We start from the raw sequence: 57671 nt of genomic DNA, 5'->3' as shown, positions 1-57671 counted from the left end.
GTTCTTTATCGTACTGGTCTCGCTGTTGCTGCAAGGCACCAGCCTGCCGTGGGTGGCCAAACTGTTGAAAGTGACGGTTCCGCCTGACCCTGCGCCTATTTCCCGGGCCGCGCTGGAGGTGCACGTCACCAGTGAATGGGAGCTGTTCGTCTACCGTCTGGGCGCTGAAAAGTGGTGCATCGGTGCGGCGCTGCGTGAGCTGAAAATGCCTGAAGGCACGCGTATTGCCGCACTGTTCCGGGGCCAGCAGTTGCTCCACCCGTCCGGCAGTACGACGCTGGAAGTGGGCGACCTGCTCTGTGTGATCGGTCACGAACATGATCTTCCGGCACTGGGCAAACTGTTCAGCCAGGCACCGCAACGTGGCCTGGATCTGCGCTTCTTCGGCGACTTCGTTCTTGAAGGCGATGCACGGCTGGGTGAAGTCGCGGCCCTGTATGGCCTGAAACTCGATGGCATTGACCCCGGAATGCCACTCAGCCAGTTCATCGTGCAGAAGAACCGCGGCGAGCCAGTGGTGGGCGACCAGATTGAATGGAATGGAACTATTTGGACAGTTGCCGTCATGGACGGGAACAAGATCCAGAAAGTGGGCGTCAAATTCCCCGAAGGAACCCGCCCGGGCCCCGGACTGTTCCTTTAAACTGCCAATCCACACGTATCATCATGCGACCGGTGTCTATGTTTTCCCTGCGTTCCATTTGTGCTGCCGCACTGTTTGCGCTTTGCCTGTCCACCTTCCCGGCGCTCGCCGCCGACCCGCCCAGCAGCGATGCCGTGCAGCAAAGCCTCGACAAGATTGCTGATCGCAAGCTGCCTGATGCCGAGCAGAAAGCGCTGCAACAAGTACTCGAGCAAACGTTGGCTTTTCTCGCCAGCAAGAAGGACAGCGAGCAGAAACTCGAAGCGCTCAAGCAACAACTGGCCCAGGCGCCAAAACAGACCTCGGAAAACCAGCGCGAGCTGGCCCGCCTGAAAGAAAGCAAAGTGGTACCCGTCGCCCAGCGCTACGGCGGCCTTGATGTGCCACAACTGGAGCAGCTTCTCAGCCAGCGCAGTACCCAGCAAAGCGACCTGCAAAGTGAACTCAACGACGCCAACAGCCTGGCCATCACCGCGCAGACCCGGCCTGAGCGGGCGCAGACTGAAATCAGCGCCAATCAGACGCGTATCCAGCAGATCAACGCCATCCTCAAGAGCGGCAAGGACAACGGCAAGACCCTGAGCGCCGACCAGCGCAATCTGCTCAATGCAGAACTGGCCTCGATCAACGCCCTCAACCTGCTGCGCCGTCAGGAACTGGCCGGTAACAGCCAGTTGCAGGACCTGGGCAATAGCCAGCATGACTTGCTGACCGAAAAGGTCGCGCGCCAGGAACAGGAAATTCAGGACCTGCAGACCCTGATCAACGACAAGCGTCGCGCCCAATCGCAGAAAACGGTCGCCGACCTGTCCCTGGAAGCGCAAAAGTCCGGTGGCAGCAGCCTGCTGGCGACCGAAAGCGCCGCCAACCTCAAGCTTTCCGACTACCTGCTGCGCGGCACCGACCGCCTCAACGAGCTGACCCAGCAGAACCTCAAGACCAAGCAGCAACTGGACAACCTGACCCAGACCGATCAAGCCCTCAGCGAGCAGATCAACGTGCTGAGCGGTAGCCTGCTGCTGTCCAAGATTCTCTACAAGCAGAAGCAGGCGTTGCCGCACCTGGAGCTGGACAAGGGCCTGGCCGACGAAATCGCCAACATCCGCCTGTATCAGTTCGACATCAACCAGCAACGCGAGCAGATGAGCACGCCGACCGCCTATGTCGAAAAGCTGCTCGCCACTCAACCGCCTGAAAACATTACCCCGCAACTGCGCCGTACGCTGCTGGACCTGGCAATCACTCGCAGCGACTTGCTGGAGCGTCTCAATCGCGAGCTGAGCGCGTTGCTCAACGAGTCCATCACGCTGCAACTGAACCAGAAGCAGCTGACCAGCACCGCTCAGGGACTGCGCGCCACACTCGACGAGCAGATGTTCTGGATCCCCAGCAACAAGCCGCTGGACCTGGAATGGTTTCAGAATATCTGGCCGCGCCTGCAAAAGCAGATCGCCACCCTGCCCTGGACATCCAGCCTGAGCGAGCTGTCAGACGGCCTGACTCAGCGACCGCTGCTGTTCCTGCCCCTGCTGCTGTTGATCGGCGTACTGACCTGGCGGCGCAAGGCGCTGTATCAGAAGCTGAATCGCCTGCATGCCGACATCGGCCACTTCAAACGTGACAGCCAATGGAAAACGCCACTGGCGCTGCTGATCAACGTGCTGCTGGCAATGCCTGTGGCGCTGGGCCTGGCGCTGTGCGGCTATGCCCTGCAAATCGATGCACGCGGGCAAAACGCCAACCTGGGCGAGGCCTTGTTGCAGATCGCCCTCGCCTGGCTGGTGTTCTACACCGCCTACCGCGTACTCGCCCCATCTGGCGTTGCCCAACTGCATTTCCGCTGGGAAACGGCGCAGGTCGAGTTCCTGCGTGGCTGGGTGCGTCGCCTCGGGCTGGTCGTTCTGGCCCTGGTGGCCGTGGTGGCCGTCGCCGAGCACCAACCTGCCGCACTGGCCGACGATGTACTGGGGATCGGCGTGGTCCTGACCTGCTACGCGCTGATGACCTGGCTGCTCGCTCGCCTGCTGATCTCGAGCCCCACGCATCACAATGCCTCACTGTTCCGCAAGACTGTCGGTGTGGTGTTCACAGCATTGCCCGTCGCACTCTTTCTGGCCGTGTGCTTTGGCTACTACTACACGGCGCTCAAGCTCAGCGACCGCCTGATCGACACCCTGTACCTGATGATGATCTGGCTGATGGTCGAGGCGACCTTCGTTCGCGGCCTGAGCGTCGCCGCCCGCCGCCTGGCCTACCAGCGTGCACTGGCCAAGCGTCAGGCAGCCCGGGAAAACGGCGACAGCGAAATTCCGGTCGAAGAGCCGAAACTGGACATCGAACAGGTCAACCAGCAGTCGCTGCGCCTGATTCGTCTGGCCCTGCTGGCCGGTTTCGTCGGTGCGCTGTACCTGGTCTGGGCCGAGCTGATCACCGTGTTCGCATATCTCGACAACATCATTCTCTACGAATACACCAGCGGCACCGGTGCCAACATGAGCATGGTGCCGATCAGCCTGAGCGACTTCCTCGGTGCAGGGGTGATCATCGTCATCACCTTCGTGCTCGCCGGCAACCTGCCCGGCCTGCTGGAAGTGCTGGTGCTGTCACGCATGAACCTCGCGCAAGGCAGTGCCTACGCGACGACCACGCTGCTGTCGTACACCATCGCCGGTGTCGGCTTCGTGACCACGCTGTCAACGCTGGGCGTGAGCTGGGACAAATTGCAGTGGCTGGTCGCAGCGCTGTCGGTAGGGCTCGGGTTCGGCATGCAGGAGATCTTCGCCAACTTCATCTCCGGCATCATGATCCTCTTCGAACGTCCGGTGCGGATCGGTGACACCATCACCATCGGCGCACTCTCGGGAACGGTCAGCAAGATCCGCATCCGCGCCACGACCATCACCGACTTCGATCGCAAGGACATCATCGTCCCGAACAAGACCTTCATCACCGGCCAGCTCATCAACTGGTCGCTGACCGACACCGTCACCCGCGTAACGCTCAAGCTGGGCGTCGATTACGGCTCGGACCTGGACCTGGTGCGCTCCCTGCTGCTGCAAGCCGCCCGGGAAAACCCTCGGGTGCTCAAGGAACCAGAGCCGATCGTCTACTTCCTGAACTTCGGCGAAAGCACCCTCGACCACGAACTGCGCATGCACGTCCGCGACCTGGGCGACCGCAACCCGGTGCTGGACGAGATCAACCGCTTCATCAATCGCGAGTTCAAGAAGCAGCACATCAACATCTCGTTCCGCCAGATGGAGATTTACCTCAAGAACACCCAGGGCCTGGAATACAAGCTGGTGCCCGCCGAGCCGAGCGAAAAATCCGGCGCACCCACCGGACAGACGACGTTGCAGCCCGTGAACACTCAAGTCACCCCGGCGACCAAAGACGCGCCAGAGCCGCCGGAGTTGAGGCTGGACTGAGGTTGGGTGTGGAATGACCGGCAGGGCGGCTGTCGGTTGTTCACGGTCTGCAAGCTGGAAGCTATAGCGCTTTGAAGGCCTGTTCAGCTTCAACTTATTGATCCACCCCATCCTATAACAACATTATTTCTGACAATGCATAAGCTGAATCATCAAAAGTGCATCGACGCACTCATCAAGCTTATAAGTTCACCTTGACACACTATACGTTCCTAGCAAAGTCGATGCTTTTTTGACAAGAAGATTTATTTCTTTATTTTTTCATTTCAAAGAACGTAAGCTCATGACTTCTATACCTTTAGTTGCCCACGGCTTGACAAAAACTATCTGTTCCGCGCCCCCACATAGAAACCACTCTGGGAGCCAATTTCATCTATGTATACCTCAGTCCCCGCTGGAATTTTTATATTAAAAACGACGGTTGCAGGAACCGAGTACAACACGGTCATTGAATTGAAGTGGGAGCCTCATGATACATGCCCATCACCTCTGTAATGACTTCAATCGGGCATTTAAACTCTAAGCGCTTACGAGGCCGAATGTTCATCTGATAACAAATAGCGTCCAATTCTTCCTGCTGTGCTTCGACAAGTCCGTGCCCTTGGGCAAGTATTGGCGAATCAAGCCGTTGATGTTCTCGTTACTGCCGCGCTGCCACGGACTCTGCGGATCGCAAAAGTAAATCGCCACACCCGTCTTCTGGGTCAATTCGACGTGTTTGGCCATCTCACGCCCTTGGTCATACGTCATGCTTTTACTCAAGTCCAACGGCATGCTGTTCAGCGCCGCACTAAAACCTTAGACCGCCGAGGTCGCGGTGGCGTCGCGCATTTTGACCAGAATCAGATAACCACTGGTGCGCCCAACAAGCGTGCCCACCGCCGAGGCATTGTCCTTGCCTTTAATCAGATCGCCTTCCCAGTGGCCGGGCATTTGCCAGTCGTCAATCTCGGGCGGACGCACGTGAATACTCACCATGTCAGTAATCTGGCCGCGTCGATCAACACCGCCACTGCGCGGCCTGCGGGTACTTTTGCCTTGCCGCAGACACATTTACGCAACTCGCCGGCGGGCAAGGCGTATATGGCGTTGTAGATCGTTTCTCGGCAAACGTAGGCTTCTGCGAAATTCATTTTCATAACGCGCAGCTTGCCCGCGATTTGCTCGGGAGAAAAGCACTCTCGAAGCAAGTGGGTAATCAGCTCGAACAGTTCATTGCCCGGCACCAGTTTTCTGGCGGGGCAACAGACTTTTCGACGCTCGCGAGTAAGGGCTTGTGCTTCGCACGCCGCATAGCCTCCAGTGGGAAGGGGATTTCTTCGCAGACTGATCGTGGGAGGACTACGCCCCAGCAGACGAGCAATCTCTCGCAGACTGAGATCTCGGTATTGTCCGATTTGAATGGTGATGCGTTCTTCCATGCAGAGTTCGGTATAAGATATCGCAGCACCTTACCTGAGGTAGGGGTGTTGCACTCAGTTTTCGCGGCCGCCCTAACTCAAATTCCTCCTTGCATTAAGCATCTTGAGGATCGGAGGTTCCCCGCCTGTAATTTCAATTGAAAACACAGCATAAGCATGCTCTAAATCACTATATCTTTGAAGCCCTTTCTCAGTAAATCGATAGCGCCCCGGAACCTCTCCCACCTCCAAAGGGGATAATATATTTCTCGACTTTGCCAATTCCAACAAGGGCCTTAAATCATCATAAAGTCGCGCAACCTGAACGTCTCTATCCACGTACTCCTTTAGTTTATCCTCCAAATTTTTTGCTGAAATTTCAATTTTATCCACATTCATCTTTAGTTACCTATAGTGCCAATCTTAACAGCCGAATCCCAATCCCCACGGTTAGGAACTAGATATTGTAATGCTTCAGAAGATCGCTCAACTAGACCTCCTAATTCACTTGTCGGGGCTATTTCGCTTACATAAACTTTAGTGGAGCTCAGAGGTTTTATCTCGTATATGCCATACGTTAAACCTTCACTTTCCAAAGGCAGCCCAAAAAAATCAGCGAGAGTCTTATCGGACTCTGAGGCCTTCATTAATTCCTTGCGCGTTGTAAAATAAGGTGAGTACTCGGGATAATCTCCCCCTTCAACAACTATTTTCACCAAAGGTTCATCTACAATCTTTGCGGTCGGAAGCGTCTTGCCAGAGGCAAGTTGCCCTAATGCTCGGTTATAAAGAGTCTCATTGGAAGCATTGGGCGAAGACCTTGCGAGAGCATCATAATAAGACTGCCCTTCTGGTGTAGCAAGGTAAGCATCTATCTCCGCCTTTTTAACCCCCATTGTTTTGAATGTACTAAATTCTTTAATCTGCTGTTCTACCGACACAAACTCTGGATCTTGCTTAGCGTAATACTCACGCATGGTCTCGGATTCAGCCTTAACCAACGGAGCAGGCTCATTAACCCGCAACGCAGGCTCAGCCAATAGCCTCCGCTCATTACGCGCCAACCAGTTCGCAAACTGCTTGTTCGAAATCTCTGCCTGAAGCTTGGCACTGCGCACTGCGATGCTATCCATGCTCCCTATGATGCCTGCCTTGACCTGCCCACGTGTCATGTAAGTCACGATGGCAGTAAAGAGCAGCAGCACCAGTTGCTCCTGGCCCTTTGCAATTTGGCGGGCAGCACGATCAATCCGCTCCTGGATTTCGTATGCCGAACCACCAGTGGGGTCGAGGCCCTCGGGTTTCAGCCCTTCGTCAGCGTGCCAGGCAGTGGCGAAGCCTTCCTGCAAGGTAGAGAGGCAAGCAGGCAGACCTTTATAGAAATACTCAGCTATAGATGAGAGACCCAGCGCCATCAGGATCAGGTTGCCAACCTGTAAACCGATACCCGCTCCAGCTGCCGCTACCGGCACAGCGCCGACACCAAAGAAAAACGCTCCAGCAACGCCGCCAGCGACCGTACCGACCGCAACGCTGCCGCCGAGAATCATCGCCACTTCTTTAACCAGCTGCAGCAGCACCGGGAGGATCTGTTCGATCTCGATGGATGCCCACTTGCGCTTGAGGTTTGACTCGATGATGGGATAGGAAAGCCTCATCGCCGCTTTCACATAGTCAATGCGGTTGCCGCCCATGTATCCGTAGGCTTGAGTCGCGGTGGTATTGACGCGTCGCGTGAAGCCATTCCAGCTGTCATAGGTGCTCTGCTGCCCATCGCTGTAGGCTTGATTCAGCGTGTTGAACTTATCATCGAGGTTCCGCTCGATGTCATCCCAGCTAGGAATGTTGGCTAATAGGTCCATTTACACATCACTGTCCCTGGGTTGAAGGAGGCTCGCGTGACGGGCCCAAAATTGACGCAGCCTGCCCCATGTGCACGTAGCTTGATCGAACCTGAGTTCTTGAGTCAGATCTCAAGACAGACTCATTTTTCTCATCTACGAAACAGACCGCAATAGAGACAATAGGCCATCACCATAACGAGTTCACGCTTAACGTGACATAACGTCTGGAAATTTACTATAACTGAGGGCTCCTGTAGTCACTCTATCTAAAACGCTTAGACTCCATCGTATCCGCCCAAAAATGCGGGGCTATCTCTGTGGTTGACACGACGCAACGACCTGGCGGGCCTCCTTTTCCGCCTCAAGTAGCTGTAACGGCTTTGACAGATGCACTGACTGTTTTCATTGGGCCGGAGGCGTATTTTTTCTTAGCGGATCCAGCAACTGCAAGATGTCGAATGCGTCTGTAGCTCAACTCCTACGGGATTTTCAGAATTTTACGGTTGGTGGTTGTCAGTTCCATATGTCACAAACACACTGATAGTCTCAAGGCTCTACGCACCAGAATCACACCACGACTTGTCAGTTCTCGCCAATGCTGAGAGGCTGGTCCCTCTGCTTCTAAGGAGGCACAAATATCGATGGATCTCTCCCGCGGCGCATTTGCTGCAAAACAGCCGCTTTTTCAAGCTCAAGAACCTCGCCAACCCCGAGCAGGAATTGCTGCCGGAATCGTTCAGGAAACTCATACTGAAGCCCGAGCACCTTGCACATGACTTCACACGAGAATACTGCCCACCCGATTAAGAAGCTCAAATGAAAAAAGAACACGAACCCTCATCATAAAACTCCTGACTGAAATCCAAAGCTCGCCCAAAGGTGAATTAGAACGTCCTCTACGAACGCGTCTATGGGCGATGATCACTGAAAACAAAAATACCAACGAACAAAAACAGATACTGACAAAGCTGAATATCGTCTGCGTGCAACACGGCATTGGATTCTGGACAAAGAAGTTTGGTAATGATCGACGCATTGAACCTGTTCTGACTGTTGCGCTTCAGGCTGCCAGTGGCGCTTTTAATGAGGCCGACGCGATGGCCGTACGAGATGGTTTTTATGTATCTTTGGTCGAGAATGAATGCTATGAACCCGATGAGTGGCCTGCGATGTTCGTCGCGCACGCGGCTGCAAATTCAATCGTAACGGCGGTTTCCGATGTTCAGTTTGGCGCCGACCAACGCGATCAAGACCTGGATCCTGAAGCATTTGAGCCTGATTATTTAGTCGCATCCGCGTTTGCAGGTGGGTTGTCAGATGATGGCAACCCGGAATTGCGGCGTGCTTTTTGGAGGTGGTATCTGTCTGTTGCCGTGCCGCAGGTGATCTCTGACTTACCTTGAAAAACACGCATCAACCGAGCGGCAACACCCGGTTGTGCGGAGCACCTAACAACCCGATCAGTCGGCAGCCTCAACCCGCCCAATCACCACCTTCGCCTCCAGATACCCGCCAGGCTCCTTGCTGATCTGCACGGTTCCGGCACACGGCGCCAGTATCGATGTTTCCATCTTCATCGCCTCCATGATGGCGATCACCTGTCCCTTCTCTACCGTCGCACCGTCTTCAACCGCCCAGGCATGCAGGTTGCCCGCGACCGGCGTCAGTACTGCGTGCGGGTCAGGGGCGTCGGCAGCTGGCTGGCTGGCGTCAGCCGGTGCAGCCGAATTCAGGCTCATGCCACGCAGCAGCGCAGCGGGCAGGCCCAGTTCGTGGCGTTTTCCGTCGATTTCGACGAAGGTGCGCAGCACACCTGCATCAACTGGCGCAGCGCTGCGCGGTGCGAGGGTGACGTGTTCGGCGAAGTCGGTTTCGATCCAGCGGGTGTGGACGGCAAAGGTATTGGACGCCGTGAAGTCATCATGGTCCATGACCGCCCGATGGAACGGCAGCACGGTGGCCACGCCTTCCACCTTGAACTCGGCCAACGCACGGCGGGCGCGGCTGATGGCCTGTTCGCGGGTTGCGCCGGTGACGATCAGTTTGGCGATCATCGAATCGAAGTTCGCTGACACTCGCGAGCCTTCTGTCACGCCGGTGTCCAGCCGCACGCCCGGTCCGGACGGTGGCTGAAACACGTCGATGGTGCCCGGGGTCGGCAGGAAGCCGTTGCCTGCATCTTCGGCGTTGATGCGGAATTCGAAGCTATGGCCGCGCGGTACCGGCGTACCGTCGAACGACAGCGGCAGGCCGTCGGCCACGCGCAGTTGTTCGATGACCAGATCCACACCGCTGGTTTCTTCAGTCACCGGGTGTTCCACCTGCAAGCGCGTATTGACCTCCAGGAATGACAGGGTGCCGTCGCCACTGAGCAGGAATTCCACCGTACCGGCACCGACATAGCCTGCCTCGGCACAAACCGCACGGGCCGACTCGTGAATGCGCTGGCGCAGCTCGTCGGTCAGGTAAGGGGCCGGGGCTTCCTCGATCAGCTTCTGGTTGCGACGCTGCAACGAGCAATCCCGGGTGCCGACCACAACTACCCGGCCATGCCGGTCGGCGATGATCTGCGCTTCAATGTGCCGTGGGCGATCCAGAAAGCGTTCGACGAAGCACTCGCCACGACCGAACGCGGTCACCGCTTCACGCACCGCAGACTCGTACAGCTCGCTGACTTCATCGAGCTTCCAGGCGACTTTCAGGCCGCGACCACCGCCGCCAAATGCCGCCTTGATGGCAATCGGCAGGCCGTACTGCTCGGCGAACGCAAGCACTTCAGAAGCATCTTTCACCGGGCTTTCAGTGCCAGCTACCAGCGGCGCACCGACTTTCAAAGCGATGCGCCGGGCTTGCACCTTGTCGCCCAGCGCGTCGATGGTTGCAGGGTCCGGGCCGATCCAGGTCAGGCCGGCGTCGATTACGGCGCGGGCAAAGTCGGCGCGTTCCGAGAGGAAGCCATAACCTGGGTGAACCGCGTCGGCACCGGCACGAGCAGCGACTGCCAGCAGCTTTTCGATGTTCAGATAGGTGTCGGTCGGGCGCTCACCTTGCAGCCCGTAGGCTTCATCGGCCTGACACACATGCAGCGCGTCGATATCGGCATCGGCATACACGGCCACCGAGGCAACCCCATAGTCACGGCAGGCGCGGGCAATACGCACGGCAATTTCGCCACGGTTGGCAATCAGAACCTTTTTCATCTGTTATTGGTCTCGTCTGAAGTGGCGGAGCGCACTGGCTCGAAGGCGCTCAGCGGGTTGAAACGAATGCGGGCATTGACCGGAATCTGCCCGGCCTTGTCCAGGTGATAGGTAGCGACTGCGCCGATGACCGGGTAACCGCCCGTCAACGGGTGGTCCGCCAGAAACAGTACCGGCTGGCCACTGGGCGGCACCTGAATGGCACCGACCGTGGTGCCCTCGCTGGGCAGTTCGCCACTGACGGCGCGCGCAAGCGACTGCTCGCCCGCCAGGCGGATACCGATCCGGTTGGATTGCGGTGTGACCAGCCAGGTCTGCTGCGTAAGCAACGCCTGCGCCTCGGCGGTGAACCAGTCGCTGCGCGGCCCCATGACCACATCCAGCGTAATGACCTGATCATTACGCGGCATATCGAAGGCCGGTTGTTCGCCAGTCGACACCGCAGCACCACCGGTTCTGCGCCTGAAGCCCAGCCGGTCACCCGCCGCCAGCGCTGCGGGCCCCACCTGGGCCAGCGTGTCGGTGGACAGACTACCCAGCACCGGCTCGTGGACAAAACCGCCGCGCACGGCCAGATAACTGCGCAAGCCTGCGGTGGGCGAACCGATGCTCACCTGATCGCCGCTCTGCAACGAAAACGGCGCGTAAAGCGGCGGCTGCATGCGTTGGCCATCAGCCGTCAGCACCTCGACAGGCGCCTGAGCACCGGTAACCGCTACCACGGCCTGGCCCTGACAGGTAAACGTCAGGCCACCCATGAGAATTTCCAGACAAGCAGTGCCCGGCTCGTTGCCTACTGCGCGATTGGCCGCACGCAATGCGCCGCGATCCAGTGCACCCGATGCGGAAACACCCTGCCCTGCCCGACCAGGACGACCCAGGTCCTGAAACAGGGTCTGCAAACCCGGCATAACGACTTGCAGATAGTCTTCGGTGATTGTCGACGCCTGCTGACGAACGGGCGCAGCAACCGAAACGCTGGTCACGGGCAGCGGACCGGCGTCTTGAAAGCGCACGCGATAGCCAGGCTGAAGCAAGGCTGGCTCGTCGCGGCCCAGATCCCACATTTTTGAGTGGGTCACGCCGATGATCTGCCAGCCACCGGGGCTGGCCTGTGGATAAATGCCGCTGAAACCACCGGCCAACGCCACTGCACCAGCCGGAATGCGCGTGCGCGGTGTGCTGCGCCGCGGCACGACAAAGCCGGCACCGCCACTGAGGTAGGCAAAACCGGGCGCAAAGCCGCAGAAGGCAACGTTGTAGTCGCTACCGGTGTGGCGCTTGATCACTTCGTCAACGCTGATGTCCAGCTCGCGTGCCACATCAGCCAGGTCTTCACCGTTGTAATGCACGGGTATTTCAATCAGCTTGCCGGGCTCGCGAGCGCTGCCGCGAATGTCACGCGAGGCAATCTGCGCCGCCAGCGCCTCGAAACCGATGGCGGACGGGCGAAAATGCACCAGCAGCGTCCGGGCCGCCGGAACGATTTCCTCCACGCCGAAAATGGGCATCTGCTGTAACGATTCGAACAGGGCCAGAGTCTCGTCCAGGTTCGACAGTTCAACCAGGAGCGCGTCCAGGTTGGCCGGGTAGAAACGCATGAGCCTCTCCTATACGTGGTAGTAGCTGTCCGGAATATCGGTAATGAACATGTGCCCCGGCGCATGGGAAATCGCGAACGGCACACGAGACGCCATCACAACCGCCTGCGGGGTCACGCCGCAGGCCCAGAACACAGGAATCTCGCCGGGCTTGATGCTCACTGCATCGCCGAAGTCCGGATGCGCCAAGTCCTTGATGCCAAGCAGCTCAGGTTCGCCGACATGCACCGGGGCGCCGTGCACGCCGGGGTAGCGCCCGGTGATCCTTGCTGCCTCGGCAACCCGGTCCGCAGCGATGGGCCGCATAGAAACCACCATGTTTCCCTGCAAGCGCCCGGCAGGTCGACAGACACGATTGCTGCGGTACATCGGTACGTTGCAGCCTTCGCTGATATGGCGCACGTCGATCCCGGCGTTCATCAGGTCGGTTTCGAAGGTGAAGCTGCAGCCGATCAGAAAACTGACCAGATCGCCGTGCTGCGCCCAGATTTCGCTGGCGTCGCTGACTTCTTCAGCCAGTTGCCCATCACGCCAGACCCGATACAACGGCAGGTCGGTGCGCAGGTCGGCCTGCTCGGCCAGCAACGTGGTGTAACTGCCGGGCTCGGTCACATCCAGCACCGGGCAGGCTTGCGGGTTGCGCTGGGCGAACAGCAGAAAGTCATAGGCCCAGTCGCGCGGCAGCGTGATCATGTTGCACTGGGTCAGACCGGGAGCCTGACCTGCGGTTGGCGAAACAAACCCTTGTCGATAGCGGGCACGTGCGTCGATAGCCGCCTGACGGGCGTGTTGCAAGGTGTTGTTCATGATCAGCCCCTATTGAATGCGCGGACGGTAACGCCTGCGTCGTGCAAACGGTCTTTCAGGATGCGGGCGATGTTCACCGCGCCCGGGCTGTCGCCGTGTACGCAGATAGAATCGGCTTGCAGGCTGATTTCGCGGCCGTCTTCAGCCTCGATAACCCCGTCGCGCACCAGACGCAGCATGCGTTCGGCGATCAGCTCGGCGTCGTGCAGCACGGCACCGGGCCGCGAGCGTGAGACCAGCGTGCCTTCAGCGGTATAGGCGCGGTCGGCGAACGCTTCGGCAACGCACGCCAGTCCGGCTTCCCGCGCCCAGCCGAGCAGTGGCGAATTGGCCAGACACACCAGCTTCAGCGCAGGGTCGATGCGCAGCAGCGCCTGAATGACCGCCGCTGCCTGGCGCTGATCGCCAGCGATGGTGTTGTACAGCGCGCCGTGGGGTTTGACGTATGTCACGCTGGTACCAGCGCTGCGCGCCAGCCCCTGAAGCGCGCCGATCTGGTAAATGACGTCGGCCGTCAGTTGGTCGCTTGGGATGTCCATGTTGCGGCGACCAAACCCGACGAGGTCCGGGTAAGCCACATGCGCACCAATGGCCACGCCCCGGGCCGCAGCGGCCTCGAGGGTGCGCAGGATGCCGGCTGGATCACCAGCATGAAAACCGCAGGCCACATTGGCGCTGCTGACCACATCGAGAATCGCCTCGTCGTCGCCCATGCTCCAGGCGCCGAAGCTTTCACCGAGATCACTGTTGAGGTCTATTGCAGGCATTTTTATTCTCCGAAATCAGGCTGCATTGATGAAGGCAAAGATGGCTCCCGCCGATTTGAACGCCATGTACCACGACAGCAGACAGGTCAGCACGCCCAGCACCAATAGCCAGCGCGGGTAGTGGTAGCCGTCCATCATGTCGGACCGACGCCAGCCCACGTACATGAAAATGCTCAGGCCCAGTGGCAGAATCAAGCCGTTGAAGCCACCGGCAAACACCAGCAGCGCAGCCGGTGGTTTGCCCCACATGACGTATACGACCACGGTGATCAGGATAAAGCCGACAGTTGCCAGGTTACGCACGCGCTCGGTGATGCGTTTGGAAAATACCGTGATGAACGACATCGAAGTATAGGACGCGCCGATCACGCTGCTGATGCCAGCCGCCCAGAGCACCAGGCCGAACATGATCAGGCCGAAGTTGCCAGCGGCAGCGGTGAACGCCTGGGCCGCAGGGTTTGCGCCCTGGCCGGATACATCGATGACAACGCCGCTGGCGACCACGCCGAGGATTGCCAGAAAAAGTATGTAACGGACAACCCCTGTGACCAGAATACCGGTCAGCGCCGCCTTGGACACTACATCGATGTTCTCGACCCCGACGGTGCCGCGATCCAGCAAGCGGTGAGCACCGGCGTAAGTGATATAGCCACCGACCGTGCCGCCGACGATGGTGGTGATGGCGGCGAAATCGACCATGTCCGGCAGGATGGTCTGGCGCAGAGCCTCGCCCAGCGGCGGGTGCGAGGCAAAGGCGGCGAAGAGAATCAGGCAGACCTTCAAGGTGCCCAGCACCATCATGATGCGATCCATCGCAATACCCGCACGGTGCGACGAGAAGATCGCAATGGCGATCAGCGCACTCAAGGCGCCCCCCCATTTGGGGTCAAGACCGGTCAACGCATTCAAGCCCAGGCCCGCACCGGCGATGTTGCCCAGACTGAACACCAGGCCGCCGAAGATGACCAGTACCGCGAGCAGATAACCACTGCCCGGGATCGCTGCGTTGGCCAGATCGGCCGCGCGCATTCTGGTCAGCGTCACGATGCGCCAGACATTCAACTGCACCACGAAGTCGATCAGGATCGACGCCAGAATGCCGAAGGCAAACGCCGCCCCCAGGGTCGCGGTGAACGTGGCTGTCTGGGTCAGAAATCCTGGGCCGATGGCAGAGGTCGCCATCATGAAGATCGCGGCGATCAATGAGGCGCGACGCGCCTTGGTGAACTCATTGGCAGTCTGTGTCACGGCGGCATTCCTGAGATGAGAGGTAACCTGCCAGAGCAATGAGCATGCCAAAGGGCATTAAACAGCGCCAAGCTGTAGATACATAAAGATAATATTGTTGAACAATCCATATGTTATGGATCAACAATGCGCACCATATTGTTACGCTTGAACTCAAGTGTGCTACCTGATGAAGCATCGGATGGCCTTCGTCCTTGCCAGCCAATGAGCTGTCGTGGAATATCGACTCGGCTTTTCCTTATCCGGACCCTTTATGAACGACGCTGCTTCTCTCCTCCCTCGTACGCTTGGAGAATCCATCACCACAGAGCTTCGCAGAATGCTGGTCGAGGGTGAGCTGGTTCCCGGTCAACGCCTTTCGGAAGCGGCGCTGGCCGAAAGCCTGCAGATTTCCCGCAATACCTTGAGAGAAGCTTTCAGAATTCTGACCCGCGAGGGTTTGCTCACTCATGAACCCAACCGCGGCGTGACTGTGGCCAAGCCTGACATGGCTTCGATCATCGATATTTATCGCATCCGGCGCTTTATCGAATGCAGGGCGATTGCCCAGGCTTATCCACAGCATCCCGGTGTGCTGCACATGCGCAATGCGGTCGAGGCCGGCGTGCAGGCGCGTGAGGCCAAGGACTGGATTGCCGTGGGCACCGCCAACATGATGTTTCACAAGGCCATCGTCGAGCTGTCCGACAGCCCGCGACTGGCGGCGTTTTATGCGCAGATATCAGCAGAGTTGCGCCTGGCCTTCGGGCTGCTCAACGACCCGGAGCTTCTGCATTCGCCCTATCTGGACATGAATGCAGCGGTACTCGGGCGCCTTGACGCGGGCAAGACCGATGAGGCGACGCGCATGCTCGAGGATTATCTGGTGCAATCGGAACGAACGATTCTGGCCGCCTTCGAGCGAAGCCGGAACCGATAGTCCGGGCGCAGCCCCGATCACCAGAACTACCACCCAGGGACCCGGTCTACGGGTTCTGACCGTTGTAACACGCCCGACGAGCCAGGCAGGCCGCCGCTTCGTTGAAAGCCTGAAATTCCCCTCTGGAGGCGATACGCTTTGAAAGCACTCGACGAACTCACTTTCGACAACCGCTTTGCCCGACTGGGCGATGCGTTCTCCACTTCCGTGCTGCCTGAGCCCATCGATGCGCCGCGGCTTGTGGTTGCCAGCGAATCCGCGCTGGCGCTGCTGGACCTGGCCCCTGAACAAGCCGATCTGCCGCTGTTCGCGGAAATCTTCAGCGGCCACAAGCTGTGGTCAGAGGCCGAGCCGCGAGCGATGGTTTATTCCGGCCATCAGTTTGGTTCCTACAACCCGCGCCTGGGCGACGGCCGCGGGCTGTTGCTGGGCGAGGTGTATAACGACACAGGCGAACACTGGGACCTGCACCTCAAGGGCGCGGGCCGCACGCCGTACTCGCGGATGGGTGACGGGCGCGCCGTGCTGCGTTCGTCGATCCGCGAGTTTCTGGCTTCCGAAGCGTTGCACGCGCTGGGTATCCCCAGCAGCCGTGCAGGGTGCGTAGTCAGCTCCAGCACGCCGGTATGGCGCGAAACCCAGGAACACGCAGCGATGGTGCTGCGTCTGGCGCAGAGCCATGTGCGCTTCGGCAGTCTTGAATACTTCTTCTACACCAAACAGCCAGAGCAATTGAAGACACTGGCCGAACATGTACTGACGATGCATTACCCGCATTGTCAGGAGCAGCCAGAGCCGTATCTGGCGATGTTCCGCGAAATCGTCGAGCGCAACGCCGAGCTGATTGCCAAGTGGCAGGCCTACGGTTTCTGCCACGGCGTGATGAACACCGACAACATGTCGATTCTGGGCATTACCTTCGATTTCGGTCCGTTTGCGTTTCTGGATGATTTCGACGAGCACTTCATCTGCAATCACTCCGATCACGAGGGACGCTACTCCTTCAGCAATCAGGTGCCCATCGCGCAATGGAACCTGAGCGCACTGGCGCAGGCGCTGACGCCGTTCATCAGCGTGGAAGCGTTACGCGAGACTATCGGCTTGTTCCTGCCGCTTTATCAAGCGCACTACCTTGACCTGATGCGTCGTCGACTGGGCCTGACCATTGCCGAAGATCAGGACGAACAACTGGTCAGCCAATTGCTGAAGCTGATGCAGAACAGCGGCGTGGATTACACCCTGTTTTTCCGTCGTCTGGGCGATCAGCCCGCCGTAGAAGCGCTGCGCACATTGCGCGACGACTTTGTCGACATCAAGGGCTTCGATGGCTGGGCAGAAGCGTATCTGGCGCGTATTGCCGGCGAGGACAAAGGCACCGAGCAGGAGCGTCAAACCCGCATGCACGCGGTCAATCCGCTGTACATCCTGCGCAACTACCTGGCCCAGAACGCCATCGCCGCAGCGGAAAAAGGTGACTACGCAGAAGTCCGCCGCCTGCACCAAGTGCTCTGCACGCCCTTCACCGAACAACCCGGAATGGAAGGCTACGCCCAGCGACCACCGGACTGGGGCAAGCATCTGGAAATCAGCTGTTCGTCGTGAGGCTTTTGGTCCCCTATCGTGCCCATCCTCAGCGTGGGCGATAACCTCAACTATCGTGCTACGCGGCGCGGCGCAGATTTGTGACGCGGAGCATCACACCCGGCATTCCCACGCTGGAGCGTGCGGAACGATAACCTCAACTATGACTATCGTGCGACGCTCCGCGTCGCATGCCGTTCTGGACGCTCTGCGTCCTCTTTACCTATGACAGCCCTGCATCCACCAGCCACTGCTCCAGCCCTTCCAGGTCGGGGATGCGCGCGACGGTTTCGCCGATCTGTACGGCAGCCAGCTCCAGTTCGGCCAGTGGGACGTCGACGTAGCTCAACTGGCTGTCGACTTTGCACGAGCGCGGAATGCCTTGGGTGAGCAACGCGATGAACCTGACGTCGTTACGCCCGCCCAGTGCATTGAGCACTACAATCCGGGCCCGGCCACCCACGCGGGTGCGGCCTCCGCAGGCGGCTTCGAAACTGAGCAGCGGCAAGGTCAGCTCGCGCCAGCTGATCGGTCCCAGATACCACTCGGGAGCGCCCGGCTCCGCGCTGCAGTCCTGGTAGTCGATCAACTCGGCGACCGCGACGTTGGGCAGCAGCAAATGCCGGTCACTCAACGGCAGCAGCAGGCCGGTCAGGCGACTGGTCTGGAACGTACCTTCAGACATGGATCTGGCTCCAGTAAGCAATACTCTCCAGCAACACGGTTTCCTGATAAGGCTTGCTCAGGTACTCGTTGACGCCCACCGCCATGGCCCGATCCCGGTGCTTCTGGCCCGAGCGGGAAGTGATCATGATGATCGGCAGTTCCTTGAGCTGTTCGTCCTGGCGGATCTGGCTGGCCACTTCAAAGCCGTCCATGCGCGGCATTTCGATATCCAGCAGCATGATGTCAGGCGTGTGCTCCTGCAACAGGGTCATGGCGTCAATCCCGTCCTTGGCGGTCAGCACATGCATGCCGTGGCGCTCAAGCAACCGGCTGGTGACTTTGCGTACCGTCACCGAATCGTCCACCACCATCACCAGCAACGGCCTGGCGTGCTCGGCTTCGTGGTAGACAGGCGCCAACCCTCTGAAAGGCAAGCCCTGCAAGGTACGAATCTGCGCCATCAAGTCGAGAATCAGCACCACACGCCCATCACCCAGAATGGTCGCACCGGAAATGCCCTGCACCCTTGAGAACTGCGTACCAAGGCTCTTGACCACAATTTCGCGTGAACCTGCCAGCGCATCGACCTGCACCGCCACCCACTGATCCTGCAAATGCACCAGCAATACCGGCAGCGGCTGCAATTGCCCGGCAAGCCTGGGTGGACTGCTGCCCAGCAACTCGCCCAGATAACGCAGCTCGTAGCTGCGTCCGCCGTATTGATAGCGCGGCGGGCTGGTCTGGTAATAGCCGTCCAGCTCATTGGCCATGACGCGCACGATGCCATCAACGGTATTGAGCGGCACGGCGTATTGCTCTTCGCCGCAGGTCACCATCAACGCACGGTTAACCGACACCGAAATAGGCAGGCGAATACGGAAGCGCGTGCCCTTGCCAGGCACCGAGTCGATGACCATCGAGCCGCCCAGTTGTTTGACCTCGGCATGCACCACATCCATGCCGACGCCACGTCCGGAAATCTGGGTGATGATCTCGCTGGTGGAAAACCCCGCCTGCAGAATGAACGGCAAAACCTCATGGTCGGACAGATCGGCATCCGGATGGATCATGCCGCGTTTGATGGCCTTGCGGCGCACCGCTGCCAGGTCGACACCCGAGCCGTCATCGCTCAACTCGATCACCATATCGCCGCCTTCGTACATCAGCTCAAGGCTGATATGGCCCTGCTCCGGCTTACCGGCAGCGATGCGTTTTTCGGTGCTTTCCAAGCCATGATCAACAGCGTTGCGCAGCATGTGTTCCAGCGGCGCGACCATCCTTTCCAACACATTGCGGTCCATTTCACCGTCGGCATTACCGACCTCGAAATGGACCTTCTTGTGCAGCTCCGAGGCAACCTGGCGTACCACGCGACGCAAACGCGGCACCAGGCGCTCGAACGGCACCATGCGCGTACGCATCAGGCCTTCCTGCAACTGGGTGTTGACCCTGGCCTGTTGCGACAGCAGCGTTTCAGCGTCGCGGGCCCGCGCACCGAGGGTTTCCTTGAGGTCCATCAGGTCGGAGGCAGACTCGAAAAGCGCACGCGACAACTGTTGCAACTGCGAATGACGGTCCATTTCCAGCGGGTCGAATTCCTCATAACCCAGCCGCTCGGCCTGAACCTGCTCGCGACTGAGAATACGGCCTTGGGTTTCCATATCCAGGCGACGCAATTGATCGCGCATCCGCTCGATAGTGGTTTCAACTTCCAGCAGCGCGACCTGCGAATCCAGAATCTGCTGTTCGATCCGCCCACGGAAAATAGACGTTTCACCGGCCAGGTTGACCAGGTCTTCCAGTTGCTCGGCGGGCACCTTGACCATTTCCGGCCCACTGCGCTCGACCTCGCCGTCAGCAGCAGGCGCGACGGCCACCACCGATTCCGGGCCGGTTTCAAAGGCTTGCGCAACCACCGGCTCGCCCACCGGTTCATCGCTGGCCAGTCTGCGGATGCTTTCAATCAGCAGCGAGGCATCAGGCAGCGGCTTTTCGTTACGCACTGCGTCGAGCATATCGGCCAGCACATCGTGACCGCTCTGCAACAGGCTGATCGTCAATGGCGCAGGCTGCAGGTTGCCGGCAGAAAGCCCTTCGTAAAGCGTTTCCAGCTCGTGGGCGAGGTCGCCTATCGGGGCGATTTCGACCATCCGCGCACCGCCCTTGAGGGTGTGCAGGTCGCGCAACAGGTTTTCGACTTCCAGCAGGTTGTGCGGATCGGCCTGCCAGCGGGCCAGCGCAGCGCCCGAGCTTTCGATGATATCGAAACCCTCCTCAAGGAAGACTTCACGCAGCTCGGTGTCATGTTCGGGAAGATCTTCGCTGGCCGCTGGCGGTGCCTGCACATCAGACCCTGAGCTCTCGAGCGTACGACAGCGACCCAGCGCTTCGATCAAGGCCGAGGGATCACTGAGCGCTTCCTGCCGATACAACTGCTCCAGCAGAATCGCCAGATGGTCGTGACTCTCGTGCAGCAGTTCGGCCAGCGCTGGCGAATGGTTGAAGCGCCGGTCGATCAAGCCTTCGTAGAGGTTTTCCAGTTCGTGGGCAAGGTCGCCCACCTCGGCCACCTCGGCCATCCGCGCGCCGCCCTTGAGGGTGTGCAGGTCGCGCTGCAGTGAGGCCAGCGGCGCAGAGTTTTCCGGATCAGCCAGCCAGCGCTGTAAGGCCTGACCGGCGCTGTCGAGGATATCGACGGCCTCTTCCAGAAATATCTCGACGATCTCGTCGTCCGGGCCGGCAGTTTCAGTGTGCTCGGCCTCACTGGCCAATTGCTCGGTGGCCGCGTTGAGCTCGGTAACGCTCAGGGTCCGGTGGCCATCGCTCTTGACCAGTCCGGTCGCTGAAGGGTCCAGCGCCTGATCCAGCAACTGGTTCAAGGCTCGCACGCACTCGGGACGTGGTTCGACGTCCTGACCGGCAGCCACCTGATCAAGCATATTGATCAACGCTTCGTGGGCGCTCTCTGCTGCATCGAAAAAGCGTTCGCTGACCGCCAGGCTGCTTTCCTCGACCGCCCCGTATAGGTCGAGCAAGGCTTCGCAGAGCTCATCGACCTGCGGCAGATCGGCCAGATGCGCGCCATGCCCCAGCGTGGTCAGTTCATCGAGCAACGCGCTCAGTTCCTGACGTTCGCCGGGGTGCTGACGCCAGCGCCGCAACAGGTTTTCCGCGTCCAGGACGATGTCCATGCCTTCGGCCAGAAAGCCGGCAAGCAGCGTGGGATTGCGCTTGATCCGCAGGCCACTGTCCGACTCGCGCAGCACCACGGTGAGGCGCTCGTTGAGCAGCGCCAGAGCCGCTTCGATCAGCTGCGCAGCACCCGCAATGGCTGCCAGCGGGGTTGTGTCGAGTTGCTTGAGCCCGCTGTGCAACAACGGTTCTGCGCTGCGCAGCAGGGCGAGTTCGGGCGCGCCGATGTCGATAAGGTTGGCTTTGTATTCACGCACCAACTGGTCGAGCGGGCTGGCCAGCTCGGCAATCGGCAACACGCCGGCCATGTGTGCGCTGCCTTTGAGGGTGTGCAGCGCACGCAGCACAGCGTCGCTGATCGAAGGCGATGCCGATTGTTCCGCGTTGTCGAGGAAGCGACCCAGGGTATTCAGATGCCCGAGCGCTTCCTGACGGAAAATTTCCAGCAATTGTGGATCAAGCGCTTCGCCTGGTACTGGGTCAGGGGCTGCAGGCAGTACCGGCAGCTCAAGCCCATTGGCCAGCGCATGGGCACGGGCCGCCAGCAGGTCGACATCGTTACGCTGGCGCTGCGCATCCTCGGCGAAATCGCGAATCACCGACGGCAGCAGCGTCAGCACTTCGCTCATCAATTGCTGAACTTCAAGGCCCGGCAGCACATCGCCTTCCAGCACCCGGTTGAGCAGGTTCTCCACCGACCAGGCCAGTTCGCTGAGAATCAGCGCACGCACCATCCGGCCGCTGCCCTTGAGGGTATGAAACGCCCGGCGCACTTCGGTCAGTGCGGTGCTGTCCCAATGGCCGCCGCTGCCCAGTGAAGCAAACCAGCGCGGCAGATACTCGCGCAATGCGTCGAGCACCTCGTCTGCCTCTTCCAGAAAGACTTCGCGCAACTCGTCGTCCACCGCCTCTTCGTCTGCCGAGGGCGGCAACAGGCTGGTGGGTACGTTGCGGGCAGGCGGATTGACTGCCGACACCGGGCTGGCAAGGACCTGAGCAATGGTTTGCGCAGGGCTGACCAGCGCCTTGCGATCATCCAGTTCCAGCAACTCATCCTGGGTGATGATTTCTTCCAGCAGCGGCACTTCAAGTGTGTCGGCAGCGGGCGTATAGCCCAGCCGCGCCAGGCTTTGCTGAGCCATGTCGAGGACCTGATCACCCGGCGCTTCATGGTCTTCGAGCATGCGCTCCAGGTAATACTCGATGCCAGTAATTGTATCGGCCAGGCAATCGAGCTGAACCCAGCTGGGACGGGTTTCGTCCACCAGCAGGTGTTCCTGAATGTATTCGTTGCAGGCGGCCAGCAGGCTGGCAGCACGGGCCAGCGGGATCATCGCCAGCGCACCGCGAACCTGCACGATCAGCGCGCAAAGCGGGTCGAGCCGCTGGCGGTCCCACTCACCGTCGATGTAATCGAGGATCACGTCCTTGGCCTGCTGCAACACCGTGCGGGCTTCGCGAATCACCAGTTGATGAATTTGCGTCAGGTCAGTGGTCGGCAGGCGGCTTTCTTCACGACTGGCCTGTTCGTTGCTCCCGGCCATGCCCGCAAGGGTCGATTCGACGTAGAGCAAGGCGCCCGCAACATCCATCAGCGCGCCGTCGCTGGGCTCGCGCTGCCCCTGCGCCAGCCCCAGAACGACAGAAAGCTGATCGATGATCACCTTGCGCGGCTGGCCGAAGCCAAGCACTGCAAGGGTATCGGCGATCTGCCGCAGCGGCGGCAGCAGCGCGTTGAGTTCACTGACATGCTGGCGGTCACCGCGCACGAACACATCGAGCCGTTCCTTGACCCGGACCAGCCCTTCGCACAGGGCTACGATTACCGAGCGCATGGCGTCGCGGTCCGGCCCGGCCATGCGTGCGCGCTCTTCGTTGACCACATCGTTGCCGGGCAAGGCATCGGCCAGCGCGTACTGGTCTTTGAGGTCGAGCATCTTCGGAGCCAGGCTGTCGGACTTGGCGATGTAGAACAGCAGGCTTTTCAGCAGCTCTTCGGGGGCCGGCTGATTGATGCCGGTCACGCCCTGCTCGGCCAGCCGCTTGAGTTCCTTGTCGGCATCCTTCAGCAGGCTGCGCAGGGCCGGGCTGTTGGTGAAGTTGCCGTTGAGCATGGTTTCGACCAGCGCCGAGGCGATTCGCCAGAGCGGACCGAGCGGCGCGTCCTCGCATAACTGCTCCAGCCGGGCAAACACCTTGGCCATGTAACCGAGCTGGGTCTGAACGCCCTGCTCGCGCATCAGGCCCGCCAGCGCCGCCTGCAAGGTCTGACGCAGCTTGCGCAGCAGGTTGGGCAATTCAGGGGTATTGCGCCGCGCCAGTTCCTGGTCATCGAGCGCAGGAACGACGACCAGTTGCGGGGCGAACAGGCTGGTTTCCGAGAGCAGACTTTCGCCCCGCGCACTGCGCAGGTCATTGAGCAACGGCAACACCACCAACGGCAGGTCCCGGCGCGCAGAGTGGATACGTTCCAGATAAACCGGCAACTGACTCATGGCCTGAATCAGCAGTTGCTCGGACTCCGCCGGATGGCTAACACGGTTCTGCTGGACCGCCAGCGCCAGTTGCTCGATTTCCTCGGCCAGCAACGCCGCGCCGTAAAACTCGATCATCTGCAGGCTGCCGTGAACCTGATGCACCAGGTTCAGACATTCGGCCATCGCCGCGCTGTTGGCCGGGTCTTCGATGAAGGCATCCAGCTCGTTGCGGGCCTGGCGCAGCGTTTCGGCGATTTCGCCCTTAAGCCATTCAAGGGCCACGTAATCGTGACGATCAGCCATGACGAGTACCGCCTGTTACCCAATCAAGGTTGTTCATTGGTTGTACATCATCCGGCTTTCTTCGATGACGGCAGGGCAAAACCCGATACCGAACGACGCATTTCGCTGGCCATTTTTGCCAGATTGCCGATGCTTTCGGCCGTGGCCGAGGTGCCCGAGGTGGTCTGCGAGGTGGTCTGCTGAATGACAGTCATGATCTGTGAAATCTGACCGGCCGACTCGGCCTGCTGGTGAGCGGCATCGGTGATACTTTCGATCAGTTCGGCCAGCACTCGGGAAACCCCTTCGATTTCCCCCAGCGCTACCCCGGCGTCCTGCGCCAGTCGTGCGCCGCGTACCACCTCGCTGGTGGTCTGCTCCATGGAGATGACCGCCTCGTTGGTGTCGTTCTGAATGGCCCGCACTAGCGTTTCGATCTGCTTGGTGGCAGACGACGAGCGCTCGGCCAGCCGCTGTACTTCGTCAGCCACCACGGCAAAGCCACGTCCGGCATCACCGGCCATCGAAGCCTGAATGGCCGCGTTGAGGGCCAGAATATTGGTCTGATCGGCAATATCGTCGATCAGACTGACAATATCGCCGATTTCCTGAGAAGACTCACCCAGGCGCTTAATACGCTTGGACGTGTCCTGAATCTGTTCGCGAATGTTGTCCATGCCGTGGATGGTGTTGTGTACGACCTCGTTGCCCTTGTTGGCAATCGCTACGGAGCGCTCTGCCACCGCCGAGGATTCCGATGCATTGGTCGACACCTGATCGATGGACGCTGCCATGTCGTTGATTGCCGTCGAAGCCGCGCTGATCTGCAGCGCCTGATGCTCGGAGGCGGCAGACAACTGCATGGCCGTGGCCTGAGTTTCGGTAACGGCAGCAGCAACCTGTTCGGCCGTCAGGTTGATGGTCACCACCAGCTCGCGCAACTGGTCGATGGAATAATTAATGGAATCGGCAATCGCGCCGGTGAAATCTTCGGTCACCGAGGCCGTCACCGTCAGATCACCGTCAGCGAGGTTCTCGATCTCGTCCAGCAAACGCATGATCGCCGTCTGGTTACGCTCGCTCTTCTGTGCGGTTTCGCGCAACTGGCGGTTGGTCTCGCGGACCATGACCAGACCGATAAGGATGATCGACATCAGCGCCAGCAAGCCCAGTACATAGCCACCGATGGTATTCACGGTACGGCGCTTGGCCATGTTTTCCAGGCTGTTGGTGAGTACCGAGGTTTCATCCAGCAGGGTCTGTGAGGTGTTGAAAATGTTTCCGGACGCCTCACGCACCTGATACAGCTCGGGCGAGGTTTCAAGAATCTCGTCTACCGAGCCGGACACAAACTCGAATAGCTCGGCAATTTCCGCCAGCCGTGCACGGGCATCGCGGTCTTCGACCTGGGAGATTCGCAGCGTGGCGTTGCCCTCCAGCATGCCGTTGAGCACACGACCAAACTGGCTGGCGTCGCGGCCAAACGCATCGGCTGCCTGCACCGCTGTTTCGTCACCGGCCAGCACGGTATTGACCGAGCCGAGGATTCGTTCTGCGAGCAGCGCCTGACGCTGCGCAACCACCACCTGCGCAGCCGGCGCACGGCTTTGCAGAAGGCTTTCCACGACTTTTTCGTATTCGGCCTGCAACTGCGGGATGGTTTCGGCCAGTGTCGCAGCCACCTGATGCAGAGACAAAACCGTCTGTTCGCTGGCCAGAATCACATCGGTACTTTTGCGCAGCCCTTCCCAGTCGCGCTGAACGGTGCGCAATTCGTCGCGTATCAGATCAGGAGCCGCAGGCAGCCCGGTGGCCGGATCGCCTTTTCTCAGGTAGCCCCAGCGCACGTCGAAATCGTTGCGCGCATCGGCCAGCAGCTTGAACGCCTGGGTTTTACCGGCGGCCGCTTCGGTGGCGTTTTTCGCGATGCGCTGGGATAACACGCGTAGCTCACCAGCATGCCCGATGTACTGTTTGTCGTAGTTCGATTGAGTGTTGAGATAGGCGAAGTTGGCGAACAGCAACATGATGAAAACGATAAGCGCGACAAACAGCAGAATAATCTGCGTCCGGCTGCGCGCGCCTTCCCTTGATCTGCCTGTATTACTCATTAATCAGGCCCCCGCCTGGATCAATTGTGAAACAAAACAAACCAGAGCCTAAGATGCCAGGTCCATGAAGTCTGCAGACTGCACCAGCGCCCACGGACTGAATATCTGCCACGCCTGCTCGCGAATGAACTGCCCGCGCAAGAACGGCGCGATACCTTGATCGATGTCTTGTGATGTCTGGGGTATGAGGCTCAACTGACTGAAACGTTGCATGCCGAACACCTCATCGACCAGCAGACCGGCGAACACATCGTTGTGCTCGACAACCAGCACCCGGCGCTGTTTGCGCGCGGGGGTCAGTTCGTGGCCGAAAAACCCGCATAAATCCATGAGTGGCAACAGTCGGCCGCGCAGATTGGCGATACCCGCCACCCAGAACTTCACGCCCGGCATCACCGCATGATGAGGCTCGTGAAGGATTTCGGCGATTTCGCCGATAGGTGCCACGAAGCGCTGCTCACCCATCCGGAAACCGATGCCGACCCAATCCTGCTGATGAGCTTCCTGCAGCGGCAGGCCCGCCGCCAGCGAACGACAGCGTCGATCCATATCAAGAAGCAGTTCAAAGGCAGTACGTGGCTCGGCCATGGCGATTCCGGCAATCAGCCGGCCAGCACCGCATTCAGGGTTTTCATCAGGGTTTCTTCATCCACCGGTTTGGTCAGGTAATCCCGCGCGCCCTGGCGTTTGCCCCAGACCTTGTCGGTCTCCTGATCCTTGGTGGTGATCATGATCACCGGGATCATGTTGGTGTCGGCATCCTTGGTCAGCTGACGCGTGGCCTGAAAGCCGTTGAGCCCGGGCATGACGATGTCCATCAGCACTGCATCGGGTTTTTCCTGACGGGCCAGAGCCACGCCATCAGCGCCATTTTCGGCCTTGAGCACTTCATGACCGTGCTTTTCCAGCATGCCGGTGAGTTTGTACATTTCAGTCGGCGAGTCATCGACGATCAATATTCGAGCCATGGGTGTTCCCCGTCAGATTACGAGCGCGCCACATCGGGCGTGGGCGTCATGATATGTGTTGTTCTGCTGCAACGAAGCCCGGCACATGAGCCTTGATCGCGCTGAGCAGTTCTTCCTTGCTGAAAGGCTTTGTCAAAAACTGATCGGAACCGACAATCCGCCCCTTGGCCTTGTCGAACAGACCATCCTTGGAGGACAGCATGATGACCGGCGTGGACTTGAATGCGCGGTTGTTCTTGATCAGCGCACACGTCTGATAACCGTCCAGACGCGGCATCATGATATCTACGAATATGATTCGTGGGTGGTTATCGGCAATCTTGGCCAGCGCGTCGAAACCGTCTATCGCAGTGATGACTTCACAACCTGCGTTTTTAAGCAGTGTTTCGGCGGTGCGGCGAATGGTCTTCGAGTCATCGATGACCATGACTTTCAAGGCGGAGGCGTGTTGTTCCATAGCTGCTCTTCCATCGCCGCAGCGAATTTTTGCGCATTCTGCGAGGCACTGGGAGCCTGACGGTATCGCTTCATTGATCCCCAAGGATCGAAAACCGGATGCCGAGCCTTTTTAGCATACTCTCCAGACTCAATCCATAAAGCGCACCGTGGCGGGCCTGCCCCTTGACCCGGAGCAAACGGAACGCCACCCTGATGCCAATTTTACGGCCGTTGCGGCCCTTACCGATCAGAGGATATTGCCCATGAGCGTTCGCCTAGGGATTGTCATGGACCCCATTGAGCGCATTTCCTATAAAAAGGACAGCTCGCTGGCCATGCTCCTTGCCGCACAGGAACGCGGCTGGTCGCTGTTCTATATGGAACAGAAAGACCTGTATCAGGACGCTGGCCAGGCCCGCGCGCGCATGAAGCCGCTCAAGGTGTTTGCCGATCCGGCCAAATGGTTCGAGTTCGAAGCCGAAGTCGACGCAGGTCTCGACGACCTGGACGTGATTCTGATGCGCAAGGACCCGCCGTTCGACATGGAATTCGTCTACGCCACCTATTTGCTGGAACAGGCCGAGCGTGCAGGCGTGCTGGTCGTCAACAAGCCGCAGAGCCTGCGTGACTGCAACGAGAAGCTGTTCGCCACGCTGTTCCCCCAATGCACCCCGCCGACCCTGGTCAGTCGCCGCGCAGATATCATTCGTGAATTCGCCGAAAAGCACGGCGACGTCATCCTCAAGCCGTTGGACGGCATGGGCGGCGCGTCGATCTTCCGCCATCGGGCGGGCGATCCGAACCTGTCGGTGATCCTTGAAACCCTGACCGCCCACGGCACACAGCAAATCATGGCGCAGGGCTACCTGCCCGCCATCAAGGACGGCGACAAGCGCATCCTGATGGTCGATGGCGAACCAGTCCCGTATTGCCTGGCGCGCATCCCTGCCGCAGGTGAAACACGTGGCAACCTGGCCGCAGGCGGGCGTGGCGAAGCCCGTCCGCTGAGCGACAAGGACCGCTGGATCGCCGAGCAGATCGGCCCCACCCTGCGCGAAAAAGGCTTGTTGTTCGTCGGCCTCGACGTGATCGGTGAGCACCTGACCGAAATCAACGTCACCAGCCCGACCTGCATCCGCGAAATCGACAATGCTTTCGGCACCAATATTGGTGGCCTTTTAATGGATGCGATCGATAAGAAGCTGCAGGCGCGCAAGGGCTGATCAACGACTGACGCCGCTGGCCACGGTTCACACCGTGCGCCGCGGCGTCCCTTCGTCTGATCCGCAACAGAGCTTCGCCGTACATTGCGTTATCATGCGCCACCTGTAACACGACACGGATTTTGACATGCAGGCTGACGAGATGCTGAACCGCCAATGACATCCATGGCCAGAAACGACCTTCCCCTGGAACTCGCCAATGGTGTGCGTCCTGCCGATCGCCTGGGCTTCACCATGATGATCGCGGCGCTGATCCACCTCGCGGTGATCCTTGGCGTGGGTTTCACCTATGTAAAGCCGGAGCAGATCTCGCAGACCCTGGAAATCACCCTCGCTACGTTCAAAAGTGAAGAAAAGCCTAAACAGGCGGATTTCCTGGCACAGGACGATCAGCAGGGCAGTGGCACGCTGGACAAGGCCGAAACGCTCAAGACCACCGAACTGGCGCCGTATCAGGACACCAAGGTCAACAAAGTCACCCCGCCTCCGGCCAGCAAGCCGGTGGTCAAGCAGGAAGCGCCAAAGACTGCCGTCGCGACCACCGCGCCCAGCCAGCAGAAAACCGTCGCCAAGCGCGATGAAGTCAAGCCCGAGCCAACCACCAAGGCCGCACCGACCTTTGACAGCTCGGAGCTGAGCAATGAAATTGCCAGCCTGGAAGCCGAACTGTCGACCGAGCAGCAGCTTTACGCCAAGCGTCCGAAGATCCACCGCCTCAATGCGGCCTCGACCATGCGCGACAAAGGTGCCTGGTACAAGGACGACTGGCGCAAGAAGGTCGAGCGGGTCGGAAACCTGAACTATCCTGAAGAAGCACGACGCAAGCAGATCTACGGCAATTTGCGACTTCTTGTGTCAATCAATCGCGACGGCTCGTTGTATGAAGTGCTGGTGCTTGAATCATCAGGGCAACCTTTGCTGGATCAGGCAGCACAACGAATCGTGCGTCTGGCGGCACCTTTTGCGCCGTTCACCGGCGATCTGGCCGACATCGACAGGCTGGAGATCATCCGCACCTGGAAATTTGCACGCGGCGACAAGCTGTCGAGTAATTGAATTTTTTGCAAACTGACACTCGACACGTACAAGTGTCAGTTGTCAGGCGCGCAAGGCAACGCCAAACTAGGACTCATGAAAAAAGTCTCCCCGAGTTATCTAAAGCACCAGTTCCTGATCGCCATGCCCCACATGCACGACGAGAACTTTGCTCAGACCTTGACCTACGTTGTCGAGCACAACGCCAATGGCGCAATGGGGCTGGTGATCAACCGCCCGCAAAGCCTGACCCTGGCAGATGTACTCGAACAACTGCGACCGGAGCTTCCTGCGCCCAAACGCTGCCAGGAAATCGCCATACATTCGGGCGGCCCGGTGCAGACCGATCGCGGCTTTGTCCTGCATCCCAGTGGCCAGACGTTTCAGGCCACAGTCAATCTTCCCGGCGGGATTTCGCTGTCGACCTCGCAGGACGTGCTGTTTTCAATCGCCGATGGCTACGGGCCTGATCAAAATGTGATCACCCTCGGCTACGCGGGGTGGGACGCCGGCCAACTGGATGCGGAAATGGCTGACAACGCCTGGCTGACCTGCTCGTTTGACCCGGCCATCCTGTTCGATGTCGACAGCGAGCAACGCCTGGATGCGGCAGCCAGACGCCTGGGCATCAATCTCAACCTCATATCGACCCAGGCAGGACATGCTTGATGGCCGCTTTACGGCTGCTGCTGGGGATTGATTACGGCACCAAACAGATCGGCGTTGCAGTCGGCCAGGCGATTACCGGCCAGGCACGTGAACTCTGCACGCTCAAGGCGCAGAATGGCGTGCCGGACTGGGACAAGGTCCAGGCGCTGATCAACGAGTGGAAACCTGATGCGATCGTGGTGGGTCTGCCGTTGAACATGGACGGCACGCCCAGCGACATGAGCGCGCGCGCGGAAAAGTTTTCGCGCAAGCTCAACGGACGCTTTGGTGTAACGGTCTACACCCATGATGAACGCCTGACCACCTTCGAAGCCAAGGGCGAGCGCATGGCGCGCGGCGGCCAGAAGGGCAGCTATCGCGACAATCCGGTGGATGCCATTGCCGCTGCGCTATTGCTGCAAGGCTGGCTGGATGAGCACCCCGAACTGTTGAATGTGTGACTTTTTCTGCCTTTATCGCTTCGAGATACCCGGATTCCACGTTATCGCTTGAGCATCGCGCCACGGACCGACGCTGCCCGAGCCTCTAAGGAGCAACCATGAGCCTGCCCGATCCCGCCGAACTGATTCGTCAGATGGCCACTGACCTGAACGCTCACCTGAGCAAGCGCGGCATCAGCGACCCTCGTTTCATTGGTATCCGCACTGGCGGTGTATGGGTTGCCCAGGCGCTGCTAAAGGCACTGAACAACCCCGCTCCGCTCGGCACCCTGGACGTTTCGTTCTATCGCGATGACTTCAGCCAGAACGGCCTGCACCCTCAAGTGCGACCTTCGGACCTGCCGTTCGAAATAGAAGGGCAGCATCTGGTGCTGATCGATGACGTGCTGATGAGTGGTCGTACTGTCCGCGCCGCCCTCAATGAACTGTTCGACTACGGCCGCCCGGCCAGCGTCACGCTGGTCTGCCTGCTGGACCTGGACGCCGGTGAACTGCCGATCCGCCCGAATGTGGTTGGCGCGACTCTGTCGCTGGCACCCGATGAACGCATCAAGCTGTCCGGCCCTGAGCCGCTGGCGCTCGAGCTTCAAGACCTCTCCACCGCCCTTTAAGAGTCCATTGCGATGACGCCTCTCGACGCCAAGCGCCCGCTGCAGCTCAACCACCAGGGCCAGCTGCGCCATTTTCTGTCTCTGGACGGCTTGCCCCGCGAGCTGCTTACCGAAATTCTCGACACCGCCGACTCGTTCCTTGAAGTCGGCGCCCGGGCGGTGAAGAAGGTCCCGCTGTTGCGCGGCAAAACGGTGTGCAACGTGTTCTTCGAGAACTCCACCCGTACCCGCACCACCTTTGAACTGGCTGCGCAGCGGCTGTCGGCCGACGTGATCACGCTGAACGTTTCGACCTCGTCCACCAGCAAAGGCGAAACGCTGTTCGATACCTTGCGCAACCTTGAGGCGATGGCCGCCGACATGTTCGTTGTGCGCCACGCCGACTCGGGTGCGGCGCACTTCATTGCCGAGCACGTATGCCCGGACGTCGCGATCATCAACGGCGGCGACGGACGCCATGCCCACCCGACCCAGGGCATGCTCGACATGCTGACCATCCGCCGTCACAAGGGCGGTTTCGAGAACCTGTCGGTGGCCATCGTCGGTGACATCCTGCATTCCCGGGTCGCACGCTCCAATATGCTTGCGCTCAAGGCGCTGGGCTGCCCGGACATCCGCGTGATAGGGCCGAAAACCCTGCTGCCGGTCGGCGTCGAACAATACGGGGTGAAGGTCTACACCGACCTCAACGAAGGTTTGAAGGACGTGGACGTGGTGATCATGCTGCGCCTGCAACGCGAACGCATGACCGGTGGACTGCTGCCCAGCGAAGGCGAGTTCTACCGTCTGTTCGGCCTGACCACCGCGCGCCTTGCGGCCGCGAAGCCGGATGCGATTGTCATGCACCCCGGCCCGATCAACCGCGGCGTGGAGATCGAATCGGCAGTGGCCGACGGCGCGCATTCGGTGATTCTCAATCAAGTGACCTACGGCATCGCAATCCGCATGGCAGTGCTGTCCATGGCCATGAGCGGGCAAAACGCACAACGTCAATTCGAACAGGAGAACGCCCAGTGAAGCTCAGCATCCTCGGCGCTCGCGTCATCGACCCGGTCAGCGGGATGGATCAGGTTACCGACCTGCATGTTGAAGCAGGCAAGCTCACCGCTATCGGTGCCGCCCCGGAGGGTTTCGAGCCCACCCAGATCATCGATGCTGCCGGACTGGTCGCAGCACCCGGTCTGGTCGACCTCAACGTGTCCCTGCGCGAGCCGGGCTACAGCCGCAAAGGCAGCATCGCCAGCGAAACCCGCGCGGCGGTGGCAGGCGGCGTGACCAGCCTGTGCTGCCCGCCGCAGACCAAACCGGTGCTCGACACCTCGGCGGTGGCCGAACTGATTCTGGACCGGGCCCGTGAAGCCGGTTTCAGCAAGGTGTTTCCTGTCGGCGCACTGAGCAAGGGCCTGGAAGGCGAACAACTGGCGGAGCTGATCGCCCTGCGCGACGCAGGCTGCGTGGCGTTCGGCAACGGCCTGAGCAGCTTCAGCAACACCCGTACGCTGTGCCGGGCGCTGGAATATGCGGCCACATTCGACCTGACGGTGATTTTCAATTCACAGGATCGTGATCTGGCCGAAGGCGGTCTGGCGCACGATGGCGCGACGGCGGCGTTTCTGGGCCTGGCGGGCATTCCCGAGACGGCCGAGACAGTGGCGCTGGCTCGCGACCTGTTGCTGGTCGAGCAAAGCGGTGCGCGCGCGCACTTCAGCCAGTTGACCAGTGCGCGTGGTGCGGCGCTGATTGCCCAGGCGCAGGCACGTGGTCTGCCAGTGACAGCGGATGTGGCGTTGTATCAGTTGATTCTGACTGACGAGGCGCTGATCGACTTCTCCAGCCTCTATCACGTCCAGCCGCCACTGCGCACTCGCGCAGACCGCGATGGTCTGCGTGAAGCGGTGAAGAGCGGTGTCATTCAGGCGATTTCCAGCCATCACCAGCCACATGAGCGTGACGCCAAGCTGGCGCCGTTCGGTGCCACGGAACCGGGAATCAGCAGCGTTGAGCTGCTGCTGCCGCTGGCCATGACGCTGGTGGATGACGGCCTGCTCGACCTGCCGACCCTGATCGCCCGCCTGAGCAGCGGCCCTGCCGCCGCCTTGCGCCTGCCAGCCGGCAAGCTAAGTGCCGGTGCGCCAGCGGATATCGTGCTGTTCGACCCTGCCGCCTCGACGGTTGCGGGCGAGACCTGGCTGTCAAAAGGCGAGAACTGCCCCTTCATCGGCCACTGCCTGCCCGGCTCGGTACGCTATACGCTGGTGGATGGACGGATCAGCTACAGCCGTTGAGGCACTACGCTCAGACCAGCGAAGGAGAGCGAGACCTCTGTAGAAGCGGACCGGGCGACGCTTCGCTTGTCCGCGAAGACAGTGTGTCAGTCGATGTATTCTCGGCGATCATAAAGCCCCCTTCGCGAACAAGTTCGCTCCCACGCCCTTCGGCCAGAGGCTTTAATGATGGGCCTTCTGTAGGAGCAGACTTGTCCGCGAAGACTGTAATTCAATCGATGAACTTTCGGTGAATGTAACGGCCCTTTCGCGAACAAGTTCGCTCCCACGCCTTTCGGCCAGAGGCTTTAATGAGGGGGCTTCTGCAGGAGCGGACTTGTCCGCGAAGACTGTAATTCAATCGGTGAACTTTCGGTGAATGTAACGGCCCTTTCGCGAACAAGTTCGCTCCCACGCCCTTCGGCCAGAGGCTTTAATGATGGGGCTTCTGTAGGAGCGGACTTGTCCGCGAAGACTGTGATTCAATCGATGAACTTTCGGTGAATGTAACGACCCTTTCGCGAACACGTTCGCTCCCACGCCCTGCGGGCAGAAGCCCTGACGCTCTGCGTCCGCCGCTGAGCAAGCCTCACCCGCGCTGGGCGTTCTTCATCGAGATCTGGTCATTCAGGGTCCAGAAGTCATACAGAATCCCCAAGAGAAACAACCCGCCCGTGCACAGGTAGATAATGCCGGTGATCCACTTGCCCTGAACATGCGGTGCACACCAAACAGGCCCAGGAAGGTCAGCAGGATCCACGCCAGGCTGTAATCGGTGGAACCTGAGGTAAAGCGCAGGTCGGCTTCGCGGTCCATCGAAGGGATCAGAAACAGGTCGATCAGCCAGCCGATACCAAACAGACCGAAGGTGAAGAACCAGATGGTCCCGGTCACCGGCTTGCCGTAGTAAAAGCGATGCGCCCCCAGGAACCCGAAAATCCACATCAGGTAGCCCATGACCTTGCTGTGCGTGTCCGAACGATAGGCGTTCATTTTTACCCTCTTTGCGCTGATAGAAAAAAATACATAACAAATTTGTGACTTGGTTTCCCTCTTCCGACGTATGGCACACGAGGCGGTTTTATGCCGCCAAGCCCTTGTCGTTAAAGGGATTAGCAAGAAAAAAGAAAGAGTCTGTCGCATAAAACGCAATGATACCAGTGTGATGCGCTCGACAAATGGGGTCAGATTTTCCGAAAAAGCTGTTATAAAGTTGCGCGCTGACCACTACGAGCCCTGCCGAATGCGTCCTTTTTTCAAGACATGGCTAACCATTTGCCTTTTTATGCCACTGGCCGCCCACGCCACCAATCGTGAGCAACAACTTCCTGCGAGCTTCACGGGCTACACCGCCAAAAGTCACTCTTCACCGGCACTCGCGACTCGCAATGCACCTCAGGAAGCCACACCAGTATCCGTTCACCCCAAAAACGCCCGCGCCTCCAAGCCTGTTTCACGCAAGAACGCCAGCAAGGCCACCTTGCAGGCGTCGGCTGCTGTCCCTGCCAAACAGGGCAATGCCGTCGTAAAACGCGCCCTGCAGGCTGTCGGTACGCCTTACCGCTGGGGCGGCACCACGCCCGGCAAGGGCCTGGACTGCAGCGGGCTGGTCAAATATGCCTACACGGATGTGCGTGAGGTCGACCTGCCACGCACCTCCAATGCCATGGCCCAGGGTCATGGTCAGACGGTGGATCGCAAGGATCTGAAACCCGGTGACCTGCTGTTCTTCAATATCAAGAGCCGCAACATCAACCACGTCGCCATTTACCTGGGCGACAACAAGTTCGTTCATGCGCCGCGCCGTGGCAAGGCGGTAACTGTCGATACGCTGAACAAACCGTATTGGAACAGTCACTACAAGATCGCCAAGCGCGTTCTGCCAAAACAGCCCGGCCAGATGCGCGTGGTTCAGCGCTGATCCTGGCGTGAATCTGCGGTCCGCAAGCCGCATCTGAAAAAAGGGGTCTTGAACGCGTTCAAGACCCCTTTTTCGTTCCTGCAGCATCCCTGCGATCAGAAGTTATCTGGCACCTTGGCCCGCTCACGAGCGCTTTCGCGGGTGATCAGGCCTTTCTTCACCAGATCAGCCAGGCACATATCCAGCGTCTGCATACCCAACGAACCGCCGGTCTGGATCGACGAATACATCTGCGCCACCTTGTCCTCGCGAATCAGGTTACGGATGGCTGGCGTGCCCATCATGATTTCATGCGCGGCCACACGTCCGCCGCCGACCTTCTTGAGCAACGCCTGCGAAACCACGGCGTGCAGCGATTCGGAGAGCATCGAGCGAATCATCGATTTTTCCTGAGCCGGAAACACATCGACGATCCGGTCGATGGTCTTGGCTGCTGACGTGGTGTGCAGCGTGCCGAATACCAGGTGGCCGGTTTCAGCCGCGGTGAGCGCCAGGCGGATGGTCTCCAGGTCACGCATCTCGCCGACCAGAATCACATCCGGGTCTTCGCGCAGGGCCGAGCGCAGTGCTTCCGAGAAGCCCAGCGTGTCGCGATGAACTTCGCGCTGGTTGACCAGGCACTTCTTCGACTCGTGAACGAATTCGATCGGGTCCTCGATGGTCAGGATGTGGTGATGCTTGTTGCAATTGAGGTAGTCAATCATCGCCGCCAGAGTAGTCGACTTGCCTGAGCCGGTCGGCCCGGTGACCAGAATCAGGCCGCGCGCCACATCCGTAATCTTCCGAAACACACTGCCCATCCCCAAGTCTTCCATGCTCAGGATTTTCGAGGGAATGGTACGAAACACCGCGCCTGCGCCGCGGTTCTGGTTGAAAGCGTTGACCCGAAACCGCGCCACGCCCGGCACTTCAAAGGAAAAGTCGGTTTCCAGACGCTCCTCGAAATCCTGCCGCTGCTTGTCGTTCATGATGTCGTAGATCAGCGCCTTGACCTCTTTGGCGTCCAGCGGGGGCAGGTTGATACGCCGCACATCGCCGTCGACGCGGATCATCGGTGGCAGACCTGCAGAGAGGTGCAAGTCCGACGCGCCCTGTTTGGCACTGAAGGCCAGCAGCTCGGTAATATCCATACAGCTCCTCAATCACATAGAATGCCGCAGACTTTAGCCCTGCTGGCGCAAATCAATGTCCACGATAGCAGCGAACATTTCAACGCTCGAACAACGAATTCGCGACGCAGCCCTCGCCGCCAACCGCGAACCGGCGTCCGTCGGCCTGCTGGCGGTGAGCAAAACCAAGCCCGCCGGCGACCTGCGTGAAGCTTACACCGCAGGCTTGCGCAACTTTGGCGAAAATTATTTACAGGAAGCACTGGGCAAACAACTCGAACTGAGCGACCTGCCCTTGTGCTGGCACTTCATCGGCCCCATTCAATCGAACAAGACGCGCGCTATCGCCGAGAACTTCGCCTGGGTACATTCCGTGGACCGCCTGAAAATCGCCCAACGCCTGTCCGAGCAACGCCCCGAGGCGCTTGAGCCACTGAACATCTGCATTCAGGTAAACGTCAGTGGCGAAGCCAGCAAGTCGGGCTGCACGCCTCAGGACCTGCCGGAGCTGGCCGCCGCCATCATCGCCCTGCCGCGACTGAAGCTGCGTGGCCTCATGGCGATCCCCGAGCCCACAGACGATCCTGCGGCTCAGCATGCCTCGTTCGCCGCTGTGCGCACGTTGCAGGAGCAATTGAACCTGGCGCTCGACACACTTTCCATGGGCATGAGCCACGACCTGGAAGCCGCCATTGCACAAGGCGCAACCTGGGTGCGTATCGGCACAGCTCTTTTTGGCGCCCGCGACTATGGCCAGCCATAACCTTCCCCACAAGGACCCCTTCATGAGCAAGACTCGTATTGCCTTCGTCGGTGCCGGAAACATGGCTGCCAGCCTGATCGGCGGCCTGCGCGCCCAAGGCGTGGACGCGGCACTGATCTGTGCCAGCGCGCCAGGTGCCGAAACCCGCGAACGCATCGCCAACGATCATGGCATCCAGGTATTTGCCGACAACGCCGAGGCGATCAAGGGCGCAGATGTCGTGGTGCTGGCGGTCAAGCCGCAGATGATGAAAAACGTCTGCCAGGCGTTGAAGTCCAGCCTTGAAGCCAATCAGTTGATTGTTTCGGTCGCAGCCGGCATTACCTGCGCCAGCCTGACTCAATGGCTTGGCGATCAGCCGGTGGTGCGCTGCATGCCCAATACCCCATCACTGCTGCGTCAGGGTGCCAGCGGGCTGTATGCGACCGACAAGGTCACTGCCGAACAACGCGAGCAGGCCGAGCAACTGCTGTCGGCCGTCGGTGTGGCAGTCTGGGTCGAGCAGGAAAAACACATGGACGCTGTAACGGCCGTGTCTGGCAGTGGCCCTGCGTACTTCTTTTTGATGATGGAAGCGATGACCGCGGCAGGTGTAAAACTGGGCCTGCCGGAAGACATCGCGAAAAAGCTGACTCTGCAAACCGCACTGGGCTCGGCACTGATCGCCACCGGCAGTGATGTGGGCGCGGGCGAGCTGCGTCGTCGTGTCGCCTCGCCAGGCGGGACCACCGAGGCGGCCATCAAGGCATTTCAGGCAGGCGGCTTCGAAGCACTGGTGGAAACGGCACTGACTGCCGCAGATCATCGTGCAGCCGAGCTGGCTGAGCAACTGGGCAAATAATTTTCGGGTTTTCTGGAGCAGATCGATGATCGGATTGAACACCGCTGCAATTTACGTCCTGCAAACGCTTGGCAGTCTTTACCTGCTGATCGTGCTGTTGCGCTTTGTGCTGCAACTGGTGCGGGCCAATTTCTACAACCCGCTGTGCCAGTTCATCGTGCGCGCCACCCAGCCGTTGCTCAAGCCGCTGCGGCGCATCATCCCGAGCCTGGGCGGGCTGGACATGTCTTCGCTGGTACTGGCGATCATCGTGCAGATGGTGCTGATGGCCCTGACCCTGCTGCTGATGTTCGGCACCACGGGCGATCCGCTGCACCTGCTGCTCTGGTCGATCATCGGCGTAACCGCACTGTTTCTGAAGATATTCTTCTTTGCCCTGATCATCAGCGTGATTCTGTCGTGGGTAGCACCGGGTAGCAGCAACCCCGGCGCAGAGCTGGTCAACCAGATCTGTGAACCCGCCCTGGCACCGTTCCGCAAGATCGTTCCGAACCTGGGCGGGCTGGATATCTCGCCGATCCTGGCGTTTCTGGTGCTCAAGCTGCTGGACATGCTGGTCATCAACAACCTCGCCGCCATGAGCAACATGCCGGATGTGCTGCGGTTGCTGATGTAAGCAATCTTGTTCCACGCTGGAGCGTGCGGAACGATCACCTCAACTATCGTGCGACGCTCCGCGTCGCATGCCGTTCTGGACGCTCTGCGTCCTGTCCCGAGGTGCAGCTGATTTGTGCCTCACAACATCGCTTATTGCCGCTGCACCCCGCGGTCTTTAGACTTACGCCTCATTTATGCGAGAGCAGGGTCGATGCCCACGGTATTCCCTCACGATTCTGTCGGACTGGTCACACCACAGACGGCGCACTTCAGCGAGCCTCTGGCGCTGGCCTGCGGTCGTTCGTTGCCGGCCTATGACCTGATTTACGAAACCTACGGTCAGCTCAACGCCGCACGCAGCAATGCCGTGCTGATCTGCCACGCGCTGTCCGGGCATCACCATGCCGCAGGCTTCCACAGCGCCGATGACCGCAAACCGGGCTGGTGGGACAGTTGCATCGGCCCTGGCAAGCCTATCGACACCAACACGTTCTTCGTCGTCAGCCTCAACAACCTGGGCGGCTGCAACGGCTCTACCGGCCCGAGCAGTATCGACCCGGACACCGGAAAGCCGTTCGGCGCCAACTTCCCGGTGGTGACCGTGGAAGACTGGGTCAACAGTCAGGCCCGGCTGGCGGATCTGCTCGGCATCGACACGTGGGCCGCGGTGATTGGCGGCAGTCTGGGTGGCATGCAGGCACTGCAATGGACCATCAGCTACCCGGATCGCGTGCGCCATTGCCTGGCAATCGCCTCGGCCCCCAAGCTGTCGGCACAGAACATCGCGTTCAACGAGGTGGCACGTCAGGCCATTCTCACCGACCCCGAATTCCACGGTGGTTCGTTCCAGGAACGCGGAGTGATCCCCAAACGCGGCCTGATGCTGGCACGGATGGTCGGGCACATCACCTACCTGTCGGATGACTCGATGGGCGAGAAATTCGGCCGTGGTCTGAAGAGCGAAAAACTCAACTACGACTTCCACAGCGTCGAGTTTCAGGTCGAAAGCTATCTGCGCTATCAGGGTGAAGAGTTTTCCGGGCGTTTCGACGCCAATACCTACCTGTTGATGACCAAGGCACTGGATTACTTCGACCCTGCCGCCAACTTCAACGACGATCTGGCCAAGACCTTCGCCAATGCCACCGCCAAATTCTGCGTGATGTCGTTTACTACCGACTGGCGCTTCTCGCCGGCCCGCTCGCGGGAACTGGTTGACGCACTGATGGCCGCGCGCAAGGACGTCTGCTATCTGGAAATCGACGCACCTCAAGGCCACGACGCCTTTCTGATCCCGATTCCGCGCTACTTGCAGGCTTTCGGTAATTACATGAACCGAATTTCGTTGTGAGGACGTCATGAGAGCCGATCTGGAAATCATTCAGGAATGGATTCCCGCGGGCAGCCGCGTGCTCGACCTGGGCTGCGGTGACGGCGAATTGCTGACCTGGCTGCGTGACCACAAGCAGGTCACCGGTTACGGGCTGGAAAACGACGCTGCCAACATCGCCGAGTGTGTCGCCAAGGGCATCAACGTCATCGAGCAGGACCTCGACAAGGGTCTGGGTAACTTTGCAAGCAACAGTTTCGATGTCGTGGTCATGACTCAGGCCCTGCAAGCGGTGCATTACCCGGACCGAATCCTCGACGAGATGCTGCGCGTCGGGCGCCAGTGCATCATCACCTTCCCGAACTTCGGTCACTGGCGCTGCCGCTGGTACCTGGCGAGCAAGGGCCGCATGCCGGTGTCCGAATTTCTGCCGTATACCTGGTACAACACGCCGAACATCCACTTCTGCACCTTCGGCGATTTCGAAGAACTGTGCCGTGAACGCGATGCAAAGGTGCTCGACAGGCTGGCCGTCGATCAACAGCATCGCCACGGCTGGGCCAGCAAACTCTGGCCCAATCTGCTCGGCGAGATCGGCATCTACCGCGTCACCAGCCCAGGGCTGACGGACCACAGGATTGCCGTTTAACCGACCGTTTTCAAGCACCACGACAGGCCAACCATGAACCTCACACAACTCGTACTGGCCAGCCACAATGGCGGCAAACTCAAGGAACTCCAGGCCATGCTCGGCGGCAGCGTAACGCTGCGCTCGGTCAGTGAGTTCAGCCTGGTAGAGCCGGAAGAAACCGGCCTGTCATTCGTCGAGAATGCAATCCTCAAGGCACGCAACGCCGCGCGTCTGTCCGGGCTGCCGGCGCTGGCCGACGACTCTGCGTTGGCGGTGGACTTTCTCGGCGGTGCGCCGGGTATCTATTCCGCGCGCTACGCCGATGGCCAAGGCGATGCCGCCAACAACGCCAAGCTGCTGGAAGCGCTCAAAGACGTGCCGGACGAGCAGCGTGGTGCACAGTTCGTCTGCGTATTGGCGCTGGTACGCCACGCCGACGATCCATTGCCGATCCTCTGTGAAGGGCTGTGGCACGGGCGCATCCTGCACGCCGCCAGCGGTGAACACGGCTTCGGCTATGACCCGCTGTTCTGGGTGCCGGAGCGCAACTGCTCGAGTGCCGAACTGGGCCCGACCGAGAAGAACCAGCTCAGCCACCGCGCCCGCGCCATGGTCCTGTTGCGGCAACGCCTGGGTCTGCAATGACCCACGATTCGCCTGCGCAGCCGCTGTTTCTCGGCGAGAGCGGCTTCTCGTCAGAGAGCCCGCGCCCTGCACTGCCGCACCTGCCGCCGTTGTCGCTGTACATCCATATTCCGTGGTGCGTGCGCAAATGCCCGTACTGCGACTTCAACTCGCACACTGCCAGCCCGGTGCTGCCGGAACAGGAATACGTCGACGCCCTGCTCGCCGACCTGGACCTGGACCTGCCGCACGTCTACGGCCGCGAGCTGCAATCGATCTTCTTTGGTGGCGGTACGCCGAGCCTGTTCAGCGCCGATGCGCTGGGGCGCCTGCTGCAGGGCGTCGAACAGCGCATCCGCTTTGCCAGCGATATCGAGATCACGCTGGAAGCCAACCCGGGCACCTTCGAGCAGGTCAAGTTCAGCGCCTATCGCGGCCTGGGCATCAATCGACTGTCGATCGGCATTCAGAGCTTTCAGGAATCCAAACTCAAGGCGCTGGGCCGCATTCACAACGGCGACGAAGCAATTCGTGCCGCCGATATGGCGCGTCAGGCCGGTTTCGACAACTTCAACCTGGACCTGATGCACGGCCTGCCGGATCAGTCCCAGGACGAGGCGCTGGCCGATCTACGCCAGGCCATTGCCCTCGCGCCGACCCACCTGTCCTGGTATCAACTGACCCTGGAGCCCAACACGGTGTTCTGGAATCAGCCACCGGTGCTGCCCGAAGACGACATTCTTTGGGACATTCAGGAAACCGGACAGCAGTTGCTGGCCACTCATGGCTACGCGCAATACGAAGTGTCGGCTTATGCACAGCCCGGAAAACCGGCGCGGCATAACCTCAACTATTGGGCGTTCGGTGATTTCATCGGCATCGGCGCAGGCGCACACGGCAAGCTGAGCAACCCGGACGGGCGCATCATGCGCACCTGGAAAACCCGGCTGCCCAAGGATTACCTGAACCCGGTCAAGCCGTTTCAGGCCGGTTCCAAGCTGTTGCCGCTGGATGAATTGCCGTTCGAATTCCTGATGAACGCACTGCGACTGACAAATGGTGTGGACGCTGCGTTATTTCGCGAAAGAACCGGTCTAAGCCTCGATTCGCTGGCCGAGGCGCGTCGACAGGCTGAACAAAAAGGGTTGCTGCACCAGGACCCGACACGCCTGATCGCCACGCCACAAGGCCAGCTGTTCCTCAACGACCTGCTGCAATACTTTCTGATCTAAGGACCCTGCATGGATTTCGTACTCGATTTGCTCGCCACCGTCTCGCGCTGGAGCCGCAGCAATCTCTCGGAAATCGCGCTCGCGCTGGTGGGCTGCCTGCTGGTGCTGTTCGGCTCGGACATCAAAGGCTGGCTGGAACAGCGAATCAGCGGCATCACAGGCGCTCTGCGCATCCCGCTCATCGCCCTGCTGTGCGCCGTGGGCAGCGGTGCGGCGCTGATCTATGCCACGCCTTGGGTAGTGCGCGGCCTGAGCCAGTTCAACAACTACAGCTTGGCACCGGTGCTGTTGGTGGTGCTGGTGCTGATCGGGGTAATTGCGGACCGCAAGTAAGCGCTGCTTTTTCAAACGCAGCAAAAAGCCCGGCATCTCTGCCGGGCTTTTTAGTGTTGCCGATGCAGATCAAGGCACCAGTTTGTCCAGCAACGCCTTGTCACGCACCGCGCCCTTGTCAGCGCTGGTCGCCAGCAGGGCGTAGGCCTTGAGGGCGGTGGTCACTTTGCGTGGACGCGACTCGACAGGTTTCCAGCCTTTCTTGTCCTGTTCAGTACGGCGCTCGGCCATCTCGGCATCGTCGATCAGCAGGTTGATCGAGCGGTTGGGGATGTCGATCAGCACTTTGTCGCCATCGCGCACCAGACCGATTGCACCGCCTGCCGCCGCTTCCGGGGAAGCGTGACCGATGGACAGGCCTGACGTACCGCCCGAGAAACGACCGTCGGTGAGCAACGCACAATCCTTGCCCAGCCCTTTGGACTTCAGGTACGACGTCGGGTAGAGCATTTCCTGCATGCCCGGACCGCCTTTCGGGCCTTCGTAACGGATGATGACGATGTCGCCAGCCTTCACTTCGTCAGCAAGAATCCCGCGTACTGCGCTGTCCTGGCTTTCGAAGATTTTGGCGTTGCCTTCGAAGACGTGAATCGACTCGTCGACACCGGCAGTTTTCACTACGCAGCCATCCAGCGCGATGTTGCCGTACAGCACGGCCAGGCCGCCTTCTTGCGAATAGGCGTGCTCTACGCTGCGGATGCAGCCGTTTTCGCGGTCGTCATCCAGGCTTTCCCAACGGGTCGACTGGCTGAACGCGGTCTGCGTCGGGATGCCTGCCGGGCCCGCCTTGAAGAAGGTGTGCACGGCTTCGTCGTCAGTCTGGGTGATGTCCCATTTGGCGATGCCTTCGGCCAGGGTCTTGCTGTGCACGGTCGGCAGGTCGGTGTGCAGCAGGCCGCCACGGGCCAGCTCGCCAAGGATGCTGAAGATCCCGCCCGCGCGGTGCACGTCTTCCATGTGGTACTTCTGGATGTTCGGCGCGACCTTGCACAGCTGCGGCACCTTGCGCGACAGACGGTCGATGTGGCGCAGGTCGAAATCGATCTCGGCTTCCTGAGCGGCGGCCAGCAAGTGCAGGATGGTGTTGGTCGAGCCGCCCATGGCGATGTCCAGCGTCATGGCGTTTTCGAACGCCTTGAAGTTGGCGATGTTGCGCGGCAACACCGAATCGTCGTTTTCCTTGTAGTACTGACGGCACAGGTCAACGATGGTGCGGCCAGCCTGCAGGAACAGTTGCTCGCGGTCGCTGTGGGTGGCGAGTGCGGAACCGTTGCCCGGCAGTGCAAGACCCAGTGCTTCGGTCAGGCAGTTCATCGAGTTGGCGGTGAACATGCCGGAACACGACCCGCAGGTCGGACAGGCGCTGCGCTCGTACTCGGCGACTTTTTCGTCACTGGCGGTCGAGTCAGCAGCGATGACCATCGCATCGACCAGATCCAGGCCGTGGCTGGCCAGTTTGGTCTTGCCCGCTTCCATTGGCCCGCCGGAGACGAAGATCACCGGAATGTTCAGGCGCAACGACGCCATCAGCATGCCCGGGGTGATCTTGTCGCAGTTGGAAATGCACACGATGGCGTCGGCGCAATGCGCATTGACCATGTACTCGACGGAGTCGGCAATGATCTCGCGGCTCGGCAGCGAATAGAGCATACCGTCGTGGCCCATGGCGATACCGTCATCGACCGCAATGGTGTTGAATTCCTTGGCCACGCCACCGGCGCGCTCGACTTCACGCGCGACCAGCTGGCCCATGTCCTTGAGGTGGACGTGGCCGGGTACGAACTGGGTGAAGGAGTTGGCGATGGCGATGATCGGTTTCTTGAAGTCTTCGTCCTTCATGCCCGTGGCGCGCCACAGGGCACGGGCGCCGGCCATGTTGCGGCCGTGGGTGGACGTTTTCGAGCGGTAATCAGGCATTGAAACACTCCGGCAAAAATAAGGCTGATCAGGAAGGGAGTGAGCTTCTATTGACGTCGCGAACGAGCGGCAGTGACCGCAGGCAGCGAAGAAACCGAACACCACGGGATCACCGTGTATTCGGCCTGAGCTCATAAACCCGCCGGGGATGACTGGCGATGAATAGCGCCGATTCTACACCGCCGGGTGGTTTGGTGGGGTCCGAATATCGGTCTTGGCACGGCGTTGCAAATCCCGATGGACAAAAGGCTGTCAGCCCATCTATCTTCCTCGGCAGGCCGCCTCATGTGGCCACGTCGCTCGGACGGTTCCGGGCGCTTACGTTTGCGAGATACTCATGGCTGACCAAGGTTCGCCGCGCCGCTTTGCGCGCATCGATCGACTCCCCCCTTATGTGTTCAACATCACCGCCGAGCTGAAAATGGCTGCTCGTCGTCGCGGTGAGGACATTATCGACCTGAGCATGGGCAACCCCGACGGGGCCACACCGCCGCACATTGTCGAAAAACTGATCACCGTCGCCCAGCGCGAAGACACCCACGGCTACTCCACCTCGCGGGGCATTCCGCGCCTGCGCCGGGCCATTTCCAACTGGTACAAGAAGCGCTACGAGGTCGACATCGACCCTGAAAGCGAAGCGATCGTGACCATTGGTTCCAAGGAAGGCCTGGCCCACCTGATGCTCGCCACGCTGGATCAGGGCGACACGGTGCTGGTGCCCAACCCCAGTTACCCGATTCACATCTACGGTGCCGTGATTGCCGGCGCCCAGGTGCGATCAGTGCCGCTGGTGCCAGGCGTGGACTTCTTCGACGAACTGGAAAAAGCCATTCGCGGCTCGATTCCCAAGCCGAAGATGATGATTCTGGGCTTCCCGTCCAACCCGACGGCGCAATGCGTGGAGCTGGATTTCTTCGAGCGCGTGGTGGCGCTGGCCAAGCAGTATGACGTGCTGGTGGTTCACGATCTGGCGTACGCCGACATCGTCTACGACGGCTGGAAAGCCCCGTCGATCATGCAGGTGCCGGGCGCCAAGGACATTGCAGTCGAGTTCTTCACCCTGTCCAAGAGCTACAACATGGCGGGCTGGCGGATTGGCTTCATGGTCGGCAACCCCGAACTGGTGAATGCACTGGCGCGGATCAAGAGTTACCACGACTACGGTACCTTCACGCCACTGCAGGTGGCGGCGATTGCCGCGCTGGAAGGCGATCAGCAGTGCGTGCTCGACATTGCCGAGCAGTATCGCCAGCGCCGCAACGTGCTGGTCAAAGGCTTGCACGAATTGGGTTGGATGGTCGAAAACCCCAAGGCGTCGATGTACGTCTGGGCGAAGATTCCAGAAGCCTACGCGCATCTGGGCTCGCTGGAGTTCGCCAAGAAGCTGCTGGCCGAAGCCAAGGTGTGTGTCTCGCCGGGCATCGGTTTCGGTGAGTACGGCGACGATCATGTGCGCTTCGCCCTGATCGAGAACCAGGACCGTATCCGCCAGGCCGTGCGCGGCATCCGCAGCATGTTCAGGGCTGACGACAAGCTCAAGTCCTGAGTTCGCCCTTTACGCCATGCCTGCTGACCGAATGCGCTCGGCAGGCATGCGCATCCCCACCGATTACGCCCCGCCCTGACTGACCGACAGTCGCCTCGGCAATTTTTACTTACTGCAAATGGCCGCGGACCGGTATGATCGCGCGCCCCGATACACCCGGAATTCTGAAATAAAATGAAACCCACCTTGATCGCCGCCGCAGAACTCGATCGCATCGACACCTGGGCCAAATACTCCAGCCACATGTGCGGGGGCTGCGTGTCCAGTTGCTGCACGTTGCCGGTAGAAGTGAAGATCAAGGACCTGATCCGCATCGGCATCGTCGATGAGTTCGAGCGCGGCGATCCGGCGAAGAACATCGCCAAACGTCTGCAGAAAGAAGGCATCGTCGAGCGTTACAACCAGAAGTCGGAAATCTTCACGTTGCAGCGCATGAGCAACAACGACTGCCTGTACCTGGACCGTAAAAGCCGCCTGTGCACCATCTATGACAAGCGCCCGGACACCTGCCGCAACCACCCGAAAGTCGGACCGCGTCCCGGTTATTGCGCGTACAAGCCCAAAGAAGTCGTGCGTCAGGAAAGCGGTTCTTTGAGAAACGCCACCAGCGCGCCAGTGCCGAAGTTCTGACCCCTTGAAGGGCTGCGCAACGCGCAGAATATTGGCTCACATCAATCAAGCCCCGCACAGGGGCTTTTTTGTGCGCGATGGAAAAAGCCTATCGATGTTAATTTTTGTGAAAAATAAAAATACTTCACATTATTTACTCATTGACTCACTATCCGATTCACAGATCAGAACAATAACGCTTGAATGCCAGCGACACAGGCATCGGCACTGACTTTGAGGATTACTGCATGACCAGCAAAAACGTTGGCGTTATCGGCCTCGGTGCGATGGGTCTGGGCATTGCCCGCTCGTTGCTGCGTAGCGGCTTCACTGTGCATGCCTGCGATGTGCGCAGCAGCGTGACCGAAGCGTTTGCCCAGGAAGGCGGCGTTGCCTGCCAATCCCCAGCCAGCATGGCCGCTGCCTGCGATGTGATCATTACCGTCGTGGTCAATGCCGAGCAGACCGAAACCGTCCTGTTTGGTGAAAACGGCGCGGTCGCGGCGCTGCGTCCGGGCAGTCTGGTCATCGGTTGCGCCACTGTCGCGCCAACCTTCGCCGTCGAACTGGGCGAGCGTCTGGCCGCACAGAACCTGCTGTACCTCGATGCACCGATCTCCGGCGGCGCCGCCAAGGCCGCCGCTGGCCAGATGACCATGATGACCTCCGGCCCGGCCGAGACTTACGCCAAGGCCGAAGCCATCCTCAATGGCATGGCCGGCAAGGTCTATCGCCTGGGCGACGTCCACGGGCTGGGCTCGAAAGTCAAAATCATCAATCAGTTGCTCGCTGGCGTACACATCGCAGCCAGCGCCGAAGCCATGGCCCTCGGCCTGCGTGAAGGCGTCGATGCTGACGCGCTGTACGAAGTGATCACCAACAGTGCCGGTAACTCGTGGATGTTCGAGAACCGCGTGCCGCACATCCTCAACGCCGATTACACGCCGCTGTCGGCTGTGGATATCTTCGTCAAGGACCTCGGCCTGGTGCTGGATACCGCGCGCAGCAGCAAATTCCCGCTGCCGCTGTCGGCCACCGCGCACCAGATGTTCATGCAGGCCTCCAGCGCCGGTTTCGGCCGCGAGGATGACTCGGCGGTGATCAAGATTTTCCCGGGCATCGAATTGCCGAAAGCCAAGCCAGAAAAAGCCTGAGGAGCGACTGATGAGCCTGAACAACGCTCGCCCGCTGCTGGGCTGCATTGCCGATGACTTCACCGGCGCGACCGACCTGGCCAACATGCTGGTGCGCGGCGGTATGCGCACCGTGCAGAGCATCGGCATCCCCAGCGCCGAAATGGCTGCCGGCCTGGACGCCGACGCGATTGTCATCGCCCTGAAATCGCGTACCACACCAAGCGCCGACGCGGTGGCTGAATCCCTCGCTGCGCTGGAATGGCTGCGCGAGCGCGGCTGCGAGCAGATCTTCTTCAAATACTGCTCGACCTTCGATTCCACCGCCGCGGGTAACATCGGCCAGGTCAGCGAAGCACTGCTGGAGCAACTGGACAGCGACTTCACCCTCGCCTGCCCGGCCTTCCCGGAAAATGGCCGCACGATTTTCCGTGGCCATCTGTTCGTACAGGACCAGTTACTCAGCGAATCGGGCATGCAGAACCACCCGCTGACGCCCATGACCGACGCCAATCTGGTGCGTGTGCTGCAAGCGCAGACCCGCCACAAGGTCGGCCTATTGCGCTATGACAGCATTGCCCAGGGCGTCGAAGGCGTGCGCAACAGAATTGCCGAGCTGCGCGCCGAAGGTGTGAGCATGGCGATCGCCGATGCCCTGTCGGATGCCGATTTGTACACCCTGGGCGAAGCCTGCGCCGACTTGCCGCTGCTGACCGGTGGCTCGGGTCTGGCGCTGGGCCTGCCGGGTAACTTCCGCAAGGCAGGCAAGCTGCGCGATATCGATGCCGCCAAACAGGTCGCCATCAGTGGCGGCGAAGTGGTGTTGGCGGGCAGCGCTTCGGTTGCCACCAATGGCCAGGTCGCGGCCTGGCTGGAAGACAATCGCCCTGCACTGCGCATCAATCCGCTGGATCTGGCCGCAGGCAAGCCGGTGGTCGAGCAGGCGCTGGCCTTTGCCAGAGACGCCGGGCAAACCGTGTTGATCTACGCCACCAGTACGCCGGATGAAGTCAAAGCCGTGCAGAAAGAGCTGGGTGTTGAACGCTCCGGTGCAATGGTCGAAGCCGCGTTGGGCGAGATCGCCAAAGGGCTGCTGAACGCTGGTGTGCGCCGCTTTGTGGTCGCCGGTGGCGAAACCTCCGGTGCCGTGGTTCAGGCGCTGGGCGTGCAACTGTTGCAGATCGGCGCACAGATCGATCCGGGCGTTCCGGCCACAGTCAGCAGCGGCGTGCAACCGCTGGCACTGGCGCTCAAGTCCGGTAATTTCGGCGCTCGCGACTTCTTCGCCAAAGCCCTCAAGCAACTGGCGGGGGCGGCCTGATGATCGACGAAAACGCATTGCGTCAGGAAATCTGCGACGTCGGCCGTCTGCTGTATGGCCGTGGCTATACGGTGGGCAGCGCCGGCAACATCAGCGCACGACTCGACGACGGCTGGCTGATTACCCCGACCGATGCCTGCCTGGGCCGCATGGACCCGGCCGATATCGCCAAGGTCAATCTGGCCGGTGAATGGGTATCCGGTAGCAAGCCGTCCAAGACCCTGGCCCTGCACCGCGAAGTCTACGACCGCAACCCTGAGGTCGGCGGCGTGGTGCACACCCACTCGACGCATCTGGTGGCGCTGACCCTGGCGGGCGTATGGCGCGAAGACGACATTCTGCCGCCGCTGACGCCGTATCAGGTCATGAAGGTCGGGCATATCCCGCTGATCCCTTACGAGCGTCCGGGCTCGCCGAAAGTCGCCGAGCGCGTGGCGGAACTGGCCAACAGTGTGCGCGGCGTGATGCTCGAGCGGCTCGGCCCGGTGGTCTGGGAAAGCTCGGTGGCCAAGGCCTGCTACGCCCTGGAAGAGCTGGAAGAAACAGCGCGTCTGTGGCTGATGAGCAACCCCAAACCTGCACCGCTGGACCCGACGGCGCTTGAAGAGCTGCGTCAGGTGTTCGGCGCCAGGTGGTAACGAGCACACGGTGATCGGGGGGCGCGCTGCACCTCCCGGTCGAAAAACAATAACAACAGGAATCGAGAGCATGACTCACCCCTCCCCCGCTGTTTCGTTGTCAGTCTTTACCACCATCGACCGGAGTGCACGGGCATGACGCCGCTCATGTTGATGGTCGTGGCCGGTGCGGGCATCGCACTGCTGTTGTTTCTGGTGCTCAAGTACAAATTCCAGCCCTTCGTCGCCCTGATGCTGGTCAGCATTATCGTGGCGCTGGTCGCCGGTGTTAAACCGGCCGATCTGGTTACCACCATTGAAGGCGGCATGGGCAAGACCCTTGGCCACATCGCGATCATCATCGCTTTGGGCGCGATGATCGGACGCATCATCGAGCTGTCGGGCGGGGCCGAGGCGCTGGCCAAAACCCTGATCAACCGCTTCGGCAACAAGCGCACGCCTCTGGCGCTGACCGTTGCGGGTTTCATGGTCGGTATTCCGGTGTTCTTCGAGGTCGGCGTGATCATCCTCATGCCGTTGGCATACGGCGTGGCACGGGCGGCACGCAAGCCGCTGCTGATTTTCGCGCTGCCAATGTGCGCAGCCTTGCTTGCCGTGCACGCGTTCCTGCCGCCGCACCCCGGCGCGGTAGCCGCTGCCAGCCAGTTGGGCGCGGACCTGGGCCGGGTGCTGATGCTGGGCATTCCGATCGTTGCTGTACTGTGCATGATCGGCTATTTCGTCGCGGGGCGCATGACCCGCAAGACCTACCCGATGACCGACGATATTCGCGCCGAAGTCTACGGCCCGCACGTTACCAACGAAGACCTGGAAGCCTGGGCGCGCAACGATTATTCCGCTGTGCGTGAAGCCACTGAAACCAGAACCCTGGGCGCAGAAGAGACCGCCAGCAGCCTGGCGAGCAAACTGCCGCCAGCACCTGCACCGGGTTTCGGGCTGATCATCGCGCTCATTCTGTTGCCGATCGTGCTGATTCTGATGGGCACCCTGGCCACCACCATGCTGCCAGCCACGTCCACGCTGCGTGCAGTGCTGACCGTTCTCGGTGCGCCGCTTGTGGCATTGCTGATAGATACCCTGCTGTGCGCCTGGTTGTTGGGCTCGCGTCGTGGCTGGAGCCGCACTCAGGTGTCCGATGTGATCGGCTCGGCCTTGCCGGGTGTGGCGATGGTGATTCTGATTGCCGGTGCCGGTGGCGTGTTTGGCAAGGTGCTGGTCGACACCGGCATTGGTGCGGTGGTCTCCGAGGCGCTGCGTAACACCGGTCTGCCGGTACTCGCGCTGGGCTTCCTGCTGACCCTGCTGCTGCGCGCTGTTCAGGGTTCGACCACCGTTGCACTGGTGACCACTGCAGGCATTCTCAGCCCGCTGATCGCCACGCTGGACCTGAGCGCCAACCACCTGGCTCTATTGTGCCTGGCGATGGGCGGTGGCGGTCTGGCCATGTCGCACATCAATGATGCCGGTTACTGGATGTTCACCAAGCTGGCAGGCCTCAACGTCGCCGACGGCTTGCGCACCTGGACCGTACTGGTCACGCTGCTGGGCACACTGGGCTTCGTGATCACCCTGCTGCTTTGGCCATTCGTCTGACCCTTTGAAGACTGGAGTTAACATGCCTCGTTTTGCCGCCAACCTCAGCATGCTGTACCCGCAGCATGATTTTCTTGAGCGCTTTGCCGCAGCCGCAGCCGATGGTTTCGGCGCGGTCGAGTACCTGTTCCCCTACGCCTATAGCCCTCAGGAACTCAAGCAGCGCCTGAGCGACAACGGTCTGGTGCAGGCGCTGTTCAACGCCCCGCCAGGCGACTGGGAAGCAGGCGAGCGAGGCATTGCCACGCTGCCGGGTCGTGAAGCGGAATTTCGCAGCGGTATCGAGCGGGCGCTGGAGTACGCACAGGTGCTGGGCAATGACCGAGTGCATGTCATGGCTGGCTTGCTGGCCGATGAAAGCTTGCGTGAGCGTCATCAGGCGGTCTATCTGGAAAACCTCGCGTTCGCGGCTGAGCAAGCCAAGGGCGCAGGCGTCACGATTCTGATCGAGCCGATCAACACCCGCGACATGCCGGGCTTCTTCCTCAATCGTCAGGATCAGGCACAGGAAATCTGCAGACTGGTGGGCGCTGACAATCTGAAGGTGCAGTTCGACTGCTACCACTGCCAGATCGTCGAAGGCGACCTGACCAGCAAACTGCGCCGGGACTTTGCGGGCATTGGCCATATTCAGATTGCAGGCGTCCCGGACCGCTATGAGCCGAACCTTGGCGAGCTGAACTACGAACACCTGTTCAATGTGATCGACGAGTTGGGCTACAGCGGCTGGATCGGCTGCGAATACCGTCCGAAAGGCGACACCAGCGTTGGTCTGGCGTGGTTGCGCGAGCTACAAGCCAAGGGCTGAAACACTCGGGATAGACGACGCGGAGCGTCGTGAACGGCATTCCCACGCGGAGCGTGAGGAACGATCATTCTGTAACTGTCGTGCCCGGGGGAACACTATCGTGCGACGCTCCGCGTCGCATGCCGTTCTGGACGCTCCGCGTCCGATCTTGAAGAGGTATCAATCCTCTACGTCGAACTGGTCCTTTATATAGCGGATTTCAGTCCGGCCATGCGGCGCTGGCTGGCCGTCTTCGTCGAGGTTGACGAAGACGATCTTCTCGACAGTCAAAATGCTTTTGCGGGTGATCTTGTTGCGCACCTGGCACTTGAGGGTGATCGAGGTGCGGCCGAATTCTGTGGCGGTGATGCCTAGCTCAATGATGTCGCCCTGACGCGAGGCGCTGACAAAGTTGATTTCAGAGATGTACTTGGTTACCACCCGCTGATTACCCAGTTGAACGATCGCGTAGATCGCCGCTTCTTCATCGATCCAGCGCAGCAGGCTACCGCCGAACAACGTGCCGTTGGGGTTGAGGTCTTCGGGCTTGACCCACTTGCGGGTGTGGAAATTCATGTTCACTCCTGAGCGTCTGGCCGGTAGAGACGTGCATGATGGCAGAGCCGACGGCCCGCGCCCATGCCTGTGTCATAGCGAATGTGCATCGACTCGATTACAGACAGATGGCAATTGTGTGGCCCTTAAACCGACAGAAAGCCTTGGGAAGAATCGCGAGCGCAGCTATACTGCCCAACGTTTCAAAACGGTCATCCACGCTTGATACCGTTCCCGCCACCTGTCCGAGGGGCGCTGCAGCAGGTTTTCCCTGTCAGGCTCGGATGGGGCGTTGTTTGCCAGGACGATCCTCGACCGGCAAACCTTAAACGCACAACGGCGCCCATTCGCATTTTTATGGAATGGAGACTCTCAATGAGTGCTGTAATCACGCCCGCAGAATTTAATGACTACAAGGTTGCCGACATTTCCCTGGCCGCCTGGGGTCGTCGCGAAACCATCATTGCCGAATCCGAAATGCCTGCCCTGATGGGTCTGCGCCGCAAATACGCCGGTGACCAGCCGCTCAAGGGCGCGAAAATTCTCGGCTGCATCCACATGACCATTCAGACCGCCGTGCTGATCGAAACCCTGGTTGCCCTGGGTGCCGAAGTTCGCTGGTCGTCGTGCAACATTTTCTCCACTCAGGACCAGGCTGCTGCGGCCATTGCCGCTGCCGGCATTCCTGTGTTCGCCTGGAAGGGCGAAACCGAAGAAGAATACGAGTGGTGCATCGAGCAGACCATCCTCAAGGATGGCCAGCCATGGGACGCCAACATGATCCTCGACGACGGCGGCGACCTGACCGAGATCATCCACAAGAAATACCCGGCGATGCTGGACAAGATCCACGGCGTCACCGAAGAAACCACCACGGGTGTTCACCGCCTGCTGGACATGCTGGCCAAGGGCGAGCTGAAAATCCCGGCCATCAACGTCAATGACTCGGTGACCAAGAGCAAGAACGACAACAAGTACGGCTGCCGTCACAGCCTGAACGACGCCATCAAGCGCGGCACCGACCACTTGCTGTCCGGCAAGCAGGCGCTGGTGATCGGCTACGGTGACGTGGGCAAGGGCTCGGCCCAGTCCCTGCATCAGGAAGGCATGATCGTCAAAGTGACCGAAGTCGACCCGATCTGCGCCATGCAGGCCTGCATGGACGGTTTCGAGCTGGTCTCGCCATTCATCGACGGCGAAAACGACGGCACCGAAGCAAGCATCGACAAGGCTCTGTTGGGCAAGATCGACCTGATCGTGACCACCACCGGTAACGTCAACGTTTGTGATTCGAACATGCTCAAAGCGCTGAAAAAACGCGCTGTGGTGTGCAACATCGGTCACTTCGACAACGAAATCGACACCGCTTTCATGCGCAAGAACTGGGCATGGGAAGAAGTGAAGCCACAGGTTCACAAGATCCATCGCACCGGCCCAGGCTCGTTCGACGCACAGAACGACGACTACCTGATCCTGCTGGCCGAAGGCCGTCTGGTCAACCTGGGTAACGCCACTGGCCACCCAAGCCGCATCATGGATGGCTCGTTCGCCAACCAGGTTCTGGCGCAGATCTTCCTCTTCGAGCAGAAATACGCTGACCTGGCTCCCGCCAAAAAGGCCGAGCGTCTGACCGTTGAAGTGCTGCCGAAGAAACTCGACGAAGAAGTGGCCCTGGAAATGGTCCGCGGCTTCGGCGGCGTTGTGACCAAGCTGACCAAGACTCAGGCCGATTACATCGGCGTGACCGTCGAAGGTCCGTTCAAGCCGCACGCGTATCGCTACTGATTGATATTCTGTGAAGAGTGCGCGGCGTTCCTGACGCCTCTCACTCTCTCAGTTGGCAATTATCTGTGGGAGCGGACTTGTCCGCGAAGGGGCCTGTGCATTCAATCAAGATGCAGCGTCTGAAATAAAGCCTTCGCGGACAAGTCCGCTCCTACAAAGTATGTGTTCGTTTCTATATCGAGATCGGCCTCCATGAGCCAAGAACGCCGCTTCAGCTTCGAGTTCTTTCCTACCAAGACCGACGCTGGACATGAAAAGCTGCTGACCGTTGCTCGTCAGCTCGCTACGTACAACCCCGATTTTTTCTCCTGCACCTATGGTGCCGGTGGCTCGACCCGCGACCGCACGCTCAATACCGTGCTGCAGCTGGAAAACGAGATCAAAGTCCCTGCTGCGCCGCATTTGTCCTGCGTGGGCGACAGCAAGGACGACCTGCGCAACCTGTTGGCGCAGTACAAGGATGCGGGCATCAAACGCATCGTGGCACTGCGCGGCGACCTGCCTTCCGGCATGGGCATGGCCAGCGGTGAGTTGCGTCACGCCAATGACCTGGTGAGCTTCATTCGCCAGGAAAGCGGCAGCCATTTCCACATCGAAGTCGCCGCCTACCCGGAAATGCATCCGCAGGCGCGCAATTTCGAGGACGACCTCAAGCACTTCGTCAACAAGGCCAACGCCGGCGCCGACAGTGCGATCACGCAATACTTCTTCAACGCCGACAGCTATTTCAACTTCGTCGAGCGGGTCGAGAAGATGGGCGTAAGCATTCCGATCGTGCCGGGCATCATGCCGATCACCAACTACAGCAAGCTCGCACGCTTTTCGGATGCGTGCGGTGCGGAAATCCCGCGCTGGATCCGCAAACAGCTGGAAGCCTATGGCGATGACGTGCAAAGCATTCAGGCGTTTGGCGAAGAAGTCATCACGCAGATGTGTGAACGACTGCTGCAAGGCGGCGCCCCTGGCCTGCACTTCTACACCCTGAACCAGGCAGAATCGAGCCTGGCCGTGTGGAATAACCTGCAATTGCCACGCTGATACCGCTGTAAAGCCGCGATCTGTCGGGCGAATCCCCGGAGATCGCGGCCTGATACACCGTTGGGCAGCAGGAAAGCGGCGTATTGCGTTCGCTCTGTTATACTCCAGCCTTCCCGCCAGGCTTACGCCCGGAGGCCCGGTCTTGCAATCGTCACTCGTTCACGCCAACAGCGCAATTTTCATCAAGCGCAGACGTCACGAGATGCACTGAAGACCCGGCAGGACCGGACGGGATCGCGTTGTCTTTACACGCCATTCGCGCCAGGCAAGACATCCCTTGAGCTTAAGCTCCAACAGAACAGGATTACTCATGTCCTTTGCTTCCCTCGGTCTCTCCGAGGCTTTAGTCCGCGCCATCGAGGCAGCGGGCTATACCCAGCCTACCCCAGTGCAACAGCGGGCCATTCCCGCCGTGTTGCAAGGTCGCGATCTGATGGTTGCGGCACAGACCGGTACTGGTAAAACCGGCGGTTTCGCCCTCCCTATTCTGGAGCGGCTGTTTCCCAATGGTGTTCCGGACAAATCCCAGCGTCATGGCCCGCGCCAACCGCGCGTTCTGGTCCTGACCCCCACCCGCGAACTGGCCGCACAAGTGCACGAGAGCTTCAAGCTCTATGCCCGCGACCTGAAGTTCGTCAGCGCCTGCATCTTCGGCGGCGTCGGCATGAACCCTCAGGTTCAGGCCATGTCCCGTGGCGTGGACGTCCTGGTGGCCTGCCCCGGCCGCCTGCTCGATCTGGCCGGTCAAGGCAGTGTCGATTTGTCCCACGTCGAAATCCTGGTGCTCGATGAAGCAGACCGGATGCTCGACATGGGCTTCGTCCATGACGTCAAGAAGGTCCTCGCGCGGCTGCCGGCCAAGCGCCAGAACCTGCTGTTCTCGGCTACCTTCTCCAATGACATCACGTCGTTGGCCGGCAAGCTGCTGCACAACCCAGAGCGCATCGAAGTCACGCCGCCGAACACCACGGTCGAACGTATCGAGCAACGGGTTTTCCGCCTTGCCGCCAACCACAAGCGTTCACTGCTGGCGCACCTGATTACCGTCGGTGCCTGGGAACAGGTGCTGGTCTTCACCCGCACCAAGCACGGTGCCAACCGTCTGGCCGAGTACCTGGACAAGCACGGCCTCGCGGCTGTCGCGATCCACGGCAACAAGAGCCAGAACGCCCGTACCAAGGCTCTGGCCGACTTCAAGGCAGGTGATGTACGCATCATGGTTGCGACCGATATCGCCGCACGCGGCCTGGATATCGACCAGCTGCCGCATGTCGTCAACTTCGAGCTGCCCAACGTCGACGAAGACTACGTTCACCGTATCGGTCGTACCGGCCGGGCCGGTCGTTCGGGCGAAGCCATTTCCCTGGTTGCGCCGGACGAAGAGAAGCTGCTCAAAAGCATCGAGCGCATGACTAAACAGAAGATCGCCGATGGCGACCTGATGGGCTTCGACATCACCGCAGTCGAGGCTGAAAAACCGGAAGTGCGTGAGCGTCCGGATGTTCGCAACTCTCGTGGTGCACGTCCTGCCGGCGACAAGAACAACGGCGGTCG

General features: G+C 60.0%; 46 protein-coding genes, 3 pseudogenes and 1 riboswitch (2 of these 50 only partly in view). Of the genes and pseudogenes, 31 read left to right on the top strand and 18 right to left on the bottom strand.

From position 1 onward, the window contains the following. Nucleotides 1–643 carry the 3' end of a potassium/proton antiporter gene (locus tag AC4ANE_RS02620; protein WP_002551752.1) on the top strand. 1100 nt of this gene lie to the left of the window's left edge, so 643 of the gene's 1743 nt are visible here — the last part of the coding sequence; its start codon lies beyond the left edge, outside the window; its stop codon occupies nucleotides 641–643. Between the two features lie 38 nt (nucleotides 644–681). Further along, a complete protein-coding gene (gene mscK / locus AC4ANE_RS02615; RefSeq protein ID WP_031595009.1) occupies nucleotides 682–4071 on the top strand; it encodes a mechanosensitive channel MscK in 3390 nt (1129 codons plus the stop codon). 445 nt (nucleotides 4072–4516) lie between these two features. On the opposite strand, the pseudogene AC4ANE_RS02610 reads toward mscK, so the two are convergent. The 3 genes and pseudogenes from AC4ANE_RS02610 to AC4ANE_RS02600 form a co-directional block, all read right to left on the bottom strand. Next, nucleotides 4517–5513 (bottom strand): annotated as a pseudogene (locus tag AC4ANE_RS02610) (IS30 family transposase). 51 nt (nucleotides 5514–5564) lie between these two features. Next, on the bottom strand, nucleotides 5565–5870 hold the full coding sequence (locus AC4ANE_RS02605; RefSeq protein WP_031595010.1) for a hypothetical protein: 306 nt from the start codon (nucleotides 5868–5870) through the stop codon (nucleotides 5565–5567). A 2-nt stretch (nucleotides 5871–5872) separates the two neighbouring features. After that, the gene (locus AC4ANE_RS02600) at nucleotides 5873–7333 is read right to left on the bottom strand and encodes a DUF6861 domain-containing protein (protein WP_031595011.1); all 1461 of its coding nucleotides are present in this window, start codon (nucleotides 7331–7333) and stop codon (nucleotides 5873–5875) included. A 798-nt stretch (nucleotides 7334–8131) separates the two neighbouring features. Here AC4ANE_RS02600 and AC4ANE_RS02595 point away from each other — a divergent pair. After that, nucleotides 8132–8718 (top strand): annotated as a pseudogene (locus AC4ANE_RS02595) (Imm5 family immunity protein). A gap of 57 nt (nucleotides 8719–8775) precedes the next feature. Here the strand turns inward: AC4ANE_RS02595 and AC4ANE_RS02590 are convergent. Genes AC4ANE_RS02590 through AC4ANE_RS02570 form a run of 5 tightly spaced genes read right to left on the bottom strand, consistent with a single transcriptional unit; the run spans nucleotide 8776 to nucleotide 14938 of the window. Next, complete coding sequence (locus AC4ANE_RS02590; protein WP_002551751.1) at nucleotides 8776–10515, bottom strand: acetyl/propionyl/methylcrotonyl-CoA carboxylase subunit alpha; 1740 nt, start codon at nucleotides 10513–10515, stop codon at nucleotides 8776–8778. After that, entirely contained in the window at nucleotides 10512–12116 is a 1605-nt protein-coding gene (locus AC4ANE_RS02585) for a 5-oxoprolinase subunit B/C family protein (RefSeq protein WP_002551750.1), read from the bottom strand. Before AC4ANE_RS02585 ends, AC4ANE_RS02590 begins: the two co-directional genes overlap by 4 nt. A 9-nt stretch (nucleotides 12117–12125) precedes the next feature. Then, on the bottom strand, nucleotides 12126–12923 hold the full coding sequence (locus tag AC4ANE_RS02580) for a putative hydro-lyase (protein WP_002551749.1): 798 nt from the start codon (nucleotides 12921–12923) through the stop codon (nucleotides 12126–12128). 2 nt (nucleotides 12924–12925) lie between these two features. Beyond that, on the bottom strand, nucleotides 12926–13690 hold the full coding sequence (locus tag AC4ANE_RS02575) for a LamB/YcsF family protein (RefSeq protein ID WP_002551748.1): 765 nt from the start codon (nucleotides 13688–13690) through the stop codon (nucleotides 12926–12928). A 15-nt stretch (nucleotides 13691–13705) separates the two neighbouring features. Further along, nucleotides 13706–14938: an NRAMP family divalent metal transporter gene (locus tag AC4ANE_RS02570; RefSeq protein ID WP_002551747.1), complete on the bottom strand. Its 1233-nt coding sequence runs from the start codon at nucleotides 14936–14938 to the stop codon at nucleotides 13706–13708. Nucleotides 14939–15191: 253 nt separating this feature from the next. On the opposite strand from AC4ANE_RS02570, the gene AC4ANE_RS02565 reads away from it, so the two are divergent. Both AC4ANE_RS02565 and selO read left to right on the top strand, forming a co-directional pair. Then, on the top strand, nucleotides 15192–15857 hold the full coding sequence (locus tag AC4ANE_RS02565) for a GntR family transcriptional regulator (protein WP_002551746.1): 666 nt from the start codon (nucleotides 15192–15194) through the stop codon (nucleotides 15855–15857). 138 nt (nucleotides 15858–15995) lie between these two features. After that, on the top strand, nucleotides 15996–17459 hold the full coding sequence (gene selO, locus AC4ANE_RS02560; protein ID WP_002551745.1) for a protein adenylyltransferase SelO: 1464 nt from the start codon (nucleotides 15996–15998) through the stop codon (nucleotides 17457–17459). A 202-nt stretch (nucleotides 17460–17661) separates the two neighbouring features. Here selO and AC4ANE_RS02555 read toward each other — a convergent pair whose 3' ends face one another. Genes AC4ANE_RS02555 through pilG form a run of 6 tightly spaced genes read right to left on the bottom strand, consistent with a single transcriptional unit; the run spans nucleotide 17662 to nucleotide 27591 of the window. Then, nucleotides 17662–18123, bottom strand: a complete 462-nt coding sequence (locus AC4ANE_RS02555; protein ID WP_005731062.1) for a chemotaxis protein CheW — start codon at nucleotides 18121–18123, stop codon at nucleotides 17662–17664. Next, a complete protein-coding gene (locus tag AC4ANE_RS02550; RefSeq protein WP_002551742.1) occupies nucleotides 18116–24076 on the bottom strand; it encodes an Hpt domain-containing protein in 5961 nt (1986 codons plus the stop codon). Before AC4ANE_RS02550 ends, AC4ANE_RS02555 begins: the two co-directional genes overlap by 8 nt. Before the next feature lie 47 nt (nucleotides 24077–24123). After that, nucleotides 24124–26166 (bottom strand): methyl-accepting chemotaxis protein, encoded by a 2043-nt coding sequence (locus tag AC4ANE_RS02545; RefSeq protein WP_002551741.1) that lies wholly within the window; start codon nucleotides 26164–26166, stop codon nucleotides 24124–24126. Between the two features lie 48 nt (nucleotides 26167–26214). Further along, the gene (locus AC4ANE_RS02540; RefSeq protein ID WP_002551740.1) at nucleotides 26215–26754 is read right to left on the bottom strand and encodes a chemotaxis protein CheW; all 540 of its coding nucleotides are present in this window, start codon (nucleotides 26752–26754) and stop codon (nucleotides 26215–26217) included. A 14-nt stretch (nucleotides 26755–26768) separates the two neighbouring features. Beyond that, entirely contained in the window at nucleotides 26769–27134 is a 366-nt protein-coding gene (pilH, locus tag AC4ANE_RS02535) for a twitching motility response regulator PilH (RefSeq protein ID WP_002551739.1), read from the bottom strand. Nucleotides 27135–27180: 46 nt separating this feature from the next. Next, nucleotides 27181–27591: a twitching motility response regulator PilG gene (gene pilG, locus AC4ANE_RS02530; protein WP_002551738.1), complete on the bottom strand. Its 411-nt coding sequence runs from the start codon at nucleotides 27589–27591 to the stop codon at nucleotides 27181–27183. A 244-nt stretch (nucleotides 27592–27835) separates the two neighbouring features. Between pilG and gshB the strand changes: the two genes are divergently transcribed. From gshB to AC4ANE_RS02495, 7 genes are all read left to right on the top strand, one after another. Continuing rightward, nucleotides 27836–28795 carry a glutathione synthase gene (gshB, locus tag AC4ANE_RS02525; protein ID WP_002551737.1) on the top strand — a complete coding sequence of 320 codons (960 nt, stop codon included), beginning with the start codon at nucleotides 27836–27838 and terminating at the stop codon, nucleotides 28793–28795. Nucleotides 28796–28951: 156 nt separating this feature from the next. After that, nucleotides 28952–29851, top strand: coding sequence for an energy transducer TonB (locus AC4ANE_RS02520; protein ID WP_002551736.1), 900 nt, complete (start codon nucleotides 28952–28954; stop codon nucleotides 29849–29851). A 75-nt stretch (nucleotides 29852–29926) separates the two neighbouring features. Next, nucleotides 29927–30499 carry a YqgE/AlgH family protein gene (locus AC4ANE_RS02515; RefSeq protein WP_002551735.1) on the top strand — a complete coding sequence of 191 codons (573 nt, stop codon included), beginning with the start codon at nucleotides 29927–29929 and terminating at the stop codon, nucleotides 30497–30499. Beyond that, nucleotides 30499–30939 (top strand): Holliday junction resolvase RuvX, encoded by a 441-nt coding sequence (gene ruvX / locus AC4ANE_RS02510; protein WP_002551734.1) that lies wholly within the window; start codon nucleotides 30499–30501, stop codon nucleotides 30937–30939. The genes AC4ANE_RS02515 and ruvX overlap by 1 nt, the downstream gene beginning before the upstream one ends. A 98-nt stretch (nucleotides 30940–31037) precedes the next feature. Next, nucleotides 31038–31550: a bifunctional pyr operon transcriptional regulator/uracil phosphoribosyltransferase PyrR gene (gene pyrR / locus AC4ANE_RS02505; protein WP_002551733.1), complete on the top strand. Its 513-nt coding sequence runs from the start codon at nucleotides 31038–31040 to the stop codon at nucleotides 31548–31550. 12 nt (nucleotides 31551–31562) lie between these two features. Continuing rightward, complete coding sequence (locus AC4ANE_RS02500) at nucleotides 31563–32567, top strand: aspartate carbamoyltransferase catalytic subunit (RefSeq protein ID WP_002551732.1); 1005 nt, start codon at nucleotides 31563–31565, stop codon at nucleotides 32565–32567. Beyond that, nucleotides 32564–33835 (top strand): dihydroorotase, encoded by a 1272-nt coding sequence (locus AC4ANE_RS02495; protein ID WP_031595014.1) that lies wholly within the window; start codon nucleotides 32564–32566, stop codon nucleotides 33833–33835. Before AC4ANE_RS02500 ends, AC4ANE_RS02495 begins: the two co-directional genes overlap by 4 nt. 568 nt (nucleotides 33836–34403) lie before the next feature. Here AC4ANE_RS02495 and AC4ANE_RS02490 read toward each other — a convergent pair. Next, a pseudogene (locus tag AC4ANE_RS02490) lies at nucleotides 34404–34807 on the bottom strand (NINE protein). 250 nt (nucleotides 34808–35057) lie between these two features. On the opposite strand from AC4ANE_RS02490, the gene AC4ANE_RS02485 reads away from it, so the two are divergent. Further along, nucleotides 35058–35735 (top strand): C40 family peptidase, encoded by a 678-nt coding sequence (locus tag AC4ANE_RS02485; RefSeq protein ID WP_002551729.1) that lies wholly within the window; start codon nucleotides 35058–35060, stop codon nucleotides 35733–35735. A 95-nt stretch (nucleotides 35736–35830) separates the two neighbouring features. Here AC4ANE_RS02485 and AC4ANE_RS02480 read toward each other — a convergent pair whose 3' ends face one another. Further along, nucleotides 35831–36865 (bottom strand): type IV pilus twitching motility protein PilT, encoded by a 1035-nt coding sequence (locus AC4ANE_RS02480; RefSeq protein WP_002551728.1) that lies wholly within the window; start codon nucleotides 36863–36865, stop codon nucleotides 35831–35833. 55 nt (nucleotides 36866–36920) lie between these two features. Between AC4ANE_RS02480 and AC4ANE_RS02475 the strand changes: the two genes are divergently transcribed. The 8 genes from AC4ANE_RS02475 (at nucleotide 36921) to AC4ANE_RS02440 (ending at nucleotide 43195) form a co-directional block, all read left to right on the top strand. Then, a complete protein-coding gene (locus AC4ANE_RS02475) occupies nucleotides 36921–37607 on the top strand; it encodes a YggS family pyridoxal phosphate-dependent enzyme (protein ID WP_002551727.1) in 687 nt (228 codons plus the stop codon). Nucleotides 37608–37629: 22 nt separating this feature from the next. Beyond that, complete coding sequence (gene proC, locus AC4ANE_RS02470) at nucleotides 37630–38448, top strand: pyrroline-5-carboxylate reductase (protein ID WP_002551726.1); 819 nt, start codon at nucleotides 37630–37632, stop codon at nucleotides 38446–38448. Nucleotides 38449–38473: 25 nt separating this feature from the next. After that, the gene (locus AC4ANE_RS02465) at nucleotides 38474–39064 is read left to right on the top strand and encodes a YggT family protein (protein ID WP_002551725.1); all 591 of its coding nucleotides are present in this window, start codon (nucleotides 38474–38476) and stop codon (nucleotides 39062–39064) included. Between the two features lie 192 nt (nucleotides 39065–39256). After that, nucleotides 39257–40396: a homoserine O-succinyltransferase MetX gene (gene metX / locus AC4ANE_RS02460; RefSeq protein WP_002551724.1), complete on the top strand. Its 1140-nt coding sequence runs from the start codon at nucleotides 39257–39259 to the stop codon at nucleotides 40394–40396. A gap of 7 nt (nucleotides 40397–40403) precedes the next feature. Next, nucleotides 40404–41024, top strand: a complete 621-nt coding sequence (gene metW, locus AC4ANE_RS02455) for a methionine biosynthesis protein MetW (RefSeq protein WP_002551723.1) — start codon at nucleotides 40404–40406, stop codon at nucleotides 41022–41024. A 33-nt stretch (nucleotides 41025–41057) separates the two neighbouring features. Then, nucleotides 41058–41651, top strand: coding sequence for an RdgB/HAM1 family non-canonical purine NTP pyrophosphatase (rdgB, locus tag AC4ANE_RS02450; protein WP_002551722.1), 594 nt, complete (start codon nucleotides 41058–41060; stop codon nucleotides 41649–41651). Further along, nucleotides 41648–42862, top strand: coding sequence for a radical SAM family heme chaperone HemW (gene hemW, locus AC4ANE_RS02445; RefSeq protein WP_002551721.1), 1215 nt, complete (start codon nucleotides 41648–41650; stop codon nucleotides 42860–42862). The genes rdgB and hemW overlap by 4 nt, the downstream gene beginning before the upstream one ends. 9 nt (nucleotides 42863–42871) lie before the next feature. Beyond that, on the top strand, nucleotides 42872–43195 hold the full coding sequence (locus AC4ANE_RS02440) for a DUF3392 domain-containing protein (protein ID WP_002551720.1): 324 nt from the start codon (nucleotides 42872–42874) through the stop codon (nucleotides 43193–43195). Nucleotides 43196–43264: 69 nt separating this feature from the next. Here the strand turns inward: AC4ANE_RS02440 and ilvD are convergent, their stop codons facing one another. Continuing rightward, the gene (gene ilvD, locus AC4ANE_RS02435) at nucleotides 43265–45112 is read right to left on the bottom strand and encodes a dihydroxy-acid dehydratase (RefSeq protein ID WP_031595017.1); all 1848 of its coding nucleotides are present in this window, start codon (nucleotides 45110–45112) and stop codon (nucleotides 43265–43267) included. 337 nt (nucleotides 45113–45449) lie between these two features. On the opposite strand from ilvD, the gene alaC reads away from it, so the two are divergent. From alaC to otnI, 7 genes are all read left to right on the top strand, one after another. After that, nucleotides 45450–46658, top strand: a complete 1209-nt coding sequence (alaC, locus tag AC4ANE_RS02430; protein WP_002551718.1) for an alanine transaminase — start codon at nucleotides 45450–45452, stop codon at nucleotides 46656–46658. Nucleotides 46659–46832: 174 nt separating this feature from the next. Then, on the top strand, nucleotides 46833–47288 hold the full coding sequence (locus AC4ANE_RS02425; RefSeq protein ID WP_002551717.1) for a YkgJ family cysteine cluster protein: 456 nt from the start codon (nucleotides 46833–46835) through the stop codon (nucleotides 47286–47288). Nucleotides 47289–47515: 227 nt separating this feature from the next. Continuing rightward, nucleotides 47516–48421: an L-threonate dehydrogenase gene (gene ltnD, locus AC4ANE_RS02420; protein WP_031595019.1), complete on the top strand. Its 906-nt coding sequence runs from the start codon at nucleotides 47516–47518 to the stop codon at nucleotides 48419–48421. Nucleotides 48422–48431: 10 nt separating this feature from the next. After that, nucleotides 48432–49721, top strand: coding sequence for a 3-oxo-tetronate kinase (gene otnK / locus AC4ANE_RS02415; RefSeq protein ID WP_002551715.1), 1290 nt, complete (start codon nucleotides 48432–48434; stop codon nucleotides 49719–49721). Further along, on the top strand, nucleotides 49721–50359 hold the full coding sequence (gene otnC / locus AC4ANE_RS02410; RefSeq protein ID WP_002551714.1) for a 3-oxo-tetronate 4-phosphate decarboxylase: 639 nt from the start codon (nucleotides 49721–49723) through the stop codon (nucleotides 50357–50359). The genes otnK and otnC overlap by 1 nt, the downstream gene beginning before the upstream one ends. 135 nt (nucleotides 50360–50494) lie before the next feature. Further along, complete coding sequence (locus tag AC4ANE_RS02405; RefSeq protein ID WP_002551713.1) at nucleotides 50495–51952, top strand: GntP family transporter; 1458 nt, start codon at nucleotides 50495–50497, stop codon at nucleotides 51950–51952. 22 nt (nucleotides 51953–51974) lie between these two features. Further along, a complete protein-coding gene (gene otnI, locus AC4ANE_RS02400; protein WP_031595023.1) occupies nucleotides 51975–52760 on the top strand; it encodes a 2-oxo-tetronate isomerase in 786 nt (261 codons plus the stop codon). A gap of 159 nt (nucleotides 52761–52919) precedes the next feature. Here the strand turns inward: otnI and AC4ANE_RS02395 are convergent, their stop codons facing one another. Next, on the bottom strand, nucleotides 52920–53315 hold the full coding sequence (locus tag AC4ANE_RS02395) for an acyl-CoA thioesterase (protein WP_002551711.1): 396 nt from the start codon (nucleotides 53313–53315) through the stop codon (nucleotides 52920–52922). A 220-nt stretch (nucleotides 53316–53535) separates the two neighbouring features. Next, a riboswitch (S-adenosyl-L-homocysteine riboswitch) is annotated at nucleotides 53536–53646 on the top strand. A gap of 23 nt (nucleotides 53647–53669) precedes the next feature. On the opposite strand from AC4ANE_RS02395, the gene ahcY reads away from it, so the two are divergent. From ahcY to rhlE2, 3 genes are all read left to right on the top strand, one after another. After that, nucleotides 53670–55079: an adenosylhomocysteinase gene (ahcY, locus tag AC4ANE_RS02390; protein ID WP_031595025.1), complete on the top strand. Its 1410-nt coding sequence runs from the start codon at nucleotides 53670–53672 to the stop codon at nucleotides 55077–55079. 192 nt (nucleotides 55080–55271) lie between these two features. Further along, on the top strand, nucleotides 55272–56117 hold the full coding sequence (gene metF, locus AC4ANE_RS02385) for a methylenetetrahydrofolate reductase [NAD(P)H] (RefSeq protein ID WP_002551709.1): 846 nt from the start codon (nucleotides 55272–55274) through the stop codon (nucleotides 56115–56117). A 310-nt stretch (nucleotides 56118–56427) separates the two neighbouring features. Next, nucleotides 56428–57671, top strand: partial view of an RNA helicase RhlE2 gene (gene rhlE2 / locus AC4ANE_RS02380; protein ID WP_002551708.1) — the 5' portion only. It continues 634 nt past the right edge of the window; the window shows 1244 of its 1878 coding nt (coding positions 1–1244); it begins with the start codon at nucleotides 56428–56430; the stop codon falls past the right edge of the window.

This window comes from Pseudomonas sp. Pme6b, assembly GCF_058129925.1.
This window is presented reverse-complemented; position numbering and strand designations above follow the sequence as displayed.

Coding starts and splice junctions, on each gene's coding strand:
- mscK (WP_031595009.1), top strand. CDS start 682: ATGTTTTCCCTGCGTTCCATTTGTGCTGCCGCACTGTTTGCGCTTTGC.
- AC4ANE_RS02605 (WP_031595010.1), bottom strand. CDS start 5,870: ATGAATGTGGATAAAATTGAAATTTCAGCAAAAAATTTGGAGGATAAA.
- AC4ANE_RS02600 (WP_031595011.1), bottom strand. CDS start 7,333: ATGGACCTATTAGCCAACATTCCTAGCTGGGATGACATCGAGCGGAAC.
- AC4ANE_RS02590 (WP_002551751.1), bottom strand. CDS start 10,515: ATGAAAAAGGTTCTGATTGCCAACCGTGGCGAAATTGCCGTGCGTATT.
- AC4ANE_RS02585 (WP_002551750.1), bottom strand. CDS start 12,116: ATGCGTTTCTACCCGGCCAACCTGGACGCGCTCCTGGTTGAACTGTCG.
- AC4ANE_RS02580 (WP_002551749.1), bottom strand. CDS start 12,923: ATGAACAACACCTTGCAACACGCCCGTCAGGCGGCTATCGACGCACGT.
- AC4ANE_RS02575 (WP_002551748.1), bottom strand. CDS start 13,690: ATGCCTGCAATAGACCTCAACAGTGATCTCGGTGAAAGCTTCGGCGCC.
- AC4ANE_RS02565 (WP_002551746.1), top strand. CDS start 15,192: ATGAACGACGCTGCTTCTCTCCTCCCTCGTACGCTTGGAGAATCCATC.
- AC4ANE_RS02555 (WP_005731062.1), bottom strand. CDS start 18,123: ATGTCTGAAGGTACGTTCCAGACCAGTCGCCTGACCGGCCTGCTGCTG.
- AC4ANE_RS02550 (WP_002551742.1), bottom strand. CDS start 24,076: ATGGCTGATCGTCACGATTACGTGGCCCTTGAATGGCTTAAGGGCGAA.
- AC4ANE_RS02545 (WP_002551741.1), bottom strand. CDS start 26,166: ATGAGTAATACAGGCAGATCAAGGGAAGGCGCGCGCAGCCGGACGCAG.
- AC4ANE_RS02540 (WP_002551740.1), bottom strand. CDS start 26,754: ATGGCCGAGCCACGTACTGCCTTTGAACTGCTTCTTGATATGGATCGA.
- pilH (WP_002551739.1), bottom strand. CDS start 27,134: ATGGCTCGAATATTGATCGTCGATGACTCGCCGACTGAAATGTACAAA.
- pilG (WP_002551738.1), bottom strand. CDS start 27,591: ATGGAACAACACGCCTCCGCCTTGAAAGTCATGGTCATCGATGACTCG.
- gshB (WP_002551737.1), top strand. CDS start 27,836: ATGAGCGTTCGCCTAGGGATTGTCATGGACCCCATTGAGCGCATTTCC.
- AC4ANE_RS02520 (WP_002551736.1), top strand. CDS start 28,952: ATGACATCCATGGCCAGAAACGACCTTCCCCTGGAACTCGCCAATGGT.
- AC4ANE_RS02515 (WP_002551735.1), top strand. CDS start 29,927: ATGAAAAAAGTCTCCCCGAGTTATCTAAAGCACCAGTTCCTGATCGCC.
- ruvX (WP_002551734.1), top strand. CDS start 30,499: ATGGCCGCTTTACGGCTGCTGCTGGGGATTGATTACGGCACCAAACAG.
- pyrR (WP_002551733.1), top strand. CDS start 31,038: ATGAGCCTGCCCGATCCCGCCGAACTGATTCGTCAGATGGCCACTGAC.
- AC4ANE_RS02500 (WP_002551732.1), top strand. CDS start 31,563: ATGACGCCTCTCGACGCCAAGCGCCCGCTGCAGCTCAACCACCAGGGC.
- AC4ANE_RS02485 (WP_002551729.1), top strand. CDS start 35,058: ATGCGTCCTTTTTTCAAGACATGGCTAACCATTTGCCTTTTTATGCCA.
- AC4ANE_RS02480 (WP_002551728.1), bottom strand. CDS start 36,865: ATGGATATTACCGAGCTGCTGGCCTTCAGTGCCAAACAGGGCGCGTCG.
- AC4ANE_RS02475 (WP_002551727.1), top strand. CDS start 36,921: ATGTCCACGATAGCAGCGAACATTTCAACGCTCGAACAACGAATTCGC.
- proC (WP_002551726.1), top strand. CDS start 37,630: ATGAGCAAGACTCGTATTGCCTTCGTCGGTGCCGGAAACATGGCTGCC.
- AC4ANE_RS02465 (WP_002551725.1), top strand. CDS start 38,474: ATGATCGGATTGAACACCGCTGCAATTTACGTCCTGCAAACGCTTGGC.
- metX (WP_002551724.1), top strand. CDS start 39,257: ATGCCCACGGTATTCCCTCACGATTCTGTCGGACTGGTCACACCACAG.
- metW (WP_002551723.1), top strand. CDS start 40,404: ATGAGAGCCGATCTGGAAATCATTCAGGAATGGATTCCCGCGGGCAGC.
- rdgB (WP_002551722.1), top strand. CDS start 41,058: ATGAACCTCACACAACTCGTACTGGCCAGCCACAATGGCGGCAAACTC.
- hemW (WP_002551721.1), top strand. CDS start 41,648: ATGACCCACGATTCGCCTGCGCAGCCGCTGTTTCTCGGCGAGAGCGGC.
- AC4ANE_RS02440 (WP_002551720.1), top strand. CDS start 42,872: ATGGATTTCGTACTCGATTTGCTCGCCACCGTCTCGCGCTGGAGCCGC.
- ilvD (WP_031595017.1), bottom strand. CDS start 45,112: ATGCCTGATTACCGCTCGAAAACGTCCACCCACGGCCGCAACATGGCC.
- alaC (WP_002551718.1), top strand. CDS start 45,450: ATGGCTGACCAAGGTTCGCCGCGCCGCTTTGCGCGCATCGATCGACTC.
- AC4ANE_RS02425 (WP_002551717.1), top strand. CDS start 46,833: ATGAAACCCACCTTGATCGCCGCCGCAGAACTCGATCGCATCGACACC.
- ltnD (WP_031595019.1), top strand. CDS start 47,516: ATGACCAGCAAAAACGTTGGCGTTATCGGCCTCGGTGCGATGGGTCTG.
- otnK (WP_002551715.1), top strand. CDS start 48,432: ATGAGCCTGAACAACGCTCGCCCGCTGCTGGGCTGCATTGCCGATGAC.
- otnC (WP_002551714.1), top strand. CDS start 49,721: ATGATCGACGAAAACGCATTGCGTCAGGAAATCTGCGACGTCGGCCGT.
- AC4ANE_RS02405 (WP_002551713.1), top strand. CDS start 50,495: ATGACGCCGCTCATGTTGATGGTCGTGGCCGGTGCGGGCATCGCACTG.
- otnI (WP_031595023.1), top strand. CDS start 51,975: ATGCCTCGTTTTGCCGCCAACCTCAGCATGCTGTACCCGCAGCATGAT.
- AC4ANE_RS02395 (WP_002551711.1), bottom strand. CDS start 53,315: ATGAATTTCCACACCCGCAAGTGGGTCAAGCCCGAAGACCTCAACCCC.
- ahcY (WP_031595025.1), top strand. CDS start 53,670: ATGAGTGCTGTAATCACGCCCGCAGAATTTAATGACTACAAGGTTGCC.
- metF (WP_002551709.1), top strand. CDS start 55,272: ATGAGCCAAGAACGCCGCTTCAGCTTCGAGTTCTTTCCTACCAAGACC.